The sequence below is a fragment of the Faecalicoccus pleomorphus DSM 20574 genome, assembly GCF_000420345.1.
Taxonomy (GTDB): Bacteria; Bacillota_I; Bacilli_A; order Erysipelotrichales; family Erysipelotrichaceae; genus Faecalicoccus; species Faecalicoccus pleomorphus.
In genome coordinates, this window is the sequence record NZ_ATUT01000003.1 from 54,682 (window position 1) to 112,352 (window position 57,671).

Here is a 57,671-nt window from a genome sequence, read left to right on the forward strand (position 1 = left end):
GTGAAACAACCGGTTTTACCTCCTGAGCAGTCGGTGTCACCACTTGCGGTTCTACGCTTTGAGTAGCCGTCTGTACAGAACTCACCAATAAAGATTCTGCAGGGACTTCTGCCTTTGATAAAAACATTGTCGGAACAATAACCGGCGCTTCAAGCGTATCCGAAGTTTCTTCCACAGGAGTCTCTATGGTTTCTTCATCCGGATTTACTTCCGTTTCATCCTTTGTATTGTCCTCGACTTTTGATTCTGTATCTTCAACTGGTTTTGTTTCTTCGACTTTTTCTGTCTCTTTGTTATCTTCGGGTGTCGTCTGCGATTCTTGTGAAGAGGTAGATTCGTCGGTTACAGGCGGTTCCTCTTTATCCCCATCCTGTTCAGGTTTTGTGACTTCTTCGCTTTCTTCCACTTTTGCCTCTTCACTTTGTTTCACTGTCTGTTGCATCAAAAGTGCTTCTTCATACAGTTTTCCATAATCTTTCTCCAGAGGCTTTTCTTCTTTATTCTTGGTATTCCATAAAATCTCATTGATCGCTTTTTGTGTATCCTTATCTAGGGTATCATACACTTTTTTACCACTCAGGATTTGTTCATAGTTTTTTTCTGTTACAGTTTCATAGACTGTATAAGTAATGATCTCCTGTTTCTTATTATCGATCGTTACTTTTTTTAAGGAACAGTACAGATCAACAAAATCCTGAGGATCCTTGATTTCCTTTGTCTGTACTACAGTCGTATGTGTGGATGTCGTTTGTGCATAAATCGGTATGCCGGAAAAACCAATGGCAGAAGCTGCCACCACAGAAGCAAGACTGTATGCGATCCGTTTTTTCATTGATCCATCACTCCTCACGTTTCTTATACCAACTTGTATTTTACCTTATTTTTTACTGGTTTTCCAGTCCCCAGTATCGAACGACAAATTCTCGGGCTTCCTGATCCGTTCTTTCCAAATCTTCTAAAGTCGGATCCGCCACAAATGTAGCAGCTTCTACCGCTTTTTCAATACTTTCTTCAATTTGCAGGAAAGAGATCTTTTTGTCCAGAAACAACTCTACCGCTTTTTCATCCGCTCCGTTAAAACAAGCGCCCAAGTTGCCCTCTCTTTTTCCAACCTGATACGCCAATTTCAACATAGGATACCGTTCATAATCCATTTCTTTAAAATCCAAGGTTAGCGTCTTTGTCATATCCAACGGATGCTCTTCTTTTAAATACGGACGGTTTGGATACATTAAAGCATACTGTATCGGCAAGCGCATATCGGCCGAACCAAGCTGTGCCATGATGGCATTGTCATTATATTCCACCATGGAATGAATCAAGCTTTGAGCATGTAAGACCGTATCTATTTTTTCATAAGGAAGATCAAACAAATAATGCGCTTCTATGACCTCAAAACCCTTATTGACCATGGTGGCACTGTCGATCGTGATACGCTTGCCCATGTTCCAGTTTGGATGGGACAACGCTTGTTCCACGCTTACATCTTGAAGTTGTTCTCTGGTGCGATCACGAAAACTTCCTCCTGATGCGGTAATGATCAAACGCCGCACTTCTTCTTTTTTTCCAGCCTGCAGACATTGAAAGATTGCCGAATGCTCAGAATCTATCGGATATAATTTTGTGTTAGTCTTTTCCAACATCTTTTTAACCAAAACACCCCCGGCAACCAGGCTTTCCTTATTGGCCAATGCTACATCCTTTCCTTGACGTAACGATTCTAAAGTAGGCTTTAATCCTCGAAAACCGACAACCGCATTCACCAGCAGATCATAGTCACAATGTTGAAGACATTGCACCATATTATCTTCCCCATAAAAGACATGATCACACAAAAAAGTAATGTCTTCCTTGTTTTCCGATAAGCCGATTACTTCCACCGATGGAAAAGCCTCAGCAATTTCCTTGAGTTCTTTTGCGTTATGTCCGGCACAAATTCCCACTAAAGAAAATTCATCCGGATGTTTGGAAAGTACATCCAGGGTCTGTCTTCCAATAGAACCTGTTGCCCCTAACAATACTATACGTTTCATATTTTTCCTCATTTCTTAATCATACTATACAAAAAAAGTGAAGTTTTTCAACCTCACTTCTCATTTTACTTTTTAAAAGGAATCGGATGAAGATCCCAGATTTCCTTTGCGTATTCACGAATCGTACGATCACTGGAGAAATAACCGCTCTGTGCAATATTGATCAACATCGTACGTGCCCAGCTTGTCTTATCCTGATAACGAGCTTCTACCTGACGCTGTGCATACACATAGGCATCAAAATCAGCCAGGACATAGAATTCATCATTTCGCAACAATAAGTCATTGTAGATCAGTTGGAATTCATCCGGATTGGAGGACCAGGTTCCATTTTTCAAAGAATCAATCACACGGCGAACGCGATAGTTATTGTGATAGATATGCCATGCGTTATAAGAGTTTTCTTTCTTTACTTCTTCGATGTCTTCCACACGCAAACCGAAGATTTCCGCATTTTCATAGCCGACACGTTCTACGATTTCCACATTGGCTCCATCCAAAGTTCCTAAAGTGATGGCTCCATTCATCATGTATTTCATATTTCCCGTACCACTGGCTTCTTTTCCAGCCGTAGAAATCTGTTCACTGACATCTGCGGCATTCAACAAAATTTCCGCTACGGAAACAGAATAATTAGGAATGAAGACCACTTTGATATACTGATTGATTTCCGGATCGTTGTTGATCTTATCGGCCACCATATTGATCAACTTGATGATTTCTTTTGCCAGCATATAGCTTGGCGCTGCCTTGGCAGAGAAGAAGAAAGTACGTGGATAAATCCTAAAGCTTGGTTCTTCCTTCATCTTCAAATACAGATGCATGACATGGAAAATGTTCAACAACTGACGCTTGTAAGCATGTAAACGTTTAGCCTGACAGTCAAAAATGGAATGCACATCCACATCAATGCCTAACGTTTTCTTGACATAATCGGCAAGAATCTGTTTACGTTCCAGCTTCACATCCATAAAACGCTGCTGCAGGATTGGATCATCTACGTGTTCCATCAATTTTTCCAAATCTTCCGGATGCGTCTTAAAGGAATCTCCGATGGTTTCCTCCAACAATTTTGTCAGCTGTGGGTTCGAATACAACAACCAGCGACGATGCGTAATTCCATTCGTCTTATTGTTGAAATGACCTGGATATAGATCCGCAAAATCCTTCATGACATCATGAATCAAGATTTCGGTATGCAGCTTAGCTACCCCATTCACGCTGTGACTGCCGACAATGGCCAAATGCGCCATATGAACCTGACCTTCTTTTAAGATGGCTACATTGTTCCATACATGTCCCATCCCTTTATGATCCACTTCGTATTTAAAACGACGATCGATTTCTTCGATGATCATATAAATACGAGGCAATAAAGAACGCATCATTTCCTGTGGCCATTTTTCCAAAGCCTCTGCCATGACCGTATGGTTGGTATAAGCAACCGTTTTTGTCACGATATCCCATGCGTGATCCCACTCATAATCATAATCATCACACAATACACGCATCAATTCCGGAATGACTAATACCGGATGGGTATCGTTTAACTGAATTGCCACTTTTTCACCCAAATTATCCAAACTTGGATAAGCACGTAAATGAGAACGAATAATCTGATCAATACCGGCACACACGAAGAAATATTCCTGTTTCAAACGAAGCAGCTTTCCTTCTTCTGTAGAATCATCCGGATACACGTTGGCTGTAATAGCCATAACGTCGTTCAAATATTTATTCAACTGTCCGGCCTGCACAAAGTCTTCATCGACTTCGGCATCCCATAAACGCAATGTATTGGTCGTTGTCGTATGATAACCGATAATCGGTTCATCATAAGGTACGGCGCGCACAACAAATTCTGGATGATAGTTGGAACGGAATTTTCCGTTTTGATCCATATAGGCATCCAATTGTCCGCCAAAAGGTACCTGCATCGCATGATGCGGTTTCCAAACTTCCCATACGTTACCATTCTTTAACCAACAATCCGGTAATTCTACCTGTTCGTTATTAACGATCTTTTGTTTGAAAAGACCGTAGCGATAACGAATACAGTTTCCATGTCCGGCTAAATCCAGGGAAGCCAAAGAATCCATAAAGCAGGCTGCCAAGCGTCCTAAACCACCGTTTCCTAAACCGGCATCGCTTTCCATTTCTTCCATATCATTAAGATCCATGCCCAGATCCTGTAATCCTTCTTTGACAAGATCGTAAATTCCCAAGTTCATCAGATTGCTTGTCAACAAGCGCCCCATCAAAAATTCCATTGAAAAATAATATAACTGTTTTGACTGTGACTTTCGAATCGCATTTTTTGTTTCTTTCCAGTTGATTCCGACATAATCACGAATCATCTTTCCTAATACCTGATATCGTTCTGCCGGGAAAGTTTCTTCAAAATCTCGACCATATGTTTCAGAAACTTCCTGTTTATACCGCTCGATAAAAACTTCCTTTGAATCAAATCGATTTGACATAGTTTTCCCTCCACACTGTGTCTATTATAACTATCTGTCGGTCGATTTTCAAATTCTTTCGCTTTTCAAGCGCCCTATTTATCGCTAGTTACGTCACTTGTCCACATATATCCCACCATGGGAACCGTCAAAATGAGCGTTTTATTTTGAATGGCCTTACGAATCCGACGTATATGCACAGAAAGCGCATTGTCCTGCATCACTCGATTTTTTCGTATCTCCAATAAATCGATCAATATATCTCTGGATAATACCTGATGCGGATGTTTTAAAAAATGCACCAGCAGATCAAAATCCGAGGGATTAAGCTTGACCATTTTATCCGCTACATAAACTCTATGCGTAAAAAGATCTACAGTAATATTTTGCGAGCAGTAATATCGATGCCTGACCAGTGTTTTGGTTTCGATCCAGAAGCCATGAAGTCCATACATCTTCTTATTTTGAAGAAAGCAGGCATTTTGCCGGGTGATGGTGCCTGGAATACAAATCGTATTGGAATGAATACGAGCCCGATTGGGCACTTCATGATACAGACACCATTCATTCCAAACATCATCTTCTACGTCTAAACAGATTTGAATTGTATCAGTTTTCATAATAACCTCCGCCTTCAGATAAACAGATTTTTATTGTGTTGACAAGAAAAGCGGTACAAGAGGACAAAGATCTGCACAACATGATCTTTTCGGCATGAAAAAAGTCATCCCAATAGGCTTGAGATGACTGTTTTACTCTTGTTTATCTGCGCTTGGAAAGATAAAGACCTGCTCTCCATCCTGGGTCACGTGATAGCGCCCCATGGCAAAATAGCGGGCATAATCCGGATTGCTTAGATTCTGATACGTCTTTTCCAAATCTTTCATTTCGTTTTCCAAATCCGCAATCTGATCTTTATTCTCCTGTATGTTTAACCGAAGCTGTGCCGTTGTCTGTAGATCTTGTATGCCACTCCATGTCAAAAAGATGGTTCCCCCTAACAAGAACGCACAAAGAACAGCTTTTCGCATGGCTTTTCCTTTTGAGATCGGCACTTTTTTGACTTGTCTTTCGGTTCGTTTGACTTTATATGCTCTTTTCATATGAATCCCCTTATTATTATATCATTTTTTATGTGGTTTTACACATAATGACAATATCGCAATATCACTGGGGTTGATACCGGAAATTCTGGAAGCCTGCCCTAACGTAGAAGGACGAATCTGATCCAGCTTTTGTCGGGCTTCCAAACGCAAATTATCCATATGCAGATAATCTAAACCCTCTGGAAGCTTCTTTTGATCCATCGCCTGTAAATGACGTGCATCGCGTTTTGCCTTTTCAATATACCCCGCATATTTCACTTCAATCTCGATCTGTCTGGCGACAGAAGCATCAATATTCTGTTCAATCCAGGACTGCAAGCCTTTGATCGTTACCTGTGGACGCTTTAACAGCTCCAAAGCACTGCATCCGTGCTGTAAAGGATCAAAGCCTAAAGAAGATAAATACGCATTGATGGATTCCGTTGGTTTGATATGCACTTCCTGTAACAATTCTTTCGTTTTTTGAATCGTCTCCATCTTTTTTTGAAACTGCTCATAGCGCTCTTTGGATACAACACCTAACTGGTATCCCTTTTCCAACAACCGCTGATCGGCATTATCGTGTCGCAGTAACAGGCGATATTCGGCTCTGGAAGTCAACAGACGGTATGGTTCTTTGGTGCCTTTAGTACAAAGATCATCGATCATAACACCGATATAAGCTTCATCTCTTCGTAAAACAAACGGTTCTTTTCCATCAATTTTTAAAGCGGCATTGATTCCGGCCATCAAACCTTGTCCGGCTGCTTCTTCATAACCGCTGGTACCATTGACCTGCCCGGCCGTAAATAAATTTTCAATGACCTTGTTTTCCATGCTTGGTTTCATCTGTAAAGGGTCGATCGCATCGTATTCGATCGCATAAGCGTATTTTACAATCTTTGCGTTTTCCAGACCCGGCAGAGAATGAACCATTTGTTCCTGCACATCAATAGGCATAGAAGTGGAAAAACCCTGTAAATAAATGGTTTCCAGGCTTTTGGATTCCGGCTCCAGAAACAGCTGATGTCTTTCCTTATCCGCAAAGCGTACCAGCTTGTCTTCTATGCTGGGGCAGTAACGAGGGCCTACGCCTTTGACAAGACCGGAGTACATCGCCGAATCTTGTAAGTGCTCACGAATGATTTCATGTGTTTTTGGTGTTGTATAGATCAAATGACAAATTTCCTGTCTGTCAAAAGATAAAACGTCTTCTGGTTTTGTGGTTTCACTAAAACTGAAAAACTCCGGTGTACCGGGTTGTTTTTCGGCTTTGGAAAAATCAATACTGTCACGTAAGATACGTGGCGGTGTTCCGGTCTTTAAGCGAAACAGACGCACTCCATGTTCCTGCAGACCGGCCGACAACGATTGAATCGTAGGTTGATCCTCCGGCCCGGATACCGTTGCGGTATGTCCGCGAAGGATCGTTGATGTCATATAGGTTCCCGTTGTCAAAATGACAGCCCGGGCCAAAACATTGCCATGTGTCTTTAAATGCACACCGGTTACACGCTGGTTTTCAATCAACAAATTCGTACACGCATCTTCGATCACCGTTAGTCCTTTGGTATTCTGTAAAATTGAAGCCATCTGTTTTTTATATTCTTCTTTATCACTTTGTACGCGCAAAGACCAAACACCCGGACCTTTGGTCGTATTTAACATTTTAAACTGTAAAGCGGTCTGATCGGCAACGATGGGCATTAAACCACCTAAAGCATCGATCTCTCTTACAACAATGCCCTTGGCCGGACCACCGACACTTGGATTACAGGGCATAGAGCCTGCCATTTGAATATCCAAGGTCACCAATGCCACTTTTTTATGCATTCGACAAGCTGCCATGGCCGCTTCAATACCGGCATGCCCAGCTCCTATTACAATGATATCGTACATTGACTATGCCCCTTTTCTACGTGGTAAATGAATACGAATGTGAAAAACAGCCTGCGGCAGATGCATAAAGCAGGCAACCGCAACACCAACTCCCAATGTCAAAAGACCATTAAAAGCCATCTTGATAAAGGCGATCCATTTTGAGCCATCAACTCCATTGAGGCCGATCCAGTTTAAAAGAGTACAAACGATAAACATCGATGCGATCACCAACAAAAGTCGGGATACGATCTGTAATGTTTTATGAAAGCGAATCTGATACACAGAACGCACTTCTTTTAAGTTAAACAAGATCAAATACCCATCACCGACAATGGATGTCAATACACTGCCCGCAAAGCCAAAAATTGCGGTTAGAGGTACCATTAAAACACCTTTGATAATGGTTGATATCATCATCCGCCGTAAAGATGTTCGCTTTAAACCTAATGCCATCATCAGATTGGTCGTTACCGGAGAAATCGTCCCCAAAAAGCCTTCGATAGAAAGCCAGGCCAGAACATAAGAACTCATATCCAAGTTTCCGGTGTAGAATAAAGTATAGTTGATCGGCCCTGCATATAAAAAGATACAGAAGGATACAGGAATACCGATAGTCAAAACGACATTTATACAATCCACGACATTTTTTCTTGTCTTAGCCCAGTCTTTTCGTGTCAAAGCCTCTGTGATATGCGGAATGATGGCCGCCGTAAAACCAGGTGCCAAAATCATCGGAATGGCCGTGATTTTTACCCCGACATAATTGGTTGCCGAAATAATGGTTGAAATCGTGGCTTCATCGTATTGGTGCAGATGAAGACCAGTCGGCAATAAAATCGCATTAAAGATTTGTTGAGAATAACCAAAAATTGCCGAGATCATATAAGGAATGGCCAAAATAAACATCTCTTTGGCAATTTTATTCTGTGAGATTCCTGTCTTTTTTTGTGTCTGACTTTCTAAAACAATTTCCTGTTTCTTGCGTTTGTCAAAAGCCAAAAACTGCGCAATGGCCGCAATGGCTGCCACGGATGTCGATAAAACAGAAACATACAATGCCCATTTTCTCTCCAATCCTAGAACATAGACAAATAAACATGAAATCGATAATAAAAAGCCGACACGGAACACTTGTTCAAAAGCCTGCGAAAAGGCATATTGTTCCATCTCTTTACGTCCCTGATAAAAGCCGCGTAAAGCGGATAAAACAGGCACAAAGAAGATGGCCAGTGATAAGATTTGTAAAGAGCGGGCCATCACATCACTGCTTTGGGCGACCATTAAAGGAGCCAGCACACCAGATAATCCAAACATCAGAAGCATGCCCGCAAAGCCCATCAATGCCAGCGCCACAAAAGCAATCTTTCGAATCAATAAAACCGTATGTGCATCTTTTAGTACCGTATAGCGGGCTACCAATGTTGCAATCGCAAAAGGAAAGCCTGCCGTAAATACGCTTAGCACATAGGAATAAATATTATAAGCCTGACCGTAAATGCCCATATAGACATCCGATCCTAAAATGCTGGAAAAGGGAATGGCATAGACGATCCCAATCAGTTTGGCAATAAACATACCGCCGGTGCCTACCAAACCACTGAGTATGATCGACTTTTTGATCTTTGATGATTCCTGCATTCCATGCACCTCCATCCCAATTAGAATTCATTATATCATACGCTTGAAAAATACAAGCTTTTTTTTCTCTTTTGCACTATACTAAAATTATGAAAACAACTATCTGTACGGCTGCACAGGCTCGCCTGGCCGATAAAACAGCCATTCATGAACATAAGATACCTTCCTTGATCCTGATGGAACATGCGGCCTTAGGCTGTACAAAGATCATTCAAAAACATCTGCAGCCTGGTGGTCAAATTCTTATACTATGTGGTCCGGGAAATAACGGCGGTGATGGTTTAGCCATTGCCCGTTTGCTGCAGCGACCTTGTTTCGTCTATGCCCCTAAAGCTTCATCCATGTCAAATGATGAAAGAATCCAGTGGGATATGCTGGAAAAGAATGAACAGGTTCACTTCTCATCCTTTGAAGAAACTCTGTCTTTGATGCAAAATGCCGATATGGTGATCGATGCCCTTTTTGGAAATGGACTTTCTCGAAATATTGAAGGCAACTACAAGACCTTGATCGATGCGGTCAATGCTTCAAATGCATTTGTGATCTCCATCGATATCAACAGTGGACTGGATGCGACGACCGGAAAAATCTTGAATGCCTGCATAATCAGTGATTTGACCATTTGTTTAGACTGTATCAAGACCGGGCAGTTGATCAACGATGGAAAAAAGGTCTGTTCTAAACTGGAATGCCTTTCAATCGGAATTCCGCAAACCATACATGCATCCTTAAAAACCGCTATACTCTTAGATTCAGAAGAAGCCAAACAACTTCTTCCCAGACGCTCTAATGATGGACATAAGGGTACGTTTGGCAAAGCCTTGATGATCGGCGGTTCTTATTCTATGCATGGTGCCATCACCATGGCTGCCAGAGCCTGTTATCAAAGTGGGATTGGAACACTGACCTGCTTTGTTCCGGATTGTATTCATGACATTCTGGCTCAGAAAATGGAATTTGCGATGTTGAAAAGCGGAGAAGATAAAAACGGTTATTTTTCAAATACAGCCATTGAAGTCTTGACAAAAGAAACCGGAAAATATGATATCGTGACGATCGGCAATGGCATGGGGCAGCAGGAAAGCACCAAAGAACTGGTACAAAAGGCATTGCAGCTTTCCACCTGCACTCTTTTCGATGCCGATGCCTGTTGGGCGATTCGTGAACACCCTGAACTTTTACGACAGGACTTTTCGATCATCCTGACACCACACATCAAAGAGATGACTTATCTTTGTCATCGTAGCTTATCTGAGATCCTGCAGGATCCCTTTGGAACCGTGCAGGAATTTTGTGCCAGCTATCCTAACTGTACGCTGGTCTTAAAATCCGATATCACATTGATCGGACATAAAGATCAAATGTATGTCCTGCATCAGCCAAACTCCGCTCTGGCAAAAGGAGGAAGCGGCGATATATTATGCGGTATCATTGCCGGACTCTATGGCCAATGCCGTAATGCCTTTCAGGCGGCTGCCATTGGTACGTATATTCACAGTTGTTGTGCCAAACAGAAAAAAGATCCTGCCTGCTTTATGCAACGTCCCATAAGGAAGTAAAAAGAATTTTGGTAGGAACCGGCGTGTTAGGTCACGCCGGTTCCGATTCATTTAGGGACTCCCTTCCAATCTTCAAGGGGATGCGGATTTGCCCCACATAGGTGAAATGCAGGTCGATTCGCACCTGCTTCCTTCCGTTCTCCCTTACCGGGCTGTGCACCACGATCCTGCTCACAAGCTCATTGAGGATGGCGGCGTCGAGTTCCGGAATATCCAGGTACTTGTCCACCAGCTTCAGAAACTCGTTCACATCGGAAACCTGCCCGGCCTGTGTTTCAATTTCCCGTTCCAGTACGGCGGCAAGCTGCTCAATCTCTGCCTGCTCCTTCTCATATTGGCGGGATAATTTTAGGTACCGGCTGTCAGACAGCTTGCCCAGCACATTGTCCTCATAGATATGCTGGATAATCCGGTCCAAGTCCTCCATCCGTTTTTTCGCCCCGGAGAGGGCTTTCTGTTTTTCTGCCAGTTCGGCCTTGCGGCTTTCCTCGTCCTGCGCCAGCATTTCCAGCTTGAAATCCTTCCGGAACATACGGACATAACTCAATGTCTGCCGTATGGTTTCCAGCACAATCCGGTAAAGCACCTGTTCCCGGATATAGTGGATTTTGCAGGAGCCGGTGTTGCTCTTGTAATTGGAGCAGACAAAATGATTCTGGCTGTCGTCTTTGTAGGTATTGCAGGTGCAGAAATACAGCTTGGCCCCGCAGTCGGCGCAGTAGAGCAGGCCGGAGAACATGCTGGTTCTTCCTGTTTTTGTCGGCCTGCGTTTGTTCTTCCGAAGTTCCTGTACCCGTTCCCACTGTCCCTTATCAATGATGGCGGGCTGTGTGTCCTCAAAAACTCGCTGGTTCTCAACCGGGTTTTCCATCCGCTTTTTGAATTTCAGGGACTTGGTATAAGTCTTGAAGTTTACGGTACAGCCCGTGTACTCCCGCCGCTCCAAAATTCTAAGCACGGCGTTGGTATTCCAACGGTATAGGTTCTCCGGCATGACCCAGCCCTTTTGCCTGGCGTGATAGGCGGTGACGGTCAGCACCCTGTCGGCTGTGAGGGTTTTTGCAATCTGCATGGGGCCTTTTCCGGCAATGCAGAGGTTGAAGATACGCTGCACCACCTTTGCCGCTTCTTCGTCTACAATCCATTTCTTTTTGTCCTGCGGGTCTTTTATGTACCCATAGGGCGGATTGCTGGCGATATGCTCCCCGGCTTCGCCCCGCATCTTAACCACTGCCCGGATTTTCTTGCTGGTATCCTTGGCGTAGTAGTCGTTGAATACATTTTTGAACACCGCAAAATCATTTTCCCCTTTGGCGCTGTCCACATCGTCGTTGATGGCGATAAAGCGGACGTCATAGGCAGGGAAGATGAAATCCTGCAATCGCCCCATGTAGGAATACTCCCTGCCCAGCCGGGACAGGTCTTTGACAATTACAGCGGATACGCTGTAATCCTCCACATATCGCATCATCTCCTGGAACCCCGGCCTTTGAAAGCTGGTTCCTGAGAAGCCATCGTCCACGAAGAACCGGGTGTTCCGAAATCCATGATCGGCGGCGTATTTGCTCAGCAGGGCTTTCTGGTTGGTAATGGAATTGCTTTCTCCGTCCAGAGCGTCGTCCTGGCTCAAGCGGCAGTATAAAGCGGTGATTTTCTCTGGCTGCTGGTTCATTTGCTTCTCCTTTCTGTTCAGGCAGCCAAGTAAACGGTTGCCCTTATTATAACGCTCCGATTGGGTTTTTGCAGCTATCTTTCCGGTTCTTTCTCTTTCAAATCTTTTTCCATCAGCCGCTTCAGCTTCTTCACGATCCCTTCCGAGCCTTTTTCCGCAAAGTGGGGAATGACCGTATAGACGGTATTCCCCTCAAAGAAAGGATAGCTGCTGCCGCCAAGGTCAAAATAAAACGCCCCATCCTTGAAGTGCTTTTCCATCCGTTCCCCTACTGCGGGGTCAAAGTCTTTCAGCAGCTCATACAGCTTTTGGTCATCAATCATTGGCGCTCCTCCTTTCTTTAGCTGGCAGATTCAGGGTGATCACAGCCGGTCTGCCAAGCCCCTGTTTCCGGCGGAAGATCAAACCGCAGGATTCCAGTTCATGAAACACCCGTGTTGCCACCTGCCTGCTTCGGCGAAGTTTCGCTTTGGCGTCCTCCACAGTAAAGTACAGACGGATAGTCCCATCTGCTTCGATGTATCCTTTCTTCCTGGAAATCCCCGCCCGGTCTAAAAGCAGGGCGTACAGCACCTTGGCGTCATTGGATAAATCCAGGGGGATAAGGAATCGTGGGAAAATGATATAAGACGAAATATCGGTATCTGTTTTGTATGGAATCATAAATTCTCCTTCCTATCCATTCATCGCTATGATAGATAGATTGATATTGACTATTTTGTATTTAACTCTTTTTTATTAACTACCGTCTAAATCCGGGCTGTCTGACAGGCGGGAAAGCCACGGACTGAAAAACAGGATATGGGCGCTCCAGAGCGTCAGCTTTGCCATGTTCTGAAAAACCAATCCTGGATATTCCCGTTTAGGCAGACAAAATGAAGCGGGAACCTATATGTACTCAGCCTGCTGCCTGTCTGGGGAAATCCCGTTTAGGTCAGGAGCCTGTGCGGACAATTAGAAGCTCGTTCTGGGCGGGCATAAGGATTTATCCCTCTATCCCGTTGACCGGTGCTTGCAAAGCCCGCAGAATCAAGCCTTTTTCGTCTCTAATTGTCCGCAGGCAGCCCGCCTTTTCCGGTCACTGGCTGTTTTCTGCCTGCGGTGAACGATAGCGGCGCAGGACTTGCAGTATTTTGCCCGGTTGGAACCGGGAAGAAAGGATTGTCCGCAGACAGCGCACCGTTTATGTTCTTTCCGATGAAGCAAAGCAGTCACCAGAGGTTCATCCAAAGGCAGGACAGCGGCACGGAACCAGTTGCACAGCAGAAAGTAGGAAATGCTTTGCACGCAAACGCATTCTTCTCCATCGTCAAGGGCAAGGCAGTTCCCGCTCTCATAGTTGCAGCACTGATGGACTAGCTTTCTAGCTCTGCGGTATTGGGAGTAGGTCATCACGGGGATTTTCTCTTTGATTTCTATCACCTCCTTTTGGACGGTCAAAACACACTCTTCTATTTATCCGTACATTTTGACAGCAAAATGACGCCCCCTTTTGAAAATAAATTTGAGATAGCTCAAAATCCCTCTCATATATCCGTATATTTTCGAGGGAATTATTGCGTGGACAAACACAAAAATACCCTTCTAATAGTCATTTCATTTTGAGGGGATTTTTACGGGGGGTTCAGCAGAAAAATTTAAAAATACCTCTCTATTAGTCGTGACATTTTTAAGGGTGTTTTTATAGGTGTTTTCGCAAAAAAAATACCACCATGGCCGTTTCAAGCCATGATGGCATTCCTCAGATTTCAAATTTATAGCCGACGCGGCAGATAATAAAACTGGAAGAAATAAAGACTTTACGCCAGCTTCCAATTCTGGCTCTCCGTCTGTAGCTTCACCATTCGGGCATATAAGCCGTTTTGCTTCAACAATGTTTCCGGTGCGCCTTCTTCGGCCACAGTTCCTTCAGAAAGCACCACAATTTTGTCTGCTCCGGCTACGGTGCGCATCCGGTGGGCAATCACCAGCACCGTCTTATCTGCGATCAGGCGGGAAAGGGCGGTTTGAATCAGGGTTTCATTCTCTACATCCAGCGAAGCGGTAGCCTCATCCAAAAGAATGATCGGCGCGTTTTTCAGAAAGGCCCGCGCGATGGAAATCCGCTGCCGTTCACCGCCGGAAAGCTCGCAGCCGTTTTCCCCGATGTTGGTATGCCAGCCGTCCGGCAGCTTTTCGGCAAATTCATCTACATTAGCAAGCCGTGCTGCCGCTAACACCTGCTCATCAGTAGCGTCTTTATTCCCAATCCGTATATTCTCCAAAATGGTATTATCAAACAGGGTAACATCCTGAAACACAATGGAGAACAGGGAAAGCAGCGCCTCCGGGTCAATCTTGGAAATGTCCATGCCTCCCACGTTGATTTTCCCACGGCTCACGTCCCAGAACCTTGCCGCCAGCCGCGATACCGTGGTTTTGCCGCCGCCAGAGGGCCCCACCAATGCCGTGACTTCGCCCTGTTTTGCGGTAAAGGAAACATCCTTCAATACGGTTTCTCCCGTATTGTAAGCAAAGCCTACATGGTCGAAGGTAATATCATATCCCTTGTTGGTGAGCGTGCTTTTTCCTTGCTGAATCGGATGATCGAGGATTTCATTCATGCGGGCGATATTAGTGCGGGTGCTGATAACCGCCGCCAGATTTTGCAACGCCCCTTGCAGCGGATCGTAGAGCCGTGAAACAACTAGCAGGAACAGGAAGAAGGTCAGCACATCGAGACTGCCTGCTATCAGCAGAACCGAGCCTGCCAGCGCAACGGTGGCAATTCCCAGCTTTAATATGAGTGAAGCGGATACCACAAAGGCCGCCAACCCAAACTCATTGAGAATGGAACGATGTTCCACGGCGCGGATTTTCTTTTCCAAGCCTTTCAGGTATTCTGCTTCGGCGTTGTTGGCTTTTAAGTCGCGCACAGTTTCAATGCACTCTTGAATCCCGTCGGCGCAGGCCATCTTTACATCCATCGCTTTCTGATTGAGCCGTTCCTGCACCTTTGCGGAGAAGCCTACAATAGCAAAGGCAACCGGCAACACCCACAGCGCCGCTAATGCCATGCGCCAGTCGAACACCAAAAGGCTAATGGAAATTAAGACAGTGGAGATGATTGATCCTGCCAGTTCCGGTATAAAGTGAGAAAAACTCTGCTCCAAAAAGGTGCAGTCGGCCATGATGGTGCTGGTGAGATCCGCCAAATCCTTTTTTCCAAAGAAGGACAAGGGAATTTTCCGCAGCCGTTCGGCCAGCGTAATCCTCCGCACTCCGCTTTCCGTATAGGTGGCAAAATACGTGGCGTTGTACTGAAAGTAAGTGGTAAGCAGGATCAGACCGATACACACCGCGCAGCCGATGATATAAAAGATAATTTTTTCACCGGGTACGCCGCCATTCATCAGATCGGCCACTAAAAAATATAAAAGCCCAACGGGAAACATAAAGGAAAGATTCTGGAAGACGCAGGCAAGGCAGCCTTTTACCAGATCCTTCGCCCCCTGCTCGGAAAGGGCATACCGTTTTCGCAGCCGTTTTATCATGTTATTGTACCTCCTTTGCAACTTTCCATTGAACAGAAGTTTGATAGTCCTGCCACATGTGGCTGAAAACGCCGCCTTTTTCCAGCAGCTCCCGGCTCTTGCCGCTCTCTGTGATCTGCCCGTCCTCAATGACATAGATTTGGTCTACGCCAGCTACGGTAGAGAGACGATGGGCGATCATAATCACCGTTTTCCCCTGTGACAGCTTGGAAAAGGCTGCCTGTACGCGAGATTCATTATCCGGGTCGGCAAAGGCGGTGGCCTCGTCTAAAATTACGACAGGCGCATTTTTCAACATCACGCGGGCGATGGCAATCCGCTGTTGTTCGCCACCGGAAAGGTACACACCTTTTGTCCCTATCACGGTGTCTGCGCCTTGGGGCAGCTTTTCCAGAATATCGTCACACTGGGCATTGTGGAGGGCAGCCATGATTTCTCCGCGGGTAGCATCCGGTTTGCCCATACGCACATTTTCCAAAATCGAGGCTTTGATTAGGCGGCTATTCTGGAATACAAAAGAAACTGTATTCATTAGTTCCTCTTTGGCGATGTGCTTCACATCCACGCTACCAATTTTCACCTGCCCGCCTTGCGGGTCAAAAAACCGGCAGATCAGATTGGCAAGCGTGGTCTTGCCACCGCCAGAAGGTCCCACAAAAGCTACCGTCTGCCCTGCGGGAATTGAAAGGGAAATATCCTTGATGACCTCGTTTTTTCCATCATAACTGAAATGAACATGGTTAAGCTGTACCGAAGCGTCCTCTGGGTGTTCCGGCTGTTTTGGTTCTGCAAGCGGCTTAAGATTCAATACGCTGTCGATTCTCTGCAAGGCATCGTCTACAATCATGGCGTTTTCGCTCTGGAACATGATGCGGGTGAGGGTAACGGAGATAATGGGCGTAATGATGATATAGAACATGAGATCCAGCAGGAAATCCTTGGTAACGCCGCCTTGGGTAAAAATCAGCGCACCGGCAATCAGCGCGGCAAAGACGCCGTTGATGGCTGCCGTATAGAACATCATGGGTGCTCGAAGCTGCTTGGTATAGGCAATCACCCACACCTTATACCTATCAATGGAATCCTTGAATTTTTTGAAGGAGAATATGGTCTGCCCGAAGGTTTTTACAACGGGAATCCCCCGTACATACTCTACCGCTTCATTGGACATATCATCGAGAGCGTTTTGGTATTCTTTCATTTTTTCCTGCATTTTCTTTCCGGTCATCGTCATCATAATCAGAAAGCCCAGCACTACCGGCACAAGGCTCAAAAGTCCCAACCGCCAGTCGAACACCAGTAGCAGAACCAAAAGGCCGCATGGCGTCGCAATGGCATTGGCACGGTCGGGAAGCTGATGCGCCAGATAGGTTTCGGTGGCGGCGCTGGATTCATTGACGATCTTGCGCAGCCTGCCGCTGCCGAATTGCTCTGCAAACCCCAGCGGCAGCTTTACAATATGCTCCATCGTTTGTAGGCGCAGGTTGGTGGCAATGCGGAACGCCCCTTTGTGGGAACACATCAGAGCGCCTATGTAGACCAACACTGCGATCACTGCGAACAGCACCGCCATCCAGCCGTTACGGGTCAGGTTTTGCGCATGGCTGAAATCCGGCGCAACTGCCAACACTTCCTGCATGACCTTCCAGATATAGTAGAAAGGCACTAACGCTATGAGGGCGCTGATGGCCGAAAGCACCCAGGAAGCGTAAGTCAGGTATTTGTGGTTGCCTGCAATCTGTAGCAGGCGTGACAGATTGGATTGTTTTTTCAAAGAAGATTCCTCCTTTTCTTTATTTCATCTATGATAAAGAGAACACAAGCGCGTTCTTCTTATATCCGCATAAGTTAGTTATAGCTAACCCATGGGCAAAAATTAAGGGCATTACTGCCCCATAATTTTCATCCATCCGGCTGTATAGAAAGCCCGCATTTCCTTCACATAATTTTCTGCGTTTTGAAGCGGCATCTCGTGAATCACCAATTCAAAAAAGGTGTGGAACATGCCGGTAATCAGGATATGCTCCAGCGCGGGGTCAATCTGGGGAGAAGGCCGCCCAAGCTCCTGCAAGACTTCTTGATAGGCATGGGTTGCCGCTGCCTCAATTTCCACCATTTCATCAATAAGGCCGGAAAATTTTGTCCCTTCCGAGCAGCAGAGGATGAGCTTACATTCCTCAAGATGTTCATAAGCGTAGTGGAGCATATCAAACATGCAAGCGCCGGAAATGTCTCCCATAACCTCCGGCTGCTGCTCGTGGGGGAGATCGGCAAATTCCTTCTGCGCTTTTTGAAAACAGCCAAGCAGGTACGCATAATGCTCGCCTACCAAAGCCTCGAACAATTCTTCTTTGCTTTTGTAATAGCCATAAAAGGCTCCGGTAGTCATTCCCACGGATTTCACAATATTCCGCAAGGAAGCGTCTTTGTACCCTTTTTCTAAAAACTCTGCTTTTGCGGCCTGGTGGATACGTTCTAAGGTTGTCAGATTGCCGTCTATTTTCTTCGCCTCCTTATAACGCTGTTATATATCACTGTTATATTTTATCTCGAGAGGCGGGTTCTGTCAAGAGGGAAATTACCCATAGAAGCATTTCAGAGACATTAGAGATAAAACAAGGTGAGGCAGCGTTTATACACTTCCTCACCTTTCTATTTTTTCTTCAAACTTATAGCCGATACCGTAGACGCTTTTTACATAGTCCGGCAGATCAGGGGAAACCCTCAATTTTCTCCGTAGATTGCTTACATGGTTGTTTACCGCTTTCCGTGAATAGTAAGTATAATCTTCTTTCCATACCAGATCCATAAGCATTTCATAGGTGAATACTCGTTTTGGATTTAAGATAAGCAAGGAGAAGATTTCAAATTCTTTGACTGTCAGAGGAATCACATTGCCTTGCACCATCACTTTTCTTTTCGCATATACATTTACCCGCCTTTCCGTGTTATTTTCCAAACACAGTTTAGTGTAGCAAAACCGCCTGCGCTTTTGTGACCGAATCCGGCGGTTTTATACCCCAATCCGGCAAATCTGTTTTTGAAGCGACTTGATTTTCGTAAGCAGATGTGATATTATGTAGTTAGTTATTGCTAACTATTATTTTTGTGAAAGGAGTTTGGCAGTATGCTTTTACAATGGTCCGCCCCCGAATATATGCCTCACTCTTTTCAGGTTTCCGGCCTTTCGGGTACCGTAGGGCATAAACAAACCGGCAACTGCTTTGATCTCACAAAACAGGTTGCCGATGGTTTTGTGGGTATGCAGGAGTTATCCAAAGGACTGTTTTTGGTTCAGTCTGAAATGGCCTTTAAGCGGGAAACGGAATTGTACGAAGAATATCCAGAGCGCAAGGTCTTTCAGCTTTCCTTCTGTATGAATGGGATCTGCGAATGGGATTATCGCCAAAAGCAAGGCGAGCACTACCAGCTTTCCCCAACACAGTGCAGTTTGCAATGTGGGACGTTTTCACAGTGCGTAAGCCATTTCGGTTCCGAGCAGCCTTACCATACCTTGAGCATTTCGCTGGAGGAAGGACGTTTTTCCTCACTGACAGAAGATTTAGAAGCAGCGCATTTAATTCGGCGGGATGATAAGATTTGTACCCATGTATTTTCCACCACACCGGAGATACGCCTTGTTTTACAGCAGTTGTTGGACTGCCCACCCGAGCGGAAGCTGCGCAAGTTGTATCTGGAAGGAAAGGTTTTAGAACTGCTGTCTTTGTTTTGTGATGAAGCGATTGGCAAGCAGAAAAATACCAAAGATATTTCCAGAGAAGATTACCGATGCTTGATGAAAGCGAGGGAAATTATCGACAATCATTTCCTCCATACTTTGACAATCGCACAGATTGCCGAACAATGTTTTTTGAGCGAAACCAAATTGAAACAGGGGTTCAAAATCTGTTTTAATTGCACGGTTTATGAATACATCGTGGAAAAACGAATGGAGATGGCCTACCGCCTGCTGCAAAGCGGAAAGTACAAGGTAAAAGACGTGGTATGGATGGTAGGATATACCAACGCAAGCCATTTTATCGACGCTTTTAAAAAAAGATATGGCGTTACGCCCGGAGAAATTTAAGTTCCTACTCTGCGGGAAAACTTCGGAGAATCGGCACTTGCCAATCTTTCGCATCATGTTAAATTAGGAGAAAAAATATGTCTTTCTTTCAAAACACCTGCAAACCAAAAGGATTCGCCGGGAAGATCATGGTCAATATGATGAACACCGGCCATGCCGCACTTGCAGAATGGGGCTTGACGCACATAAAAATCCGCGACGATGATTTCTGTCTGGATATTGGCTGCGGTGGAGGGGCTAACTTCAAACGCCTTTTGGGAAAAAGTTCAAATGGACACATAACTGGCGTTGACTACTCCGAAGTTAGTGTTCAGAAGTCGAAAAAACTTAATCGGGCAGCAATTCAGGAAGGCCGATGCGAAGTTTTGCAAGGCAATGTTATGAATCTGCCGTTTTCAGAAAACACTTTTCACTTGGTAACTGCCTTTGAAACAATCTACTTTTGGCCCGGTATTCAAGTTGCTTTTCAGCAAGTATATCGTGTGCTTAAAAATGGAGGAACTTTCCTGATATGCAATGAATCCAATGGGAAAAATACAAAGGACGAAAAATGGACAGATATAATCCACGGCATGACAATTTATACTTCCGAGCAGATTGAGAAAGAATTGGAAAATGCTGGGTTTTCAAAAATCGAGGTAGACCAAAACCAAAAAGATTGGCTTTGTTTGGTTTGTAAAAAAGATGATTAAAAAGGTGCGACAGCATACATACAACGCTGTCGCACCTTTCATTTTGCTTCAAACTTATAGCCGATACCGTAGACGCTTTTCACATAGTCTGGCAGGTTAGGAGCGATCTTTAACTTCCTCCGCAGATTGCTCACATGGTTATTGACTGCTTTGCGGGAATAGTAAGTGTAATCTTCTTCCCATACTAATTCCATAAGCATTTCATAGGTAAATACCCGCTTCGGATTTAAGATAAGCAGCGAGAAGATTTCAAATTCCTTGACGGTCAATTCTATCGGCTGCTCCCGGATTGTAACAAGTCTTTGCTCTAAACAGAAGTACAAATCTCCAGATCGTGTTTCTGTTAGGGGATGGTTCAGCCTTTGGGGGATAGAATATTTACCGCGGAAGATGGCCTGATGTGGTAAATAAATCGGGTTAGCATAGTTTGTTTCACTCTCGAAAACAAACTGCGCAAGTTCCCGCCGTTGCTCTGCGGATAGCAGAGCAAACAACTTTTCTCCAATCTGCCAGCCAGTTTCAGCTAAATCAAGCACAGCTAATTTCCCATATCACCACCTCCTTAGCCTTCATTAAATGCTTTCTTTAATTTCTGAAAGGATTCCGCACTAACTGCATGTTCAATACTGCAAGCGTCTTGTTCTGCTATTTTGGGGTCCACACCTGCCGCTATGAGCCGTTCTGTAAAAAAACGATGCTTTTCATAAATCTGTTCGGAAAGCTGCAATCCTGTTTCTGTTAAGGAAAGTGTACCGTCAGCGTTTTTAACAAGATGGCCGGATTTGGACAATTCCTTGACTGCCCGGCTTACGGAAGGTTTTTTCACTCCTAAATGCTCTGCAACATCCACGCAGCGGACATAGCCATGACGCTGCTGCATCATTAAGACTGCCTCCAGATAATCCTCCATTGCTGATGTTAAAGCCATAAGCACACCTCCCTTCAAAATAACTAACCCAGTTTCCAGCCTATGGCCTCCTGTCTGGCCGATACAAAGTCGGCATACAGGCCCTTCTGCCGGATCAGCTCTGCATGAGTGCCGCGCTGGACAATATGGGCATTGTTTAACACAAGGATTTGGTCGGCGTTCCGAACAGTTTTCAGCCGGTGGGCAATCATGATGATGGTCTTGTTGTGGGTCAACGCCTCAATAGCCCGTTGCAATTCATCCTCATTCTCCGGGTCAACGCTGCTTGTTGCCTCGTCCAAAATGATGATGGGCGCATTTTTCAGCATGGCGCGGGCGATGGAAATACGCTGTTTCTCACCGCCGGACAAAGTGCCACCGCCCTCGCCAATCACAGTGTCATAACCCTCCGGCAGAGCGGAAATAAAGTCATGGCAGCAAGCCTTTTTCGCCGCCTCAACTACCTGCTCATGGGTGGCGTCCGGGCAGCCAAACTTGATATTGTTCTCAATCGTATCTGCAAAGAGGTACACGCTCTGGAACACCATCGAGATATTCTTCATCAGGCTGTCCAGTTTGAAATCCCGTACATCCGTACCGCCTATGGTAATCTTCCCGGCGTTCACATCCCAAAAGCGGGCAATCAGATTGCACATCGTTGTCTTACCTGCTCCGGAAGGGCCTACAATGGCCGTAGTCGTTTTTTCAGGGATAGAAAAACTAACATGGTCTAAAATCTTTCGCGTTGAATAGGAAAAATCCACATTATCAAAGACGATGTTTGTGTCCTGCAGCGTAATATCTGTACCCTTTTCGTCCATGACTGGCGTATTATCCACAGAATTTGCGGTATCAATCGAAGATGCCAGCATCTGCAACATCGTAATTTGACTACCAGCACTTTCGAGATTGTTGAACACAGTGAAGGAAAGGACAACAAAAAGGATGCCATACACAAAAGAAAATGCGTTGATCGTATAAAGATAAATGGACAGTATCAGTAAAATCGTGCTAAAAATCCGCACTATAAGCTGCTGCAGCGCAATGTAAGGAGCTACTGCATAAACCAGCTTCAAATTTCCTTTATTGCTATCCCGAATAGCAGCAGCAATGGATTGGGAACTATCCTTTTCAAAGCCAAAGGATTTTACCACACCCATGCCTTGGATGTATTCCAAAACAGCTTCTACTAATCCCCGCTGTGCGCTCTGCCTTTTTTCTGCTGTGGAAGTCGATTTTCGAGTAGCCGCTTCTGTCACCAGCAGGTAGCAGACAACCCCAACCAGAGCGACAAGTCCAAGCTGCCAATTAAAAAGAAGCAGGAACAGAATAAGAACAACGGAGTTGAAAAATCCGCCGATCATGTTGACCAATGCTACGGGTGCTGAACTTTCTACATCCCCTAATGTCGTGGTTACAATGCCGGTTATCGTGCCGATATTATTCTTGTTGAAGTAGCCCATCGGGATATAGCGGAGGCGATCACCAATCGAAATACGCTTATCAGCTACCATGCCATATCCTACTACCGTCTGCTCATTCATGGAAAAGAAGGAGGAGAAAATCCGTCCGGCGATGGAAAGCATCATCATCCCCAGCGACAGCCATACAGAAGTAAGACTGTGGTTATCCGAAGCCAAAGCGTCTACAATGAAGTAAAGCGCGCCAAACTGAAATGACGCAAAAATACCGTTAAGAAAGGAAAAGAACAATGATTTTTTCAAAAGCCCTTTCCGATTGCCTGCAAATGCAAATATTTTCTTTAATGTGCCAAGCATGAAACCACCTCCTTACGCTTCATCTCTTGCACCAATGTGCGCCTGCCACATATCCTTGTAAAGCGGACAATGAGCCAGTAATTGTTCATGGGTGCCTTGTGCTTCAATATTTCCTGCATTGACTACCACAATGTTATCTGCGCCTGTGATTGTAGAAAGCCTATGGGCAATTACAATCAGTGTCTTTCCGGCAGTTAATGCAGAAATTGCTTTCTGGACGATTGCTTCATTCTCTGGATCAATGAAAGCTGTTGCCTCGTCTAAAATCACGATGGGAGCGTCTTTCAGCATAGCGCGGGCAATAGCAATTCGCTGGCGTTCACCGCCGGAAAGCTGGGAACCGCTGCTGCCGACAATCGTTTCATAACCTTTATCCAGCCCACGAATGAAGCTGTCACAGCCGCTTCGGATTGCTGCTTTTTCTACTTCTTGATCAGATGCGCCAGGTTTTCCCATACGGATATTTTCACGGATACTGCGGTTAAACAGGTAGTTGTCCTGGGATACATAGGAAATTTGTTCCGAAAGCTGTGACAACGGAACCTCTGTCAGCTCATGACCACCCAAAGTAATGCTGCCGCTGGTAACATCCCAATATCCGGCAATTAGTTTTGCAATCGTAGACTTGCCGGAACCGGAAGGCCCCACAAAGGCGGTTATCGTTCCGGGGCGGATGGAAAGATTTATACCATGCAAAACTTCCTGCTGTTTATCATAAGAAAATGATACATTCTTGAGTTCAATTTCCAAATCGTCAAACGCAACAGGCCCATTGGCATGATGAAGTTCTTCGGCATTTAAGATGCTGTCGATTTCCTCTGTATTTTTTCCCAGCATAGCCAAAGAGCCGGTGAAAGAAAAAGCCTCCATGATTGGCCCCACAAGTCCAAGGGAAAAGATAACCGCTGCCATAATGCTCATGTACGGTAAAGAAGCAAGCAACCGAAAACAATAGATAGACCGCCAGCACTACACTATTCCGAACCAAAGACCAAAAGATAAGCATTTTGAGAAAATCTAAACTTTTGGATTTTCCTACAATGCCGACTACGGCGGAATCCCTCCCACTCCTTATATATTTCTTTCTGTATACATTGAATTTGTATTTAGTAAAATGCAGACAACACCACGGATCGGCTTTTGGCTGGACAATTCCAACCAAACACCGCAGCAGACAGTAGAAACCATTCTGAACGTTAGGAAGCCGGTATGATTGTTACATATAAGGGGAAGAAAAATTTCTTTTAGATACTTGTTTTCCTAAAACTGATGTGATATAATAATTCAATTCCAGAAAAGGAGTAAAAAATATGCGGCAAGGTATTCTTAAATAAAACTATAATCAAATAGTGGGAACAAAGGATTATGATAGTCCCTTTTGTAGGGGCTTAGTTTTTTGTACCCAATTTAAGAATACTTTTGCCTTATCAATTTTGACATATCCCCAAAAACAGCACTCACAAACAGGTGTATGCTGTATATGTGTATGTCCGCAAATTATCATCCCCAGTGGTAAAAGTATTTTACTGCTGGGGATTTTTATGCCCTTCGGGGCAGTAAAGGGAGGACAATCACATGAAAATAATCAATATTGGAATTCTTGCCCATGTAGACGCTGGAAAGACGACCTTGACGGAGAGCCTGCTATATGCCAGCGGAGCCATTTCAGAACCGGGGAGCGTCGAAAAAGGGACAACGAGGACGGACACCATGTTTTTGGAGCGGCAGCGTGGGATTACCATTCAAGCGGCAGTCACTTCCTTCCAGTGGCACAGATGTAAAGTCAACATTGTGGATACGCCCGGCCACATGGATTTTTTGGCGGAGGTGTACCGCTCTTTGGCTGTTTTAGATGGGGCCATCTTGGTGATCTCCGCTAAAGATGGCGTGCAGGCCCAGACCCGTATTCTGTTCCATGCCCTGCGGAAAATGAACATTCCCACCGTTATCTTTATCAACAAGATCGACCAGGCTGGCGTTGATTTGCAGAGCGTGGTTCAGTCTGTTCGGGATAAGCTCTCCGCCGATATTATCATCAAGCAGACGGTGTCGCTGTCCCCGGAAATAGTCCTGGAGGAAAATACCGACATAGAAGCATGGGATGCGGTCATCGAAAATAACGATAAATTATTGGAAAAGTATATCGCAGGAGAACCAATCAGCCGGGAAAAACTTGTGCGGGAGGAACAGCGGCGGGTTCAAGACGCCTCCCTGTTCCCGGTCTATTATGGCAGCGCCAAAAAGGGCCTTGGCATTCAACCGTTGATGGATGCGGTGACAGGGCTGTTCCAACCGATTGGGGAACAGGGGAGCGCCGCCCTATGCGGCAGCGTTTTCAAGGTGGAGTATACAGATTGCGGCCAGCGGCGTGTCTATCTACGGCTATACAGCGGAACGCTGCGCCTGCGGGATACGGTGGCCCTGGCCGGGAGAGAAAAGCTGAAAATCACAGAGATGCGTATTCCATCCAAAGGGGAAATTGTTCGGACAGACACCGCTTATCCGGGTGAAATTGTTATCCTTCCCAGCGACAGCGTGAGGTTAAACGATGTATTAGGGGACCCAACCCGGCTCCCTCGTAAAAGGTGGCGTGAGGACCCCCTCCCCATGCTGCGGACGTCGATTGCGCCGAAAACGGCAGCGCAAAGAGAACGGCTGCTGGACGCTCTTACGCAACTTGCGGATACTGACCCGCTTTTGCGCTGCGAGGTGGATTCCATCACCCATGAGATCATTCTTTCTTTTTTGGGCCGGGTGCAGTTGGAGGTTGTTTCCGCTTTGCTGTCGGAAAAATACAAGCTTGAAACAGTGGTAAAGGAACCCACCGTCATTTATATGGAGCGGCCGCTCAAAGCAGCCAGCCACACCATCCATATCGAGGTGCCGCCCAACCCGTTTTGGGCATCCATCGGACTGTCTGTTACACCACTCCCGCTTGGCTCCGGTGTACAATACGAGAGCCGGGTTTCGCTGGGATACTTGAACCAGAGTTTTCAAAACGCTGTCAGGGATGGTATCCGTTACGGGCTGGAGCAGGGCTTGTTCGGCTGGAACGTAACGGACTGTAAGATTTGCTTTGAATACGGGCTTTATTACAGTCCGGTCAGCACGCCGGCGGACTTCCGCTCATTGGCCCCGATTGTATTGGAACAGGCATTGAAGGAATCAGGGACGCAACTGCTGGAACCTTATCTCTCCTTCACCCTCTATGCGCCCCGGGAATATCTTTCCAGGGCTTATCATGATGCACCGAAATACTGTGCCACCATCGAAACGGTCCAGGTAAAAAAGGATGAAGTTGTCTTTACTGGCGAGATTCCCGCCCGCTGTATACAGGCATACCGTACTGATCTGGCCTTTTACACCAACGGGCAGAGCGTATGCCTTACAGAACTGAAAGGGTATCAGGCCGCTGTCGGCAAGCCAGTCATCCAGCCCCGCCGTCCAAACAGCCGCCTGGACAAGGTGCGCTATATGTTTCAGAAGATAATGTAACGTCTTGCGCAATGCAAGCGTTCATTGCTGGCTATTGCGAAATATCATTGATAAAATCAGTATCAGAGAGGAGAAACTATTTTGAACCAGGAACAGACGAATATTACAACAGGAAAGCAAATACGTCATCTGCGAACACAATTGGGAATGACACAGGAAGAACTAGCCGGGGAATTGAATGTTACCCGGCAGGCACTATCGAATTGGGAGAGAGATGTTAATGAACCCGATTTAAATATGTTGAAAAAAATTTGCTTTCTTTTTGGAGTCAACATGGACGATTTTGCGAAGGAGGTAATAACAAAGATGGAAACATATGAAAAAAAGGAGAAACGACAATTTAATAAGTACGATATGGCAATTGGACTTTTTTATGGTGTTGGTATATTTCTTGGCATTGGTATTTTCTTTGTTGGCGGTTTTATGACAATGTCAGGTGCAGGGTGGGGAGCATCACTATTTGGCGGTGGCTGTTTTTCTCTTGTATTTGGCTTGATATGCCATGCAGTTATTACATTGAGAAGAAATGACAAATGATGACATATCCTGCTTTCTATACTTTTCGGTAATACCGAGTAAAAAAAGCCGCTGCTTTTGGCTTTCCAATAGCGGCGGCTTAATGCAAGCGGCGGCAAAGGGAAATATCCTTTGAATACCTTACAGAAGAAAAGTTTTGCAGCATTACAAAAATAAAAGCCTATACCATTTTGGAAAGAAAAGATACATAATAGTCAAGACGACAACAATCAGAAGTTATGGAGGGTAACAATGGAATATAGTAAGGAAGATTTAATGGAAGCAAAAAAGCAAATTTTGGGAGTGGGAGAGAACATGGGAACAGAGGAAAGTAAAAAAATCTGGGAGGAGAACGCACAATTTTGGGATAATGCAATGGGTGACGAATCTAATGAATTTCACAGAGAGGTAGTGCGCCCCAAAGTAACGGAACTTCTATCTCCTAATCCTGCGGATTACATTTTGGATATTGCGTGTGGCAATGGAAATTATTCTTCGTATCTTGCACAAAGAGGTGCTTCGGTTGTCGCTTTTGATTACAGCAAAAAAATGATAGAATTGGCTAAAAGACGGCAATCACAATATGCAAAACAAATTGAATTTTGTGTGGCGGATGCGACCGATAGAAAAAGTATATTAGAATTAAAAAGAAATCGAGCCTTTACGAAAGCAGTTTCTAATATGGCAATTATGGATATTACGGACATTGAACCACTTCTTATGGCTGTTTATGAACTGTTGCAGGAAAGCGGAATTTTTGTCTTTGCAACGCAACACCCTTGTTTTGTCACGTTGACTGAAAAATATATGACACCGCACAGTTACTATGATATAGCGATTGAAGGGCAACCGAAAGAGCAGATTTATTATCATCGTTCCATACAAGATATTTTTAACCTTTGTTTTAGAGCTGGATTTGTCATTGATGGATTTTATGAAGAATGTTTCAAAACCAACAAAGAAATTCCTATGGTAATGATAGTAAGGCTTAAGAAGGTAAAACGTGATAGCTTAAAATAAATTCAAGTTTGTCGGGTAAATAGCAAACCCAGCCGAGCCAGTCAACGATAAAATGAACGCCGCTTCGCGCCGTCGTTGACAGCCCCGCCCGTCTTTGCTGGTAGGCAATCAAGGGGCGACAGCAAGGAGTACTGCCGCCCCGCACTATTATTCAGAGAGGGGGAATTTCCATGACCGAAGATGAAGCCTACAAGGTGCATATCCAGTACACATTCAATGCCTTTTGCAAGGTAGTCATTCGTCACGCAGCCATAGATAAAATCTTGAAGCTGCGCCGGAGGTGGGAACGGGAAGTTTCCCTTGATTATCTGATGAGTGAAAAGTTTGTCCAGCTTGCCGAGCCGGAGTAGCTTGAAGAATATCTTTTTACCGCCTGCGGCCAGACCGCCGTTCTGTATCATGCGGAGCTTGCCGCCGCCCTTGCCCTTTTGCCGGAGCAGACGCAGGAAGAAATTTTTCGTTACTATTTCCTGCGCCAGCCGCAGCGAGTGATCGGCGTACATATTGGCCGGACACGCAGCACAGCGGGGCGGCATATCCGGCTTGCCTTGCAGCGGTTAAGGCGGCTCATGGAGGGAAATGACTATGAGTAAACTTCTCCCCTATGAAACAATCGTCAAAGCCCATGAGGGCGACCCGGACGCAATCGACACCATTCTTTCCCACTATGCCGGATATATCCGCTACTGTTCCAAAGTACACGGGAAAGTCAACGCCGAAGTTGAGGAACATATAAAGCAACAGCTCATTGCCGCCCTGTTCAAATTTCGCTTTGACCGATAAACAAAGAACAAACACTGGCTGTCATTAGCGGTTTCACTCCAGCCAGTTTACAATTCATCTATTCCTAAAGGAAGCAGGTCATAGTATAATAGAACCAACGACAAATATACTTTTAGGGGAGATATAGCAATATGAAAAGTAATAAATACTTAACTATTGGCTTATTAACAGGATTTATTGTCGGTGGTTGCATAGGTGTGTTGGCATGGGCGTTTTTGCAAAATCTTTTTGCTATTTCTATTTGTGCAGGTATCGGAATGTTGATTGGAATTGTTATAGGTACATTGATTGATTATGAAAAAAATAATCATCAAGAGAAATAGAAAAAATGCACAATGCCTTAAAGGGAAAACAGGAATTTATTGTGCTATCCATCATCGGGCCAACCTGACCTGAACTTTCAAAACTGAATATCCACCGCCCATCGGCGGCCAGCGAAAGCAGTAAGTCTGAAAAAGATTTGCTGCTTTTTTCTTTATCCGTTTGGCAAAATCGCAAAGTCATCCGTAGTAGGTAGGTGAAGCCGGAAACAAAAAATTTTCTGCGGCGGTAGCCAAATCTGCATTTTCTGTATTTCTAAGGCAAAGGAAAATTTGAGAAAATTCCCGGCAAGCGGGTAGCTGGCGGCCTTTGAAATGTATCTTTAGCGGAAAGAAAGAACTGCGGGTAAAAATCGCCCCACGCCGTAAGATTTTTGCAGAAATCCGGCCAAAACAGGCGGCAGCTATACGAGTAGTAAGTGCAAGGGGAAATCTACGGCTTACTTAGAGCAAGTTTCTACCACGGTGCCAAAATCCGCAATTCTGCGGTTTTGCCCCTCGCGGGAAACTTGTTGGGGAGTGCCTTCCCCAAACCCTGCTTTGCGGCTTGCGCCGCTTATCCCCGCCGCGCTCATGCGGCAAGAAAGGAGGTCACGACCATGCGAAAGAAATACAACACACCCCACCGCAGCCGCGTTGTGAAAACCCGGCTGTCCGAAGATGAATACGCCGACTTCACAGCGCGGCTTGCGCCCTATGGTATCAGCCAGTCCGAATTTCTCCGGCAGGCGATACGGCGCACCACCATACGCCCCGTTATCCATGTGTCGGCGGTTAATGATGAACTGCTCTCCGCTGTCGGGAAGTTGGCCGCCGAGTACGGCAGGATCGGCGGCAACCTCAATCAGATTGCCCGGTATCTGAACGAGTACGGCGCACCCTACAACGCACTGTTCGGCGAGGTACGCGCCGCCATAGCCGACCTTGCCGCCCTCAAGTATGAAGTCCTCAAGAAAGTAGGTGACGCGGTTGGCAACACTCAAGCATATCAACTCTAAAAATGCCGACTACGGAGCCGCCGAACAATACCTGCTGTTTGAACATGACGAGTTTACCATGAAGCCTGTCCTTGATGAAACCGGCAGGCTTATCCCCCGCGAGGACTACCGGCTGTCCACGCTGAACTGCGGCGGCGAGGATTTTGCCGTTGCCTGTATGCGGGCAAATCTCCGCTATGAGAAAAACCAACGGCGGGAAGATGTGAAAAGCCACCACTATATCATCAGCTTTGACCCACGGGACGGGCCGGACAACGGCTTGACCGTAGACCGGGCGCAGGAATTGGGCGAGCAATTCTGTAAAGAGCATTTCCCCGGCCACCAAGCCCTTGTATGCACCCACCCGGACGGGCATAACCACAGCGGCAACATCCATGTGCATATCGTCATTAACAGCCTGCGGATAGAGGAAGTGCCGTTCCTGCCTTACATGGACAGGCCAGCCGACACGAAAGCCGGTTGCAAGCACCGCTGTACCGACGCTGCCATGCGCTACTTCAAATCCGAAGTCATGGAGATGTGCCACCGGGAGGGGCTTTACCAAATCGACCTCTTGAACGGCAGCAAGAACCGCGTCACAGACCGGGAGTATTGGGCGCAGAAAAAGGGACAGGCCGCGCTGGACAAGCAGAACGCCCCCATGATTGCCGAGGGTATCACACCTCGGCAGACCAAGTTTGAAACGAACAAGGAGAAGTTGCGGCAGACCATACGCGCCGCGCTGTCTGCGGCGACCTCATTCGAGGACTTTTCCTCTCTGCTGCTGCGGGAGGGTGTGACCGTCAAGGAGAGCCGGGGGCGGCTGTCCTATCTCACGCCGGACAGGACAAAGCCCATTACCGCCCGAAAACTGGGCGACGACTTTGACCGCGCCGCTGTCCTTGCCGTTTTGGAGCAGAACGCCGCCAGAGCCACAGAAAAGGCCGCGGCCATACCCGACGAATACCCCCGGCGTGGGAAAGCTGGCATACAGCCCACAAAAACCCCTCAAACCGCCCCGAAACAGGACGGTGTGCAGCGGCTTGTGGACATTGAGCAGAAGAAAGCCGAGGGCAAAGGCCGGGGCTATGAACGCTGGGCGACCATGCACAACCTCAAACAAATGGCCGCGACGCTGAATGTGTATCAGGAATACGGCTTCACTTCCCCGGAGCAGTTAGAAGCCGCCGTTGATACCGCCTATCAGGAAATGCGCCAGACCAGCGGCAAGCTGAAAACGCTGGAAACGAAGCTACAAGGGAAAAAGGAGTTGCAGCAACAGGTACTTGCCTATGCCAAGACCAAGCCCGCCCGCGATGGGCTGAAAGTGCAGAAATCCGAGAAAGCCCGCGCCGCCTATCGGCAGGCAAACGAGAGCGATTTTATCATAGCCGAAGCCGCCGCCCGGTATTTCAAGGCGCATGGCATTACCAAGCTGCCCGCCCGGAAAGCGTTGCAGGCCGAGATCGAGCAGCTTATCTCCGAGAAAGACGGCCTGTATAACACCTATCACGAACAGAAACAGCGGTTCAAGGAATTGCAGACCGTCAAGCGGAACATCGACCAGATTTTGCGCCGGGAGGAACCCCACCGCAGAAAGGAGCAGAGCCATGAGCGATAACCTGCCCCGCATGGACTACCGCCAGCACCGGCGGGCGCGGCGGCTGGTACATGAGTGCTGTAACTACGACGAGGGGAACTGCCTGCTGTTAGACGACGGGGAGCCTTGCGTGTGCGTCCAGAGCATTTCCCTTTCCCTCATGTGCCGCTGGTTCCGTGTGGCTGTCCTGCCCCTTGACGGGGAGCTGGCCGCAGCCCTTTTGTACAAGGGGAGCCGGAAACGCTGCGCCGTCTGCGGGGCGGCCTTTGTCCCCAAATCCAACCGGGGAAAATACTGCCCCGACTGCGCCGCCAGAGTACGCCGCCGCAAAGAAGCCGAGCGACAGCGCAAACGCTACCACCTTTCTACGCATTTAGGGGCTGTCAAACCCTTGTAAATCAAGGCTTTTTTGCCCGCCCTCAACGGGGGCTTGATACATTTATCCTTTTCCCCCGGAAACGGCGTTCTAAATGCGTACAAACGCACCAAATCCACCCAAAGGAGGAACCATGTCAGACAACCGAAAATACTACTACCTCAAGCTGAAAGAGAATTACTTTGACGAGGACGCTATCGTGCTGCTGGAAAGTATGCAGGACGGTATCCTCTATTCCAACATTCTCTTGAAACTGTACCTGAAATCGCTGAAAAACGGCGGGAAGTTGCAGCTTGATGAAAATATTCCCTACACCGCGCAGATGATTGCCACCATTACCCGCCAGCAAGTCGGCACCGTAGAGCGAGCCTTGCAGATTTTTATGAAGCTGGGGCTTGTGGAGCCGTTACAGAACGGCGCGTTGTATATGAGCAACATTGAACTGCTTATCGGCCAATCCTCTACCGAGGGGGAGCGGAAACGGCGGGCAAGGCTGGCTTTGCAGGAGCAGAAAGCCTTGCCAAAGGCCGGGGCGGACAAATGTCCACCATATCAAGCGGACATTTGTCCACCAGAGATAGAGATAGAGATAGAGAAAGAGATAGAAAAAGAGAGAGAGCGAGAGTTAGATACGGGACAGCCCGCCCGCGCCGCCTATGGCCGATATGAAAATGTCTTTCTTTCGCAATCAGAACTGGACGGGCTGAAAGCAGACCTGCCCGACAAATGGAACTATTACATTGACCGGCTATCCTGCCATATCGCGTCCAGCGGCAAGCGATACCGCAGCCATGCCGCGACAATCTACAAATGGGCGCAGGAGGACGCAGCCAGGAAAGCCCCGAAAAAGGGCATACCAGACTACTCATGCAAGGAGGGCGAGAGTTTATGAAGAACGAAATCAACGCTGTTTTGGAGAATATGACCGCCACCACCCCGGAGCCGGAGGACTACACCGGCGAGGACGGTTTACTGTACTGCGGCAAGTGCCGCAAGCCGAAAGAAGCCTATTTTGCGCCGGATAAGGCCGCTATCTTTGGCCGTGACCGCCACCCGGCAGAGTGCGACTGCCAGAGAGCCGCCCGCGAGGAACGGGAGGCCGCCGAGAAGCGGCGCAGGCACCTTGACACCGTGGAGGAACTGAAACGCCGGGGCTTTACCGACCCCACCATGCGGGACTGGACTTTTGAGAACGACAACGGCAGGAACCCACAGGCCGGGATTGCCCGCCGGTATGTGGAGCATTGGGAGGATATGCGAGCCGACAATATCGGCTGCCTGTTCTGGGGCGGCGTGGGAACCGGGAAAAGCTACCTTGCGGGCTGTATCGCAAACGCCCTCATGGAGAAAGAAATCCCCGTCCACATGACGAACTTTGCCCTTATCCTCAATGACCTTGCCGCCAGCTTTGAGGGGCGCAACGAGTACATTTCCCGCCTTTGCCGCTATCCGCTGCTTATCCTTGACGACTTCGGCATGGAGCGCGGAACGGAATACGGGCTGGAGCAGGTTTTCAATGTGATTGACAGCCGTTACCGCAGCGGCAAGCCGCTGATCGTCACGACCAACCTCACGCTGGACGATTTGCGGAACCCGGAGGACACCGCCCATTCCCGGATTTATGACCGGCTGCTTTCCATGTGCGTCCCAGTACGTTTTACCGGCGAGAATTTCCGGCAGGAAACCGCGCAGCGGAAAATGGAGAGCATGAAGAAACTGATTACCGACTGAAAGGAGTATTGCCTATGGCAGATAACAAGCAGCACGACACCCGCACCGCCCGCCGCCCCGACTGCGTGACGGAAATCCGCATGGGCAATTCCGTCCTTGTCGTGTCCGGCTATTTCAAGAAAGACACTACCACCACCGCCGCCGACAAAATGGCGCGGGTACTGGAAGCGGAAGCCGCTGCTACACAAAAACCGGCGATTTGACAAGCTGTAAAGAAGCAGATTTGACACTTTTGCCGCTATACAACCAGCCCTGTTCCGTGGTACAATGAAACCACGGAATAGTGGGGCTGGCTGTCGGAAACGGAGGATTTTATGTTAAGACAAGCCACCCAAAACCTCATTACCGCCCTTTATCCGAGATTGTCCCATGAGGACGAATTGCAAGGCGAGAGCAATTCCATATCGAACCAAAAACGGATACTCGAAGCCTTTGCAAAACAGAATGGCTTTACCAACCTGCGCTGGTACACCGACGACGGCTATTCCGGCGCGAACTTTCAAAGGCCCGGTTTTCAAGCCATGCTTGCAGACATTGAAGCCGGGAAAGTAGGTACGGTCATTGTCAAGGACATGAGCCGGTTAGGGCGAAACTACTTGCAGGTGGGATTTTACACGGAAATGCTGTTCCCCCAAAAGGGCGTGCGGTTTATCGCTGTCAACGACAATGTGGACAGTGCAAACGGCGGCATGGACAACGATTTTACCCCTCTGCGAAATCTGTTCAACGAATGGCTGGTGAGAGATACGAGCAAGAAAATCAAGGCAGTTAAGAGAGCAAAAGGCATGAGCGGCAAGCCCGTTACCAGCAAGCCGGTGTATGGCTACCTCATGGACGAGGACGAGAACTATATCGTTGACGAGGAAACCGCGCCGGTAGTCCGGCAGATATACCAGCTTTGCCTTGCCGGGAACGGCCCGACCAAGATTGCCCGTATGCTTACGGAGCAGCAAATCCCCACGCCGGGGACGCTGGAATACCGCAGGACGGGCAGCACCCGCCGCTACCACCCCGGCTATGAGTGCAAGTGGGCGACAAATACCGTTGTCCACCTGTTGGAAAACCGGGAGTACACCGGCTGTCTGGTAAACTTCAAGACGGAGAAGCCCTCTTACAAGACCAAGCATAGCGTAGAGAACCCCATTGAGAAGCAGGCCATTTTCCCGAACCACCATGAGCCGATTATCGACACGGAAACATGGGAGCGCGTGCAGGAGTTACGCAAGCAGCGCAAACGCCCGAACCGCTATGACGAGGTGGGGCTGTTCTCCGGTATGCTGTTCTGCGCCGACTGCGGCCATGTGATGTACCAGCAGCGGTATCAGAACAAGAACCGCAAGCAGGACTGTTACATCTGCGGCAGCTACAAGAAGCGCACCCGCGACTGTACGGCGCACTTTATCCGCACCGACCTGTTGACCGCCGGTGTCCTCTCCAATCTCCGGCAAGTGACCGAATACGCCGCCAAGCATGAGAGCCGCTTTGTGAAGCTGCTTATCCAGCAGAACGAGATCGGCGGCAAGAGAAAGACCGCCGCAGCCACCAAGCAGCTTGAACAGGCGCAGGAGCGCATTTCCGAAGTGAGCCGCATTATCAAGCGGCTGTATGAGGACAATGTGAACGGCAAAATCAGCGACGAGCGTTTCATGGAACTGTCGGCAGACTATGAGCAGGAGCAGCGGGAACTGAAAGACCGCGCCGCCGCTTTGCAGGAGGAACTGGACAAGTCGCAGGCCGCCACCATCAACGCGGAAAAGTTTATGGGTATCGTCCGAAAGCACCTTGCCTTTGAGGAATTGACCCCCACCCTCTTGCGGGAGATGATTGAGAAAATCGTCGTGCATGAGTGCAGCTATGACGAGAACGGCACCCGCAGGCAGGACATTGAGATTTATTACAGCTTTGTCGGCAAGATTGACTTGCCAGAATAACCGCCCGACCTATCCGACACAATGCGCAAGTGCCGGATAGGAACGGCAAAATTTTTTACACTTCTATTACTTCTTTATCGCACATCAGCAAAAGGTCATGGTTTCCAAACTGCCGGAAAGCCAAAGAGCCATACCGCCCGGAAGGACGCTTAGAAGTACGGACGGGATCACTGCATTATAAGAACACATGGTTTTCTGGCTGTTAGCCATCCATTTTATGTAGTAATCTGCATTGCCCCGGACAGCATCCGCATATTTCTCATAGGAACCTGCAGACTGGCTGAATGCTTTGACTACCTCAATACCGCCGATATACTCTACAACAGCATCGGCCATTTTCTTGCTGGCGGCCATTGCACCTGCGCCTTCTGTGGCATAGTTCCGCATACCGATGGACATAATGACCAACCCGATAAACAGGGTTGCCAAGGAAAGAAGTGCCATCCGCCAATCCAAAACGAACAGGTATACAATGATAAACAGCGGCACCAACATATTTGAAGTCATTTCCGGCAGGAGATGAGCAAATGGTATTTCCATCCCTTCTATCCGGTCAACAATGATGCTTTTATAGTGGCCGGATGGGGTGTCTAAAATCGTTCCCATCGGCACCTTTGCGAGTTTTTCCACAACACGCTCCCGCAGATCCCGCAGCGTACTATATGCCGCATTATGGGAAATTACTGTTGACAGGTTTGAAAAAAGCACCTTCCCGCAATATCCTGCTAAAGCCACAAGACATACAGGCAGATATGCAGAGAAGGCAGTTTCTCCAGCGAACATTTTAGAAATGACATTAACTACACAAAAATACGGTATCATCTGGCAGGCCACACCGAGAATTGCCAGGATAATACTGAAAACAAATTTACCGTGATGAGCCTTCCCCCAGCTCCAAAGAGTGCCGAGGGGAGAACCCTTTTTCTGTTCTTTCACAACTTATCAACCTCCTTCTTCAGAAATATCAGCCGACTTCCTGCGCCCGTCCCTCAGTGATTCGGATAATTCTATCACAGCATAAAGCAATCAGCTCCGGGTCATGGGTCGATACAAATATAGTCTTTCCTTCAGCCGCCAGTCTTTTCAAAAGTTCCGCAACCTCACGCATGTGGCGGTAATCCAGTCCAGATGTCGGCTCATCGAAAAGTAATATCTGCGCCTGTGCTGCAATAGCAGATGCAATCGCTACCCGCTGCTTTTGTCCTCCTGACAAAGCCATCGGATGTTTTTCCTTGTATTCATCCAAGTCAAGGCTTTCTAAAATTTTTTCGGCTGCCTTCTCATCGGGGTGTTCCATTGACAGAAGCACTTCGGAGAGAACACTATTTGTAAATAGCTGATGGTTTACATCCTGCATAACCATATAGCAAATCTTTGTCAACTGCCGCCCATGATATGTTCTGCCTGAGACTTCGACAGTCCCTATACAGGTCTTTTCTAACCCGCATAAGCAGCGAAGAAAGGTTGATTTTCCAGAGCCGTTATCCCCAATCACTCCGACAATTTTCCCTTTTTCAATTTGAAGATGTGGTATCCGTAAATCGCAGATTTCTTCATCTTCTGGTGTCAGCTTTTTCTTTACGAAAAGATATTTTCGCGGTGTGTAAGTGAAATAGAAATCCGTAAGGCACAACAGTTCATCTCTGTCAATGCCTGTTTTCAGATTTCTCTGGTCTGCGGGATTTTCATCGCCTGACTTTGAAACATTAGAAAATTGCCGGATATAGCGTTCCTCCAATGTAACAGGCCGAAGTTCATAAGATTTCAATTCCTTTTCAGTAAGCTGAGAAAATTCTTGCCTTGTCCATTCGTTGACAATACGGCCTTTTTCCATATAAACTGCCCGGTCAATAATATCTTTCAGATACCATAGGCGGTGTTCTGAAATGATGATCGTCTTGCCTTGAGACTTCCACAGCTGCATAGCATCACGCAGATCGCGGATTGCCGCCCAATCCAGATTTGAGGATGGTTCATCCAAAATGATGATGTCCGGTAAGAGAGCCGCCACCGATGCACAGGCAATCTTTTGTTTTTCACCGCCAGATAAGTCGAAAAGGCTGCGTCCCAAAAGTTCATTTAGATTTAACTCCTGGACTACCTGCTTTTTCCTGGATAAAATTTCCGGCTTTGGCAAGCCGATATTTTCAGGCCCAAAGACCACTTCGCCGTCTGTGTCTACGGAAAAGAATTGGCTGCGGGGATTTTGGAAAACAGACCCGACAATTCCGGCCAGATTATAAAGTTCCTGCTGCTTGATGTCTAATCCATTCACACAAACATCCCCGGTAAGCTCGCCCTTGAAAAAATGGGGGATAAGACCATTGATAAGCCTCGTCACAGTTGTTTTACCACAGCCTGATGCACCGCACAAAAGAATACATTCTCCGTCTGTAACAGACAGATTAAAATCAGAAAGTCCCGCTTGGTCTAATCCTGAATAATGAAAGGTTACATTTTTTATCTCAATCATATCATCCTACTTCCACTCACACTGAAAGGTAAATATATAAAATTGACAACACTAAAGTTACTGCAATTACCACATAATCTTTGCTATGGAACCCAATCTCACAAACATTCGTCCTTTTTACCGGTGCTCCAAGACCTCTGGTGACTGCCGCCGCTGATAACTCGTCCCCGATACTGATACAGGAAAACAGCAGAGGAACTAAACGATATTCAATCATTTTCGTTACCTTGCCGCCGCCAAAAGCAATTCCTCTCATACGCATAGCATCACGGATTGACCGGTATTCCTCTGACAATGTAGGAAAAAAGCGCATCATTACGGCAATAGAAATTGCAAGTCCTTGTGGCAGGCGCATACGGTTCATAGCAGCCATAAATTCACTGATTTTTGTTGTTGAAATGCAGTACCAGACCATAATCATCGTTGGTGCAAACTGCGTAATCATGTAGCATAGAAACAGTATCAACATGCCCGCTATGCCCCCGATGTTTTCCTGTGTAATCTCCATAAGCCATGTAGCCAAAATGAAAAGAACAGTAAACCTTGCGCCTACATGGGGTTTCCCTTCCAGGCAGACCAGAACCACAGGAATGTAGGTCATGATGGCCCGGACAATATAAGCCGGGCCATCCGTTACATCAATCATTACAACAACGGAAAACAAAATCAGCAAAAGCAGTTTTGTTCTCGGATCAAGATGGAAGCGGATATTGAGGCTTTTTCTATATCCATTTTCCATTTACACAATTCCCGCCTTTTCAAAGTTCTTCCGTACAACGGCCTTACCAATAAACGCACCGATTACTCCGCACACAAAGCAGAGCAGAATAATGACTGGATATGTAGCGGGAGTTACGAGCGTAAACAGAGTATCGGCAAAAGAAGCATCAAATCCGCTTTCAATCAGACTTTGCTTGTAAGAGTCTGCTGTGAGAATGAGGGGAAGATAACTTGCACTAACCCAAAGATTGAATACGCCGCAACTGATAACGGTTTTTTTCCAACTTTTATATTTCCCGGACTTGGCAATCAGATCTGCAATCACTCCTGCCGCAATACAAACAGGTGCGCCAAGAAAGCCCATGCCAAAGATAAACAACAGGATTGCAACAATAACCGATGTTATTGTAAGCATCCCAAACTTTTCGATCCGCGCATAGTAGAGCATCATCGGAATACCTGTGACAATCGGGATGAGAACGGCATAACCGGCGACAACAAACGGGGATAGAAATCCGAGATACATGATAACCATCTGCACAACCCACAGGATTGCGGTAAAGATACCAATGGTGATGAAGTCTCTTGCCTTTAGTTTCTTTTCATTCATGAGAATGTCCTCCTAACTTTTCATTGTGGTTAGGCTTTGCTAACCGCAATAAAGTATAGCACACCGTTCATCTGTACTTCTATCCCTATATCAGCATTTTAGCCCCATATAGCAACGAGTTTTAACTTGACAAGGAATCAAAATAAGACGATAATAGTTGTGACGATTCCATATCGCAAGAAATAGTAGCTAAAAAAGGGGCGGTGTAATGGGTGAAATATTAAATCAAATGCTTGAAAACTATTTGGTTTCATCAAATGTGCAGTTGCAAAAAGGGCCGGATAGCCTGTCATTCACAATCAATTCGGCAGAGGGCATCAGTAAAACAACCCTTTTCAATATTCTGCCATATATGCGCCTGATTTTCTTTGACATTCACGCTCGTTCTTTGCCGGGAGAAATCGCAGAAAATGCTGTGTATCACCCTATGCAGTTTAATTATTGTGTGGGTGGCCGGATTGAAATGCTTTTGGATGACAATTCTTATATTTATCTCAAAGAAAAAGATTTTTGCATCAGCAGGCAGACCTCGCAAAGCGAATCTTATTTCCCTACGAAGTATTATCACGGTATTACCATGTATTTTGACCCTGATTTTTTTACAGAAGCCAACTCCAATGTGGATAATCTTTTTAATTTGAACTTGTCGCAACTGTCAGAAATCTACTTTGAAAAAAAGGATACATACATCGCAGAAGCCAGCAGTGAAATGGGAAAAATCCTTGAGCGGTTATGGCAGTTCTATGAAACACCATCTCCTTTTCATATGAAACTTTGTGTCTTGGAGTTGCTACATCTACTGTTAGATGCAGGAAATGTTGTCAAGGAAAAAACTCTAACCTTCTATACCAGCGTACAAGTGGAAATTGCGAAAAAGGCAGAGCAGATATTAACCGCTGATTTGAAACAGCATATTCCCATGAAACAGATTGCACAACAATTCGGCGTTAGTGAAACAAGTTTGAAAAATTACTTTCGAGGAGTATATGGAAAAAATGTTTCCGACTATCTGCGTGATTTACGTATGAGCATGGCAGAAAAGTTATTAACTGAAACCACGCTATCCATATCTGAAATCGCTTCACAAATTGGATATACAAAACAAGGGAAGTTTGCCGAAGTATTCCGTCAACAATTTCAGATGAACCCTCTGGAATATAGGCGAACTAAAAAAATTCAAAAGCTGTGAGATTACAGATTGGCAAGCAATGCAAACATATACATGTTTTGCGATTTTGGCCGGATTGCACCGGCCAAAATGCTTGTTGAGGGATTCCCCCCAAGCCCCCAAGATCGTCCCCATTCGGTGACGGCTGCGCGTCCTGCGGACGCTGAAAAATTTTAAGAAGCAAAAGAAAACCTCTATGCAAATGGTTCGTCCATTCACATAGAGGTTTCATATTTCCCGTTCACTTGGCATAGGTTAGTATTTTCGCAATACTTCTTTATGCTCCTCTGCCATTATGCCGGAGGATCTGATTCATCAAATTCCTAGTGTATTTCAATCTTTACGGGAAGGTTAAGCTTCCCTTTTTTTATCTTCTGCGATCAAAGCTTTCATCGTTTCCACAGCACAGGAAAACATCGGATGAAGGTTATGATCCTGTGGATTGGACAACCCTTGTTTTTCTCGTTCCTGATTGGCAATTGCCATAAACATCGCGCCGGCACGAACATGTAATGCGGAAGCAACGATAAACAACGTACTGCTTTCCATCTCCGAACAGATCGTACCTAAAGCACAATACGCCTGCCAGTTTTCCGCAAGGCGCTTTCCAACCGGCGATTTCAAAGGCTCATGCTGGCCATAAAAGCTGTCTTTACAATGTGCTACCCCAACATGAAAGCGTAAGGAAAGCTTTTGCGCACTTTGTACCTGGGCTTGTAAAACAGAAAAATCAGGTACAGCCGGAAACTCGATTGGTGCATATTCCCGACTGCATCCTTCAGCTCTTATCGCACCACTGGCAATACATAGATCGCCGCCTTTGACATCTAAGGCCATTCCGCCACAGGTGCCCAGACGTAAAAACGTATGTACCTTGCATCGAACCAGCTCTTCTATGGCAATGGCCGTAGAAGGTCCGCCGATTCCAGTGGAAACTACACTGACTTTTGTGCCATCTAAAAAACCTGTATAAGTGACATATTCCCGATTTCTTTGTACAAAGTGGGCATCCTGTAAATACTTTGCCACTTCTTCTACCCGTCCGGGATCCCCGGTCAAAAATACATAGCTTCCTATTTCTTCTTCATTGACACCAATGTGATATTGCACACCAGCCCCTTGTGTATAATCGATCATAAACGCACCTACTGTATTTGAAATTGAAGATAATAAACATGAGGATGAAACATGATGGTATTAAAGCCATAGGCATCACAATCATCAAATTCTCCATCCCAGTCATTATTTAACGTTTGCCAAAGCACTTCTGCCTGCTCTTTTTCCAATTGTACGGTAGAATAGAACTCCATACAATTCATCAAAGAAGGCTGTTCTCTGGATGGTGAAAAAGACAGATCCGGACAATATGAACGAAGCTGTTCTTTAATTTCTTCCTCTATACCTGTATCTTCTGTATCTATGACCACATGCAGACGAACTAACATTGACCATCCTGCTCCAAAATATAACGACAGAATTTTTTCAAGTTCTGATCATTTTCTAGAGTAATGACTTTACCCATACTCAAATTTAAAGCCGCAATGCGGATGTCACCATCCACAACGGACATATTTAAAGTACCTGTCACATTTTCATAGAATATGTCATATAAATAGCTTGTTCTTTCCTCATTTGCCTTTTTCGACTGTTGTTCAAAGTGCAGGCCTTTCTTATTTTTTAACATAACACGAATAGCACCGGCACCACTGGATGGAATTGATTTTGACATATTGGCCTCCTAATGTTTTTCTGCCTCAAACGTAATTTGAATTCCTAAATTGGAATATACTGAAGCATCGACATGCGCTACATCACATGTGATATGCGCCTGTGTTCCCTTTAACTGTTTTAACTGCTCCATCGCCTTTTGGGCAAGTGGATTAGATTGAGCGCTCAAGCTTAACGCAATCAAAATTTCATTGGTATGCAGTCTTGGATTGACACTGCCTAAGTATTTCGTCTTTAACTTCTGAATCGGACCAAATGCTTCCGGCTCAATCAACAAAGCTTCATCTTCAATACCGGCTAAATGCTTGATCGCATTCATCAATACTGAAGAGCAGGCGCCCATCAAATGCGTTGTCTTTCCGGTAACGATCGTACCATCTGCCAATTCTAAGGCCCCACTGAAAGAATGAGATTCCTTTTCTTTTTGACGAGCCGCCACAACACATTTTCGATCTTCTTCACTGACACCGGCCTGTTTCATGACCATTTCCTGTTTATGTACTTCTTCTTCCTTACATTGCTCACGAACAAATCGTGTTTTGGAATTAAAGTATCGGCGTATGATTTCCTGCTTACTGGCATCCTGGCAGGCTTCATCATCACTGATACAGAAACCGGCCATATTAACGCCCATATCTGTTGGTGATTTATAAGGACTTTCTCCGTAAATGGCTTCAAAGATATTGCGTAATACCGGGAAAATTTCAATATCACGGTTATAGTTGACTGTTACTTTATTATACGCTTCCAAATGAAATGGATCGATCATATTCACATCGTTTAAATCCGCTGTGGCTGCTTCATAAGCCAGATTGACCGAATGTGTCAAAGGCAGATTCCAGATCGGGAAGGTTTCATATTTCGCATACCCAGCTTTAATACCATGTACATGATCATGATACAGTTGAGAAAGGCAAGTAGCCATTTTTCCTGAACCCGGCCCCGGCGCCGTTACAACGACCAAAGGACGTTCTGTCTTGATGTAATCGTTTTTACCAAATCCATCTTTAGAAATGATCTTCTGTGTATTCGTCGGATAGCCATCGATATAGTAGTGATAATAACAGTTGATCTTACGACGTTTCAGCTTCTGTTTGAAACTGTCTGCCAGATTCTGACCAGTATATTGCGTAATGACAACACTGCCTACAAATAAGCCAACCTTACGAAATTCTTTGATCAGACGAAGAACATCTTCCTGATAAGTAATTCCCAGATCCTGGCGCACTTTATTTTGTTGGATATCTTTTGCCGAAATGACGATAACGATTTCCGCCTGATCTTTTAACTGCAGCAGCATCTGAAGCTTGCTGTCGGGTTCAAAACCCGGTAATACTCGGGAAGCATGATAGTCATCAAATAGCTTACCGCCAAATTCCAAATACAACTTATCACCAAATTGTCCGATTCTTTCTTTTATATGCTCAGACTGCATGGCCAAATATTTTTGATTGTCAAATCCAATTTTCATCTATTTCACCTCAAATTTTCAATGTCTATTCTATCACATACAGGCGTTGAATGCACAAAGAAAAAGGTCGTACTTGACGACCTTATGCATTCTCTTCTGCCAGATTTGATATCATCTTTTCATCCATCATTGTTTCATGAAGACTGGCATCAATTTTATCGATTTCTTCAGCCAGATTGACCGCATGATCATTGATTCGATCATAATCCGTTAAGATTCTGGAGAAGGCAATTCCCAGTTCGCTGGAAATGCTCTTGTCTTTTAAGCCCTGGATCTGAGCTGTTCTCCATTCTTGTGTGTTCTCATCAATCTGATTGTTGTAGTCATCTGCCTTTTGCAGATTAAAGATATAATCATACATTTTAAATGTACGTTTTTTCATCTTACGTAGAATACGTTTTTCGTTTTCGCTCATCTGTTCTTTTGTCGTCACCAAAGCTTGACGATCCATGTTGATCGCATAATCACTGATACGTTCAATATCAACTAACATCGTATAATATGCCGTCAGTGCTTTGGATGTTTCCATATTCAGATTGGCATTTCCAAAGGCATCAGAAATATATTTGGAAATGGCGCTATTCAAGAAGTTAACAGCCGCTTCTCTTTTCTGAATCGATTTGGAACGATCTTCTTTATAGTTGATCAACTGATCAAAGGCATCCGATACATTGGTATAGGCAAGTTTCATCATGCGCATGACTTCATCATTGACCTGCTGCACATTGATGGCCGACTGACCAATCAGCTTATTACTCTTTGGTAATGGCTGCAGATAAATCAAACCTTCGGAATCCACAGACAGCTTTTCACTTGGAAGAACGTGCTGGGCAAAAGCTGCTAAATAAGTTCCAAACGGCAACAACAACAGTGTGGTGACCACATTAAACAACGTATGCATATTGGCAATCTGTTGAGCTGCATTATCCGGTGACCATCCGGCCACAACCGAAGTGAGTGGTGTCAATAAACATACCGTAGTAAAGATGATTGTACCGATGATATTAAAACTCAAGTGAATAATCGTTGTCTGCTTGGCTTCTCGGCCTGTACCAATCGATGCCAACACAGCGGTGATACATGTACCGATATTTTGTCCAAACAATACGAATACGGCTCCATCCAAACCAATCAAACCGCTTCGTGCCAATGCCTGTAAGATACCAACAGAAGCGGAAGAGCTCTGAATGATGGCGGTAAATACAGCACCCACCAAAATACCGATGACCGGATTGGAGAAATTCGTGATCAGTGAAATAAAGGTTTCGGATTCACGTAATGGCTCCATTGCGGTGGACATCATATCCATACCAATAAACAAAATACCCAGACCGGCAATGATCGACCCAAAATAATGAAGCTTTGGATTCTTTAAAAATACGATCAATACGACACCGGCAAAGGCAATCAGCGGTGCAATCTCACTGACATTCAGTGCCACCAGCTGTCCGGTGATGGTCGTACCGATATTGGCACCCATGATGATCCAAACAGCCTGCTGCAGGCTCATCAAACGGGCATTTACAAATCCAACAACCATGACTGTTGTAGCACTACTGGATTGAATGATGGCTGTGATCACAGCCCCCACGATAACACCAAGAATACGATTGGATGTCAGCTTTTCCAGGATGGTCTTCAACCGGTCACCGGCTGCTTTTTCCAGACCATCGGACATCATCTGCATCCCATACAAAAACAGGGCCAGTCCTCCTAGTAACCCCAAAACCAAAGATATGTCCATAACTCTCTCCTCATCAACGTCTAAATTGATAAAATTGTATGATAGCGCAGTGCGCATATCCTCTTACATAATAAAAGGCAAAGCTATGGATTGCAATAAAAATTTTTACAAAAGATTAACCAAACCTTAATCTCTTCTTAACAAAACTATTTACCGGAACTTCCTAAACGACCTGATCCTCTCTGGGATTCTATCTGTTGTAAGGCTTCATAGGAAATCTCTTCGCTCTCTAAAGAAGGCATGACTAAAAGCACACCTTGACAAATGGCTTTTTCATAAGGATAGATCAAAATTTGTTCTTTTTCATAGTCGCTCCATGTATCGACTACTTCTTTTTTCGCAATGCGAATCGGCTTATTATTGACATTGGTTACCGGCGCCATATATTCGCCACGATAGCCTGAATCAATAACACCGCTGCGCTGTGCCAAGCCTTTGGTACCGGAAGAGCCTCTTTCCTTTAGAATCAGCACATAATTCGCATCAAAGGCACTGGCCACCCCTAAAGGTACCAGCTTGGTCGTCAAAGGGGCAATCTCTATATAATCTTCTTCAAAACAAGGATACAGATCATAACCGGCATCTTCTTCTCGTTTTGTCGGAATGATCGCCTGTTCTTTTACTTTTGCCCAATAAATTTTATTCATGATCTTTCAATTCCTTTCCATAGATCTCTACTAAATCGTTCAAACAATATCTGGCATTGGCTGCTGATGTAGAAGGACACACCACGATCGGTATATCCTTATAAAACTTTTTCATTAATGCAGCACTCGTTTTTCCGTTACAGATCACTTTTTGTATTGAAGCGTGTTCTTTTAAGAGTTGTTCAATATCATTTGGCATCACATCTCGTATGTCCGCATCCGCACTAGTCTTACGTAAACACGAATGACAAACATCCCACAAGGCAATCTGATTTTGTTTTAATAGAAGTAAGCGTTGTTCAATTGTGTCTGCTTCCTGATCAAAGATCACTTCTAACATCTTCCAAAAGCGATTGGTCTTATTGGCATAATAAAACGATTGTTTTAGACTTTCCACGCTTGGCATGGAGCCCAGGATCAAAATGTGATCATCTGGATGCGTGATGGGATCAAAACCTATGATTCGCGACATATTCCAATCAAATCATACGTCTTTGCTTCTGTAATCTCTACAGATACGAAGCTTCCGATTTCCAGTTCTCGATCCGATGTAAAAATGACCTGTCCATCCACTTCATCCGGTGCATCAGCTTTGGAACGTCCACGATATCGGTTCTTTAACGCTTCTTTTTCTTCGACAAGGACTTCAATCACAGATCCTACTTTTTCCTGACTTTTTTTACGAGATATTTCTTCCTGTATAGCCATCAGTTTCAATAAACGACGGTTGGCCACCTCTTCATCGATTTGTCCGTCCATCGAATATGCCGGTGTGTCTTCTTCTTTGGAGTATGTAAAAGCACCCATACGATCCCATTCAATATCCTGAATGAACGAAACCATCTCTTCAAATTCTTCCTCGGTTTCGCCAGGAAAGCCAACGATCATCGTCGTACGAAGTGTAGGTTGATCAAACATCGAGCGTATTTTCTCAACCAGTACTTTGACATCTTCCTTGGTTCCACGACGATTCATCGCTTTTAACAATCGCGTATTGGCATGCTGCATAGGAATATCAAAATACGGTAATACCTTGTCACATTCCTTCATCGCCACTAACAGTTCATCATCGATTTCATCCGGATACATATACAAGATACGAATCCAGTGCAGTTCTTCTACCGCATTGACTTCTCGAATCAAATGGGCCAGTTGTAAGCTTCCATAGTTATCCAAACCATATTTAGTCGTATCCTGGGCAATCAATGTCAGCTCTTTTACACCGATCGAAGCTAAATGTCGGACTTCTTTCATGACTTCTTCGATTGACTTGCTTCTTTGATCCCCACGAATCAGTGGAATGGCACAATATGTACAATGATTGGAACAGCCATCACTGATCTTACAATACGCCCGATATGGCAAAGATGTCAGCACTCTTTGATCTGGTTCTATATTTTTATCAAAAGAGCCATCCAGCACCTTTTCCAAACGCTTGGCAAATTGTCCATAATCACGAATCGGGATCACCGCATCAATTTCCGGGATTTCCTCTTCCAGACTTTGTGTATAACGCTGGGCCAGACAGCCACAAACGATCAGCTTCGTTAAATTCTTCTCTTTATATTTAGCCATTTCAAAAATCGTCGAAATGGATTCTTCCTTAGCCGATTCAATAAAGCCACATGTATTGATGATGATCACATCTGCCAGTGCCGGATTGGAAATGATCTGATGCCCGTTTGCCTGCAGCATTCCCATGATTTCTTCCGAATCCACCAGATTTTTACAACATCCCAGTGATACAAATCCTATTTTCATTCTTCATCCTTCTTTCGATAAATCATACGATTTTCCAAGGCAAAGACACGTGGCCCAAACTGCCCCGGCTTTGTCTGCTCCAGACTCTGTTTCATCATATATAAGCGTGAATCCAGATTATCCAACAAGTTTAAGACTTCTGCTTCCGGAATCATCGGTAAAACCGGTGATCCAAATTCCATCTTTCCATGATGACTTAATATCATGTGTTTCAACAAAGTCACACACTCTTCATCCTGTACGCCTTCTTCCCTGGCTACCTGATCGATATAGGATGCCATGATACTGATGTGACCCAGAAGATTTCCTTCCATCGTATATTCCGGCAAGACCGGTTGTGATAGTTCAACGGTTTTTCCGACATCATGCAGCAGGACACCCGCATACAAAAGATCGGCATCCAGCCAAGTATATTCGCTAACTACATGCTTAGCCATACGAAGCATGCATAAAGTGTGGTAGGCAAGTCCTCCCACAAAATTATGATGATTCTTGGTAGCTGCCGGATAGCTGTAAAATTCTTCCTGTTTTTGATCTAAAATACGCAAAACGACCTTCTGAAGCGTCTCATTTTTCATTGCTAAGACCACTTCCATGATTTCTTCTTCCATTTCTGTTTTGCTCATGGGCGCATTTTGTACATAATCATTGACATTTTTTCCTTCCAAAGGAATCAGCTTACGCACACGCAATTGGATCGCATTGCGATGAAATAAGATATCACCATGCGCTTCTACGACCATTCCTGTCGTATATTGTGCAATCATTTCCTCTGTCAGATTCCAGAATTTAGCATCCAATGTACCACTTGAATCTTCTAAAGCCAGTGAAAGATATGGTGTATTCTTAGCTGTCTTTCCTCTTTCACATCGGGCAATCAAACACTCTAAAGTAATCGGCCCTTCTTTTACTATATCCTTTATCATTTTGACTCACTTTCTAATACTTCATCGATCTGCATGACAGAAAACCCTTTACGCAGACAATAAATACGAATCTTATTGGTTCTTTTCGGCTCTTCCAAAGATGCATACATACGCTTTGCCTTTTTTAGACTAAGATATAAAGCTTCCTTTTCATCTCCATCCAGTTCAATGGAATCACCGGCTTGTTTGGCCACATCGACCGAATATCCCTTTGAGATCAATTTTTGTATGATCGTCTGTCTTTTCAAGCGATCGCTTTGTTCACGGATCGTAGCCATGATACGCTGGGCACTTTTCATGGCCGCATTCAGCTCATCTTCCTGCTCCACCTGCGCACAGGCTTCTTCAATATAAGACTGTGCTACACCGGCTTCTTTAAGTTTGGAAGCAATCTTCTTTTTCCCATATCCATACGTAGACCAAACCTGTACTTTGTCTAAGGCATATTGACGATCATCGATCCAATGACGTTTCTCAAATTCCTCTACAATACTTTCAGCTTCTTCCTGACTGAGATCCAGCTTTCGCATAGCCGTTTTTTTAATTTGATAGACTGTATGATCTTTTTGAAAGACCTTCTTTTTTAATATGCTGTACGCTTTATAGTAATTCTGCATTGCCAGATAGTCTTCTACGATATAGGCATCCAGTTCCGTTCGCAAAGCAATTTTTAAATCAAAATAATCATCGACCGGCAATCGTAATGTCACCGGTTCTTCATCACTGTCTCGTTTTAAGGTCAGCTTCACAAAATCATCGACCATCTTTACCTTTTCTACGGTAAAGGCACGATGATACGAATCGATGGCCTGTTCATAGACAGCTAATGCCTTAGAGGCAAACATGCTTGTCGAATATGGCTTTGTCTTTTCTACACATTGTACCTGCATTTCTTGTTTTTCCTGATCCGATAAAGAAAAATACGTTTCCCATTTGCGCAACAATTCTTCTTCATCATCAAAGTAATAGCCGGTCTGTCCTTCTTCCAACAATTCACTTAACACCTCATCACGACGCCCAAAGATCGGCAATCCGGTTGCCAAAGCTTCCAAGTACGTCATGCCTTGTGTTTCGGTCAAAGAAGCGGAAACAAAACAATCAAAAGCCGCATAGTAATAGGCAATTTGTTCCTTGGGTTTCTTCCCTAAAAAATGAACACGGTCTTCCACATTACACTGTGCCGCAATTTCTTTGTAGTAGTCTTCATCGGTCCCTCCACCAACTATGACCAGATGCAAATGTGGATCGCTGCTTTTGGCGATGGCGCGAATAGGCATATCAATGGATTTTTCTTTGGCGATACGACCGACAAAGACAACGACATGCTCTTCTTTTCGCAGGCCGATTTCTTCCCGAAGATGTTCGATACGCTCTTGGTCCAGCTTGTCTTTTTCAAACAAAGAAAGATCCAACCCGGTAGGCACGATGTAAATAGGAGTCGTCACACCGTATTGGATCAAAGCTTGTTTTGTCTTTTCACTGGGAGCGATCACAGCCTGTGCCCCATTTCCCAACATTCGTGATAGGGACTGTACGGCTTTACGTCCCATCTTTTCTATTGTTTCGATATCCAGAGGATTGACATAGTGCGTATAATCCTCATACATCGTATGATACGTATAAACAAGCGGAATATGTAGTTGTCTTGCCATCTGACGGGCAAAGATGCCTACACCGGCTTCCGTTTGTACATGAATCACATCCAGATTCATATCGCGAATATATTTTTCCGCACCGATCTGAATCGGACTGGACATCTTATATCCATAAAACTTTTTAAGCTCCAGTCCTCCCAAACGAAGAACATGGTCCTCCATCACAATATTTGTTCCTTTATGATTGGATACGACATAAACAGTATGCCCTTTTTTCTCCAAAGCCTCTTTTAACGTCGCAACACTGCTGACAACGCCATTGATATCCGGCAAATAGGCATCTGTAAACAATCCTATGCGCATAAACCCTCCTAATGTATCTGAATGGAATCTTCTTTTCCTTTCGATTCTTTTCGGATGTAATAGTTTTTAGCACCCATAAAACAGATTCCACCTAATAATAAAACAATATGGTATGTCGAAAAACGCCACAGGATCATCACGGCACTGGTCAAAGTGCCCATCAAACCTGTAAACAATAAATTAAATACAACTTCGGTTCCGCCACTGGCACCCGGAATCGGAATAAAGCTATTGGCCATGGTAACAAAGCTACTTAATGCGATCACATCCAACAACGAAGAGATTCCCAACGGAATATGAAGGGCCAAACCGATAAAATACGGCAATGAAAACAACAGCGTTAATCGTACTGTATTGATCAGGGCACAAATGATGATACGTTTGATATCCGTAGAAAGACTCTTGATTTCCTTTGTGAAGGAAGTCATCTGCAGATTCCAGGAATCTCTTGTCTTTTCCGGATTCTTTAAGATGTGCAACTTTCCTAACAGACGGGCAAAAAAGCCGGCCAAACGAATATATACCTTAGGAAACAGCGCCATGGTATAAAGCGCCAATATGACGATCGCATTGACCGCATAGCCCAAAAGAATCACATTAAACCATGCCGATTGGGCACTGTAATAGCCAAACCGCAGCAGAAACAAAATCGTCACATAGATCATCATCGTCGTCTGATAGATGATAAAATCAGCCCAGAGAAGACTGGCCGCATCCGATACCTTCATTCCTTGTTTGTTCATGATATAAGCCTGGGCAAACTGTCCTCCGGTACTGCTTGGGGTAATGCCCGCAAAAAAAGTACCGACAAATGCGACCAGAATTCCTTTACCCACCGAATACTTATGAACATATTTTCTTCCCAGAACAAAATACACAAATCCCCATACGACCGTATAAAGGATACCCCAGCATAAAATAATCACCAGAGAAAAGATATTGATTTGTGAGATTGCTTCCAGAACTTCTCGATAATTATCTTTTAAGGCAAACCATAAAACGCCAATCGTTAATAAGAAGATAATCAGAAAGTTCAGCACGTATTTACTTTTTTTCATGATCGTTTCTCTTTTTTTACTTTCTTTTTCTTATTCTTGTTTTTCTTCTTTTGACGAAGCGCATACTGTTTTTCACCATAAGCGCTTAAATAAAACTCACGCCACATTTGAAGAACATGCTCTTTTGAGTAAAACTCACTTAAAATTTGTGATTCCAACTGATACTTCGCATAGATTTCCGGATCTTGTTTTAACTTGTTCAAACATTGTACAAAACCATCGTTATCACTTGCCTGCATATGATGCCCAAATAAAATGTCTTTGTACAACTCCAGATCTCGTAAGACCAAAGGTGTTTTAAAGTTGATGGCTTCCAATATCGTCATAGGAAATAACTCGTTATAGCTTGGCACAAACAAGACATCGGACATATTGTAAAGCGCTACCATTTCCTCACGAGGGACGATTCCTAAAAACTTAACATTTTCCGGCGGATTTTTTTGCAGCTTGTGTAATTCCTCATAGCCTTCCGTAATCACACCAAAAGAGAAGCCACCAGCCCATACAAAGGTTGTATCTGGCATTTTTTTAGCCACTTCCACAAAATCCAGTACACCCTTTCGCGTTTGAACCTGACCGGCTCCTAAAACGACAAAAGCATTCGAATCGATTCCCAATTTTTCACGATACGCATCTCGTGCCTCTTTCCCTAAAGGATGAAACTTTTCTTTGGAAACATAATTAGGAATATAGTACACATTTTCTCTGGGGATTCCCAGCTTCACAAGATCTTCGATGAAAATGGGATTGACCACAACCAAACGATCAGCCGATTTATAAAAAGTAATCAGATAGTTTGAGAAGATCTTGAAGAACGGCGAAGGAATCTTCAAACTTTCATCTACTGTTTGCGGTAAAAAATGACAATAGGCGATGTTTACAGCCTTTTTATCTTGCATCTTTACAAAAAATGTAGGATCGATCGTATGAAAATGCTGGATATCCGGTTTACTGGTCCAATCATTGATGGTTACATCAAACAAGTCATTCGCACCTTCCTTGATCAAGGATACCTGTTCTTCATAAGCACTACCAACGCCCTGTCCATCAATTTTATCGGCACTGGAATACATAATCAGTTTTAATTTTGCGTTTTTCACTGTAACACTCGCTTTCGTTTATCCTATTATAACAAATAACTCCTAGAAAGGAAAAGCGCCTATTTATCGCTACAATAAACAGGCGCTCTTCCGGAAAGTTTTTAAGAAAGGGAATTTTGATTATGAAGTGAGCCTCTATCCTTGGCTCGGTTATACTATACAAAACAATATTGAGATTGTTATGGACAGAATATGTGAGAGTTTGTGATAGTCATTTAAACTATTTTACAAGCCCACTGATTCCCTTTTTTGCCTCTTCAATCAAGGTTTCCTTTAACAAATGCAAATCTTCAATGTGATCCTTTTTAAACACCGCTTCTAAAACCATCGGCATGTTCATGCCACCGATAACGATGGTCTGCTCCTCCCGATTCTTGTTTTCCAAGACCGAAAGGGCATTAAGGATCGGCGAGCCGCTCAGGATATCCGTCAGTAAAATGATCTGATCGTTTTCCGGAATTAAAGAAAATACTTTTTCACATTCTTCCATAAAAAGACCGGCATCCATATCCTGCTTCAAACAGATTGAATACACTTCTTTTCGATCACCGGCAATCATTTTCACAACAGAATGCATACCTTGCGCCAATTCACCATGACTTATCAATACAATATTTCGCATAATCTTTCCTACTTTCTCTTTTTCTCTTTTTTCCACTGGGTTTGTTTTTCCTGAATGATCTTACCGATCTTATACGTACAGGGAATCTCCTGACTGCCGGCACTGATCACCAGATAGCTTTTCTTAAATAAACCTTCTTTAAACTGTATATCGCGCAAAGCCTTAAACCGATAAAACGTATCTTCATAAAAGAAACCATCTTTGGCAAAGGAACAGCGATATCGAATGCGATTATCCACTGCCAAAGCCAGAAATAAGATGCCCAGGCAAACATAAATGACTGTATAAGATGCCTCGATGCCTGTGGTTAAAGTAACGCCGCATACAATAAAGATCAACACGGCCAAAACGATCATACCAACCATTGGCCATAACGATAGATCGATATCCTCATGATTCGAATGAGCGCTTTGAAACTCCTGCAACGTTTTTTGATAGCGTTGATATCGCCTGGCGATTTCATAGATTGTAAACAATGAAATTCCGATAAATAATATGGTGACGATAATGCTTATAATACTGTTCCCTTCCATATTGCTTCCTTCCTTTTTCTGACATTATATCATTTTGAAAAGTAAATATGCTACAATGGCGTAAAAGAAAGAAGGAACTTTATGGAAACGGAAAATAATATAGAACTTATGAAGCGTTTAAACAGCTCTTCCATGTATCTTCAAAGCAACGATATGAAGGTAACCGAGGTCAGAGAAGGCTATGCCAAAGTGGAGATGATCATCGATGAGCAAATCTTAAACGTGCATGGCTTTGTACATGGCGGCGCTTTGTTTTCACTGGCTGATACTGTTGCCGGAGCTGCCAGCTTTGCCAGTGGAAGAGACAGTGTGACACTCACCGGAACGATCAACTATATCAAACCCGGAAAAGGTGGAAAACTGATTGGTATTGCACAGGAGATCAGTCGGGGAAGAACGACCGGTGTCTATGAAGTCTTTATTTTTAACGATCGAAACACCCTTTTATCTCGTGCTACCTTTACGATGTTTTTCTTAGATTCCGATCGAATCAAAGCCAAAAAAGTACAGGAACATGCCCAAAAATAGACGATGCAACCGCTAGTTGACAAAGTTTCAAGCCTGTTTGGTGGTCTGCTACTAGATTTTTTGATGTAATAAAGCCATCAAGGAGGGCAAAATTATGATATTCGCCGATAAAATTATTCAACTTAGAAAAGAGAGCAACTGGTCTCAGGAAGAACTGGCCAGTCAGTTAGGAGTATCGCGCCAATCCATATCCAAATGGGAAAGCGGCTCCTCGTTACCAGATTTAGATAAGATCATCAAATTATCACAGATCTTTGATGTATCGACCGATTACTTATTAAAAGATGAAATGGAAGAAGACACCTCTGCTCCTTCTTTAGCAGAACCACCAAAGTTTTCCAAATGGGGTACAGAAACCAAGCGAAAGGTTTGTAAGGTTTCCTTAGAAGATGCCGACCTATTTTTAAAAGCACAGCGTAAGTACGCCTTTAAGATCATGATCGGTGTCGTGCTTTGTATTTTGAGTTTTTCTTCTGTGATTTGTATTTCCGCACTGGCTGAACAAAAAGTGTTACCTCTTTCTTTGGAAGCCGGGGAAGCACTGGGAGCGGCATCCTTATTTATCTTTGTTGCGATTGCGGTCGTTGTTTTTGTGACATCGCACTTAACTATGAATAGATTCAAATATTTAAGAAGCGAAGAATTAGAGCTTCTGTATGGTGTAGAAGGTATCGTAGAAAAGAAAAAGGAAGAGTTTCGTTCCATCTATACCGCCTGCATCGCTTTTGGAATCATGTTATGTATATTAAGTATTCTTCCACCCATTTTTGCCGATGGTTTCTCTGTACCGTTCATAGAAATCCAAGGTGCTTCCATACAGGTAGAAGCACAGGGACAAGGCTTGTTTGTTGCCTTAGCGCCGGCATTGATGCTCTTGATTGTTTCTGCCGGTGTAGCCCTGATCGTATATGCTATCATCGTTCAATCCGGATTTGATGTTCTTTTACAAACCGGAGAACATACGACCAATCAAAAACAAGCCGATCAGATCATGCAGCCAATCGCTTCTTTGTTTTGGATCAGTATCACGATAATCTATTTGCTCCTATCTTTCTGGACAGGAAATTGGGAGTATACTTGGATCATTTGGGCTATCGCCGGTTTGATCTATTCTCTACTTTCCGCATATGTAAAATATTTTAAATCCTAAGGCCTATATTCAGGTCTTTTTTTATTGGAGCATATTCATTGTAATCCCTAGTGAAATACTATATTATCTCTATATCGAGATAATGACCAAAACAATAAACAGGTCATAATTGGAGGTGGATTTTTGGAAAACAGGAACGCAAAGATTTTGATTGGATTATCCCGTAATGTTCATGCCCTGCATAGACAAACGGCACAGCTGCTTTTGAAACACCATATAACGCTCAGCCAATTTGGTGTCTTGGAAGTCTTGTACAGTAAAGGTGATCTTCGTATCGGAGAAGTACAAGATAAGATCCTTAGCTCTACCGGAACTATGCCAACGATCTTAAAAAACTTAGAACGTCGACAGTACATTCAAAAAATGGTAGATCCACAAGATAAACGAGCCACAAAACTGCATCTTTTAGACAAAGGAAAAGACCTGGTGGAAAAAGTCTTACCGGAAAATCTAAAACAAATTGAACAATACTGTTCGCATCTATCTGAAGATGAAAAAGAAGAATTGATTCATTTACTAAAAAAACTGGGAGGAAAATAAATATGGAAAGAAAAGTACAAACAAAAATCAAAGGCTATCGCACAGTTGATGGAGCCGGTGTCAGCTTAGTTCGAGTGCTGGGAAATCAAACGATGGAAGAATTTGATCCTATTTTGATGTTAGATTCTTTTGACAGCACGAATCCTAAAGACTATATTGCCGGTTTCCCAATGCATCCGCATCGAGGGATTGAAACCATCAGTTATTTATCACGTGGAAAAATGGTGCATCGCGATACGTTAGGAAACGAAGAAGCCATTAGTGATGGTGAAGTCCAATGGATGAATGCCGGCTCCGGTATTCTGCATGAAGAAATGGTACCAGCTGCCGATCGTTTATTAGGCGTGCAGCTGTGGCTAAACTTACCCGCTCATGAAAAAATGAGTCAGCCAACCTATCACAGTATTAAAAAAGAAGAAATCCCGGAAGTCTCATTCGATGCCGGAAAGATTCGTGTTTTAGCCGCATCGTACAAAGATATACAAGGTTATAAAGGAGAACATTGGCCCATCGATTATTATGATATTCACTTTGATCAAGAAGGAAGCTTAGAACTATCCACCGAAATGGATGATTTTGTCATGATATTTACTTTATTAGGCGATGTGATTGTAGGGGATACTCTCATTGAAGAAAAAACAGCAGTTCGCCTAACACCAGGTACATCCATTCATTTAAAGAGTCATCATACTCCCTCGCAAGTTCTTTTTATTCGTTCTAAGCCATTAAAAGAACCTATCGCCTGGGCTGGGCCAATTGTTATGAATACACAAAAAGAACTGGAACAGGCATTTACCGATCTGCAGACTGGACAGTTCATCAAAGAAAAGGCACAATATTGATAGATTAAAATGTTCTATG

The 57,671-nt window shown here is 44.9% G+C and carries 58 protein-coding genes (1 of these 58 running past the window's edge); 20 read left to right on the forward strand and 38 right to left on the reverse strand.

Annotated features, from left to right (window positions below; all coding sequences use genetic code 11):
• From G413_RS0102675 to G413_RS0102705, 7 genes are all read right to left on the reverse strand, one after another.
• A protein-coding gene (locus G413_RS0102675; RefSeq protein ID WP_022789405.1) for a hypothetical protein crosses the window boundary here: on the reverse strand, positions 1–832 show its 5' portion. It extends 413 nt beyond the left edge of the window; 832 of the gene's 1,245 nt are visible here — the first part of the coding sequence; its start codon is at positions 830–832; its stop codon lies beyond the left edge, outside the window.
• A gap of 52 nt (positions 833–884) precedes the next feature.
• Entirely contained in the window at positions 885–2,033 is a 1,149-nt protein-coding gene (dxr, locus tag G413_RS0102680; RefSeq protein WP_022789406.1) for a 1-deoxy-D-xylulose-5-phosphate reductoisomerase, read from the reverse strand.
• 65 nt (positions 2,034–2,098) lie between these two features.
• Positions 2,099–4,513 (reverse strand): glycogen/starch/alpha-glucan phosphorylase, encoded by a 2,415-nt coding sequence (locus tag G413_RS0102685; protein WP_022789407.1) that lies wholly within the window; start codon positions 4,511–4,513, stop codon positions 2,099–2,101.
• Between the two features lie 74 nt (positions 4,514–4,587).
• Positions 4,588–5,112: a winged helix-turn-helix domain-containing protein gene (locus G413_RS11680; protein ID WP_022789408.1), complete on the reverse strand. Its 525-nt coding sequence runs from the start codon at positions 5,110–5,112 to the stop codon at positions 4,588–4,590.
• Between the two features lie 132 nt (positions 5,113–5,244).
• On the reverse strand, positions 5,245–5,595 hold the full coding sequence (locus tag G413_RS0102695) for a septum formation initiator family protein (RefSeq protein ID WP_022789409.1): 351 nt from the start codon (positions 5,593–5,595) through the stop codon (positions 5,245–5,247).
• A 21-nt stretch (positions 5,596–5,616) separates the two neighbouring features.
• Positions 5,617–7,476 carry a tRNA uridine-5-carboxymethylaminomethyl(34) synthesis enzyme MnmG gene (gene mnmG / locus G413_RS0102700; RefSeq protein WP_022789410.1) on the reverse strand — a complete coding sequence of 620 codons (1,860 nt, stop codon included), beginning with the start codon at positions 7,474–7,476 and terminating at the stop codon, positions 5,617–5,619.
• A gap of 3 nt (positions 7,477–7,479) precedes the next feature.
• Positions 7,480–9,096 carry an oligosaccharide flippase family protein gene (locus tag G413_RS0102705; RefSeq protein WP_022789411.1) on the reverse strand — a complete coding sequence of 539 codons (1,617 nt, stop codon included), beginning with the start codon at positions 9,094–9,096 and terminating at the stop codon, positions 7,480–7,482.
• 89 nt (positions 9,097–9,185) lie between these two features.
• On the opposite strand from G413_RS0102705, the gene G413_RS10750 reads away from it, so the two are divergent.
• Positions 9,186–10,655: a bifunctional ADP-dependent NAD(P)H-hydrate dehydratase/NAD(P)H-hydrate epimerase gene (locus G413_RS10750; RefSeq protein WP_022789412.1), complete on the forward strand. Its 1,470-nt coding sequence runs from the start codon at positions 9,186–9,188 to the stop codon at positions 10,653–10,655.
• Positions 10,656–10,686: 31 nt separating this feature from the next.
• Here G413_RS10750 and G413_RS0102715 read toward each other — a convergent pair whose 3' ends face one another.
• The 8 genes from G413_RS0102715 to G413_RS10760 all read right to left on the reverse strand — a co-directional run bounded on the left by G413_RS0102715 (position 10,687) and on the right by G413_RS10760 (position 18,819).
• The gene (locus G413_RS0102715; RefSeq protein ID WP_022789413.1) at positions 10,687–12,327 is read right to left on the reverse strand and encodes a recombinase family protein; all 1,641 of its coding nucleotides are present in this window, start codon (positions 12,325–12,327) and stop codon (positions 10,687–10,689) included.
• 74 nt (positions 12,328–12,401) lie between these two features.
• Positions 12,402–12,650 carry a hypothetical protein gene (locus G413_RS0102720; protein ID WP_022789414.1) on the reverse strand — a complete coding sequence of 83 codons (249 nt, stop codon included), beginning with the start codon at positions 12,648–12,650 and terminating at the stop codon, positions 12,402–12,404.
• Positions 12,643–12,990, reverse strand: coding sequence for a replication initiator protein A (locus G413_RS0102725; protein ID WP_022789415.1), 348 nt, complete (start codon positions 12,988–12,990; stop codon positions 12,643–12,645). Before G413_RS0102725 ends, G413_RS0102720 begins: the two co-directional genes overlap by 8 nt.
• 366 nt (positions 12,991–13,356) lie before the next feature.
• Positions 13,357–13,719, reverse strand: a complete 363-nt coding sequence (locus tag G413_RS11895; RefSeq protein ID WP_079700404.1) for a cysteine-rich VLP domain-containing protein — start codon at positions 13,717–13,719, stop codon at positions 13,357–13,359.
• A 407-nt stretch (positions 13,720–14,126) separates the two neighbouring features.
• Complete coding sequence (locus G413_RS0102735; protein ID WP_022789417.1) at positions 14,127–15,860, reverse strand: ABC transporter ATP-binding protein; 1,734 nt, start codon at positions 15,858–15,860, stop codon at positions 14,127–14,129.
• A gap of 1 nt (position 15,861) precedes the next feature.
• Positions 15,862–17,634 carry an ABC transporter ATP-binding protein gene (locus tag G413_RS0102740; RefSeq protein WP_022789418.1) on the reverse strand — a complete coding sequence of 591 codons (1,773 nt, stop codon included), beginning with the start codon at positions 17,632–17,634 and terminating at the stop codon, positions 15,862–15,864.
• A gap of 111 nt (positions 17,635–17,745) precedes the next feature.
• Complete coding sequence (locus G413_RS0102745; RefSeq protein WP_027969004.1) at positions 17,746–18,360, reverse strand: TetR/AcrR family transcriptional regulator; 615 nt, start codon at positions 18,358–18,360, stop codon at positions 17,746–17,748.
• A 144-nt stretch (positions 18,361–18,504) separates the two neighbouring features.
• Positions 18,505–18,819 carry a winged helix-turn-helix domain-containing protein gene (locus tag G413_RS10760; RefSeq protein ID WP_022789419.1) on the reverse strand — a complete coding sequence of 105 codons (315 nt, stop codon included), beginning with the start codon at positions 18,817–18,819 and terminating at the stop codon, positions 18,505–18,507.
• 168 nt (positions 18,820–18,987) lie between these two features.
• Here G413_RS10760 and G413_RS11685 point away from each other — a divergent pair, with 168 nt between their 5' ends.
• Together G413_RS11685 and G413_RS0102760 are read left to right on the forward strand one after the other, a co-directional pair.
• Entirely contained in the window at positions 18,988–19,947 is a 960-nt protein-coding gene (locus G413_RS11685) for a helix-turn-helix domain-containing protein (protein ID WP_051130144.1), read from the forward strand.
• 77 nt (positions 19,948–20,024) lie between these two features.
• Positions 20,025–20,639 carry a class I SAM-dependent methyltransferase gene (locus tag G413_RS0102760; RefSeq protein WP_022789420.1) on the forward strand — a complete coding sequence of 205 codons (615 nt, stop codon included), beginning with the start codon at positions 20,025–20,027 and terminating at the stop codon, positions 20,637–20,639.
• Positions 20,640–20,677: 38 nt separating this feature from the next.
• Here G413_RS0102760 and G413_RS0102765 read toward each other — a convergent pair whose 3' ends face one another.
• Genes G413_RS0102765 through G413_RS10770 form a run of 4 tightly spaced genes read right to left on the reverse strand, consistent with a single transcriptional unit; the run spans position 20,678 to position 24,206 of the window.
• On the reverse strand, positions 20,678–21,175 hold the full coding sequence (locus G413_RS0102765; RefSeq protein ID WP_022789421.1) for a winged helix-turn-helix domain-containing protein: 498 nt from the start codon (positions 21,173–21,175) through the stop codon (positions 20,678–20,680).
• Positions 21,176–21,201: 26 nt separating this feature from the next.
• A complete protein-coding gene (locus tag G413_RS0102770) occupies positions 21,202–21,567 on the reverse strand; it encodes a metal-dependent transcriptional regulator (protein ID WP_022789422.1) in 366 nt (121 codons plus the stop codon).
• Between the two features lie 23 nt (positions 21,568–21,590).
• Positions 21,591–23,324 carry an ABC transporter ATP-binding protein gene (locus G413_RS0102775; protein ID WP_022789423.1) on the reverse strand — a complete coding sequence of 578 codons (1,734 nt, stop codon included), beginning with the start codon at positions 23,322–23,324 and terminating at the stop codon, positions 21,591–21,593.
• Positions 23,325–23,336: 12 nt separating this feature from the next.
• Complete coding sequence (locus G413_RS10770; protein WP_248664873.1) at positions 23,337–24,206, reverse strand: ABC transporter ATP-binding protein; 870 nt, start codon at positions 24,204–24,206, stop codon at positions 23,337–23,339.
• A gap of 693 nt (positions 24,207–24,899) precedes the next feature.
• Here G413_RS10770 and tet(W) point away from each other — a divergent pair.
• The 3 genes from tet(W) (at position 24,900) to G413_RS0102795 (ending at position 28,355) form a co-directional block, all read left to right on the forward strand.
• The gene (gene tet(W) / locus G413_RS0102785; RefSeq protein WP_000691721.1) at positions 24,900–26,819 is read left to right on the forward strand and encodes a tetracycline resistance ribosomal protection protein Tet(W); all 1,920 of its coding nucleotides are present in this window, start codon (positions 24,900–24,902) and stop codon (positions 26,817–26,819) included.
• 81 nt (positions 26,820–26,900) lie between these two features.
• A complete protein-coding gene (locus tag G413_RS0102790; protein WP_001071126.1) occupies positions 26,901–27,356 on the forward strand; it encodes an XRE family transcriptional regulator in 456 nt (151 codons plus the stop codon).
• A gap of 231 nt (positions 27,357–27,587) precedes the next feature.
• A complete protein-coding gene (locus tag G413_RS0102795; RefSeq protein WP_000456787.1) occupies positions 27,588–28,355 on the forward strand; it encodes a class I SAM-dependent methyltransferase in 768 nt (255 codons plus the stop codon).
• 41 nt (positions 28,356–28,396) lie between these two features.
• Here G413_RS0102795 and G413_RS12620 read toward each other — a convergent pair whose 3' ends face one another.
• Positions 28,397–28,891: a hypothetical protein gene (locus G413_RS12620; RefSeq protein ID WP_001135090.1), complete on the reverse strand. Its 495-nt coding sequence runs from the start codon at positions 28,889–28,891 to the stop codon at positions 28,397–28,399.
• 49 nt (positions 28,892–28,940) lie between these two features.
• Between G413_RS12620 and G413_RS0102805 the strand changes: the two genes are divergently transcribed.
• The 9 genes from G413_RS0102805 (at position 28,941) to G413_RS0102845 (ending at position 36,073) form a co-directional block, all read left to right on the forward strand.
• Positions 28,941–29,138: a helix-turn-helix domain-containing protein gene (locus G413_RS0102805; protein WP_001909500.1), complete on the forward strand. Its 198-nt coding sequence runs from the start codon at positions 28,941–28,943 to the stop codon at positions 29,136–29,138.
• 131 nt (positions 29,139–29,269) lie between these two features.
• On the forward strand, positions 29,270–29,461 hold the full coding sequence (locus G413_RS12385; protein WP_000841357.1) for a hypothetical protein: 192 nt from the start codon (positions 29,270–29,272) through the stop codon (positions 29,459–29,461).
• 596 nt (positions 29,462–30,057) lie between these two features.
• Positions 30,058–30,456 carry a plasmid mobilization protein gene (locus tag G413_RS0102815; RefSeq protein ID WP_022789425.1) on the forward strand — a complete coding sequence of 133 codons (399 nt, stop codon included), beginning with the start codon at positions 30,058–30,060 and terminating at the stop codon, positions 30,454–30,456.
• Complete coding sequence (locus G413_RS0102820; protein ID WP_027969007.1) at positions 30,428–32,056, forward strand: relaxase/mobilization nuclease domain-containing protein; 1,629 nt, start codon at positions 30,428–30,430, stop codon at positions 32,054–32,056. The genes G413_RS0102815 and G413_RS0102820 overlap by 29 nt, the downstream gene beginning before the upstream one ends.
• On the forward strand, positions 32,046–32,432 hold the full coding sequence (locus G413_RS11915; protein WP_037614314.1) for a cysteine-rich VLP domain-containing protein: 387 nt from the start codon (positions 32,046–32,048) through the stop codon (positions 32,430–32,432). Before G413_RS0102820 ends, G413_RS11915 begins: the two co-directional genes overlap by 11 nt.
• A gap of 112 nt (positions 32,433–32,544) precedes the next feature.
• Positions 32,545–33,303: a phage replisome organizer N-terminal domain-containing protein gene (locus tag G413_RS0102830; RefSeq protein WP_027969008.1), complete on the forward strand. Its 759-nt coding sequence runs from the start codon at positions 32,545–32,547 to the stop codon at positions 33,301–33,303.
• The gene (locus tag G413_RS11920) at positions 33,300–34,142 is read left to right on the forward strand and encodes an ATP-binding protein (protein WP_081637601.1); all 843 of its coding nucleotides are present in this window, start codon (positions 33,300–33,302) and stop codon (positions 34,140–34,142) included. The genes G413_RS0102830 and G413_RS11920 overlap by 4 nt, the downstream gene beginning before the upstream one ends.
• A gap of 14 nt (positions 34,143–34,156) precedes the next feature.
• On the forward strand, positions 34,157–34,345 hold the full coding sequence (locus G413_RS0102840) for a transposon-encoded TnpW family protein (RefSeq protein WP_020995296.1): 189 nt from the start codon (positions 34,157–34,159) through the stop codon (positions 34,343–34,345).
• Positions 34,346–34,456: 111 nt separating this feature from the next.
• Positions 34,457–36,073 carry a recombinase family protein gene (locus G413_RS0102845; RefSeq protein WP_022789429.1) on the forward strand — a complete coding sequence of 539 codons (1,617 nt, stop codon included), beginning with the start codon at positions 34,457–34,459 and terminating at the stop codon, positions 36,071–36,073.
• 84 nt (positions 36,074–36,157) lie between these two features.
• On the opposite strand, the gene G413_RS10780 is transcribed toward G413_RS0102845, so the two are convergent.
• Genes G413_RS10780 through G413_RS0102865 form a run of 4 tightly spaced genes read right to left on the reverse strand, consistent with a single transcriptional unit; the run spans position 36,158 to position 39,876 of the window.
• Positions 36,158–37,009, reverse strand: a complete 852-nt coding sequence (locus G413_RS10780) for an ABC transporter transmembrane domain-containing protein (protein ID WP_022789430.1) — start codon at positions 37,007–37,009, stop codon at positions 36,158–36,160.
• A 28-nt stretch (positions 37,010–37,037) separates the two neighbouring features.
• A complete protein-coding gene (locus G413_RS0102855; protein ID WP_022789431.1) occupies positions 37,038–38,546 on the reverse strand; it encodes an ABC transporter ATP-binding protein in 1,509 nt (502 codons plus the stop codon).
• A gap of 16 nt (positions 38,547–38,562) precedes the next feature.
• Positions 38,563–39,285, reverse strand: coding sequence for an energy-coupling factor transporter transmembrane component T (locus G413_RS0102860; RefSeq protein ID WP_002607860.1), 723 nt, complete (start codon positions 39,283–39,285; stop codon positions 38,563–38,565).
• Complete coding sequence (locus tag G413_RS0102865) at positions 39,286–39,876, reverse strand: MptD family putative ECF transporter S component (protein ID WP_022789432.1); 591 nt, start codon at positions 39,874–39,876, stop codon at positions 39,286–39,288. It abuts the gene before it with no gap.
• A 208-nt stretch (positions 39,877–40,084) separates the two neighbouring features.
• Between G413_RS0102865 and G413_RS0102870 the strand changes: the two genes are divergently transcribed.
• On the forward strand, positions 40,085–41,065 hold the full coding sequence (locus G413_RS0102870; protein ID WP_022789433.1) for a helix-turn-helix domain-containing protein: 981 nt from the start codon (positions 40,085–40,087) through the stop codon (positions 41,063–41,065).
• A gap of 330 nt (positions 41,066–41,395) precedes the next feature.
• On the opposite strand, the gene udp is transcribed toward G413_RS0102870, so the two are convergent.
• The 14 genes from udp to G413_RS0102940 all read right to left on the reverse strand — a co-directional run bounded on the left by udp (position 41,396) and on the right by G413_RS0102940 (position 54,592).
• The gene (gene udp, locus G413_RS0102875) at positions 41,396–42,181 is read right to left on the reverse strand and encodes a uridine phosphorylase (protein ID WP_022789434.1); all 786 of its coding nucleotides are present in this window, start codon (positions 42,179–42,181) and stop codon (positions 41,396–41,398) included.
• A gap of 8 nt (positions 42,182–42,189) precedes the next feature.
• Positions 42,190–42,489: a hypothetical protein gene (locus G413_RS0102880; RefSeq protein ID WP_022789435.1), complete on the reverse strand. Its 300-nt coding sequence runs from the start codon at positions 42,487–42,489 to the stop codon at positions 42,190–42,192.
• Positions 42,483–42,773 carry a hypothetical protein gene (locus tag G413_RS0102885; protein WP_022789436.1) on the reverse strand — a complete coding sequence of 97 codons (291 nt, stop codon included), beginning with the start codon at positions 42,771–42,773 and terminating at the stop codon, positions 42,483–42,485. The genes G413_RS0102880 and G413_RS0102885 overlap by 7 nt, the downstream gene beginning before the upstream one ends.
• A 9-nt stretch (positions 42,774–42,782) precedes the next feature.
• Positions 42,783–44,243, reverse strand: coding sequence for a DUF1846 domain-containing protein (locus G413_RS0102890; protein ID WP_022789437.1), 1,461 nt, complete (start codon positions 44,241–44,243; stop codon positions 42,783–42,785).
• Positions 44,244–44,325: 82 nt separating this feature from the next.
• Entirely contained in the window at positions 44,326–45,987 is a 1,662-nt protein-coding gene (locus tag G413_RS10785) for a Na/Pi cotransporter family protein (protein WP_022789438.1), read from the reverse strand.
• Positions 45,988–46,133: 146 nt separating this feature from the next.
• A complete protein-coding gene (locus G413_RS0102900) occupies positions 46,134–46,634 on the reverse strand; it encodes a dCTP deaminase/dUTPase family protein (protein ID WP_022789439.1) in 501 nt (166 codons plus the stop codon).
• The gene (locus G413_RS0102905; RefSeq protein WP_022789440.1) at positions 46,627–47,106 is read right to left on the reverse strand and encodes a DNA-deoxyinosine glycosylase; all 480 of its coding nucleotides are present in this window, start codon (positions 47,104–47,106) and stop codon (positions 46,627–46,629) included. The genes G413_RS0102900 and G413_RS0102905 overlap by 8 nt, the downstream gene beginning before the upstream one ends.
• Positions 47,091–48,395, reverse strand: coding sequence for a 30S ribosomal protein S12 methylthiotransferase RimO (gene rimO / locus G413_RS0102910; RefSeq protein ID WP_022789441.1), 1,305 nt, complete (start codon positions 48,393–48,395; stop codon positions 47,091–47,093). Before rimO ends, G413_RS0102905 begins: the two co-directional genes overlap by 16 nt.
• Positions 48,392–49,321, reverse strand: a complete 930-nt coding sequence (locus G413_RS0102915; protein WP_022789442.1) for a 3'-5' exoribonuclease YhaM family protein — start codon at positions 49,319–49,321, stop codon at positions 48,392–48,394. The genes rimO and G413_RS0102915 overlap by 4 nt, the downstream gene beginning before the upstream one ends.
• Entirely contained in the window at positions 49,318–51,279 is a 1,962-nt protein-coding gene (locus tag G413_RS0102920) for a glycosyltransferase (RefSeq protein ID WP_022789443.1), read from the reverse strand. The genes G413_RS0102915 and G413_RS0102920 overlap by 4 nt, the downstream gene beginning before the upstream one ends.
• A gap of 8 nt (positions 51,280–51,287) precedes the next feature.
• Positions 51,288–52,337, reverse strand: a complete 1,050-nt coding sequence (locus tag G413_RS0102925) for a lysylphosphatidylglycerol synthase transmembrane domain-containing protein (protein WP_022789444.1) — start codon at positions 52,335–52,337, stop codon at positions 51,288–51,290.
• Positions 52,334–53,437: a glycosyltransferase family 4 protein gene (locus G413_RS0102930; RefSeq protein ID WP_022789445.1), complete on the reverse strand. Its 1,104-nt coding sequence runs from the start codon at positions 53,435–53,437 to the stop codon at positions 52,334–52,336. Before G413_RS0102930 ends, G413_RS0102925 begins: the two co-directional genes overlap by 4 nt.
• Positions 53,438–53,657: 220 nt before the next feature.
• The gene (locus G413_RS0102935) at positions 53,658–54,059 is read right to left on the reverse strand and encodes a PTS sugar transporter subunit IIA (RefSeq protein WP_027969011.1); all 402 of its coding nucleotides are present in this window, start codon (positions 54,057–54,059) and stop codon (positions 53,658–53,660) included.
• An 8-nt stretch (positions 54,060–54,067) separates the two neighbouring features.
• Complete coding sequence (locus G413_RS0102940; protein ID WP_022789447.1) at positions 54,068–54,592, reverse strand: DUF986 family protein; 525 nt, start codon at positions 54,590–54,592, stop codon at positions 54,068–54,070.
• Between the two features lie 81 nt (positions 54,593–54,673).
• Here G413_RS0102940 and G413_RS0102945 point away from each other — a divergent pair, with 81 nt between their 5' ends.
• The 4 genes from G413_RS0102945 (at position 54,674) to G413_RS0102960 (ending at position 57,652) form a co-directional block, all read left to right on the forward strand.
• Entirely contained in the window at positions 54,674–55,120 is a 447-nt protein-coding gene (locus G413_RS0102945) for a PaaI family thioesterase (RefSeq protein WP_022789448.1), read from the forward strand.
• A gap of 94 nt (positions 55,121–55,214) precedes the next feature.
• A complete protein-coding gene (locus G413_RS0102950; RefSeq protein ID WP_022789449.1) occupies positions 55,215–56,270 on the forward strand; it encodes a helix-turn-helix domain-containing protein in 1,056 nt (351 codons plus the stop codon).
• 123 nt (positions 56,271–56,393) lie between these two features.
• Complete coding sequence (locus G413_RS0102955; RefSeq protein WP_022789450.1) at positions 56,394–56,810, forward strand: MarR family winged helix-turn-helix transcriptional regulator; 417 nt, start codon at positions 56,394–56,396, stop codon at positions 56,808–56,810.
• A 2-nt stretch (positions 56,811–56,812) separates the two neighbouring features.
• A complete protein-coding gene (locus G413_RS0102960) occupies positions 56,813–57,652 on the forward strand; it encodes a pirin family protein (protein ID WP_022789451.1) in 840 nt (279 codons plus the stop codon).
• Positions 57,653–57,671 lie beyond the last annotated feature (19 nt).

Bases quoted from the DNA above. Each gene is read 5' to 3' on its own strand.
- G413_RS0102945 (WP_022789448.1), top strand. From the start codon at position 54,674: ATGGAAACGGAAAATAATATAGAACTTATGAAGCGTTTAAACAGCTCT.
- G413_RS10785 (WP_022789438.1), bottom strand. From the start codon at position 45,987: ATGGACATATCTTTGGTTTTGGGGTTACTAGGAGGACTGGCCCTGTTT.
- G413_RS0102865 (WP_022789432.1), bottom strand. From the start codon at position 39,876: ATGAATGAAAAGAAACTAAAGGCAAGAGACTTCATCACCATTGGTATC.
- G413_RS0102880 (WP_022789435.1), bottom strand. From the start codon at position 42,489: ATGTTAGTTCGTCTGCATGTGGTCATAGATACAGAAGATACAGGTATA.
- G413_RS11915 (WP_037614314.1), top strand. From the start codon at position 32,046: ATGAGCGATAACCTGCCCCGCATGGACTACCGCCAGCACCGGCGGGCG.
- G413_RS0102960 (WP_022789451.1), top strand. From the start codon at position 56,813: ATGGAAAGAAAAGTACAAACAAAAATCAAAGGCTATCGCACAGTTGAT.
- rimO (WP_022789441.1), bottom strand. From the start codon at position 48,395: ATGAAAATAGGATTTGTATCACTGGGATGTTGTAAAAATCTGGTGGAT.
- G413_RS0102805 (WP_001909500.1), top strand. From the start codon at position 28,941: ATGAGTAAACTTCTCCCCTATGAAACAATCGTCAAAGCCCATGAGGGC.
- dxr (WP_022789406.1), bottom strand. From the start codon at position 2,033: ATGAAACGTATAGTATTGTTAGGGGCAACAGGTTCTATTGGAAGACAG.
- G413_RS0102795 (WP_000456787.1), top strand. From the start codon at position 27,588: ATGGAATATAGTAAGGAAGATTTAATGGAAGCAAAAAAGCAAATTTTG.
- G413_RS0102905 (WP_022789440.1), bottom strand. From the start codon at position 47,106: ATGTCGCGAATCATAGGTTTTGATCCCATCACGCATCCAGATGATCAC.
- G413_RS0102855 (WP_022789431.1), bottom strand. From the start codon at position 38,546: ATGATTGAGATAAAAAATGTAACCTTTCATTATTCAGGATTAGACCAA.
- G413_RS0102940 (WP_022789447.1), bottom strand. From the start codon at position 54,592: ATGGAAGGGAACAGTATTATAAGCATTATCGTCACCATATTATTTATC.
- G413_RS0102920 (WP_022789443.1), bottom strand. From the start codon at position 51,279: ATGCGCATAGGATTGTTTACAGATGCCTATTTGCCGGATATCAATGGC.
- G413_RS0102890 (WP_022789437.1), bottom strand. From the start codon at position 44,243: ATGAAAATTGGATTTGACAATCAAAAATATTTGGCCATGCAGTCTGAG.
- udp (WP_022789434.1), bottom strand. From the start codon at position 42,181: ATGATCGATTATACACAAGGGGCTGGTGTGCAATATCACATTGGTGTC.
- G413_RS11920 (WP_081637601.1), top strand. From the start codon at position 33,300: ATGAAGAACGAAATCAACGCTGTTTTGGAGAATATGACCGCCACCACC.
- G413_RS0102935 (WP_027969011.1), bottom strand. From the start codon at position 54,059: ATGCGAAATATTGTATTGATAAGTCATGGTGAATTGGCGCAAGGTATG.
- G413_RS0102925 (WP_022789444.1), bottom strand. From the start codon at position 52,337: ATGAAAAAAAGTAAATACGTGCTGAACTTTCTGATTATCTTCTTATTA.
- G413_RS0102685 (WP_022789407.1), bottom strand. From the start codon at position 4,513: ATGTCAAATCGATTTGATTCAAAGGAAGTTTTTATCGAGCGGTATAAA.
- G413_RS0102720 (WP_022789414.1), bottom strand. From the start codon at position 12,650: ATGATTGATGACCAAAAGCTGTATGAGCTGCTGAAAGACTTTGACCCC.
- G413_RS11685 (WP_051130144.1), top strand. From the start codon at position 18,988: ATGCTTTTACAATGGTCCGCCCCCGAATATATGCCTCACTCTTTTCAG.
- G413_RS0102775 (WP_022789423.1), bottom strand. From the start codon at position 23,324: ATGCTTGGCACATTAAAGAAAATATTTGCATTTGCAGGCAATCGGAAA.
- G413_RS10750 (WP_022789412.1), top strand. From the start codon at position 9,186: ATGAAAACAACTATCTGTACGGCTGCACAGGCTCGCCTGGCCGATAAA.
- G413_RS11680 (WP_022789408.1), bottom strand. From the start codon at position 5,112: ATGAAAACTGATACAATTCAAATCTGTTTAGACGTAGAAGATGATGTT.
- G413_RS0102815 (WP_022789425.1), top strand. From the start codon at position 30,058: ATGCGAAAGAAATACAACACACCCCACCGCAGCCGCGTTGTGAAAACC.
- G413_RS12620 (WP_001135090.1), bottom strand. From the start codon at position 28,891: ATGCCGCCCCGCTGTGCTGCGTGTCCGGCCAATATGTACGCCGATCAC.
- G413_RS0102900 (WP_022789439.1), bottom strand. From the start codon at position 46,634: ATGAATAAAATTTATTGGGCAAAAGTAAAAGAACAGGCGATCATTCCG.
- G413_RS0102760 (WP_022789420.1), top strand. From the start codon at position 20,025: ATGTCTTTCTTTCAAAACACCTGCAAACCAAAAGGATTCGCCGGGAAG.
- mnmG (WP_022789410.1), bottom strand. From the start codon at position 7,476: ATGTACGATATCATTGTAATAGGAGCTGGGCATGCCGGTATTGAAGCG.
- G413_RS0102830 (WP_027969008.1), top strand. From the start codon at position 32,545: ATGTCAGACAACCGAAAATACTACTACCTCAAGCTGAAAGAGAATTAC.
- G413_RS0102705 (WP_022789411.1), bottom strand. From the start codon at position 9,096: ATGCAGGAATCATCAAAGATCAAAAAGTCGATCATACTCAGTGGTTTG.
- G413_RS0102885 (WP_022789436.1), bottom strand. From the start codon at position 42,773: ATGTCAAAATCAATTCCATCCAGTGGTGCCGGTGCTATTCGTGTTATG.
- G413_RS0102915 (WP_022789442.1), bottom strand. From the start codon at position 49,321: ATGATAAAGGATATAGTAAAAGAAGGGCCGATTACTTTAGAGTGTTTG.
- G413_RS0102950 (WP_022789449.1), top strand. From the start codon at position 55,215: ATGATATTCGCCGATAAAATTATTCAACTTAGAAAAGAGAGCAACTGG.
- G413_RS0102725 (WP_022789415.1), bottom strand. From the start codon at position 12,990: ATGATTCCATACAAAACAGATACCGATATTTCGTCTTATATCATTTTC.
- G413_RS12385 (WP_000841357.1), top strand. From the start codon at position 29,270: ATGAAAAGTAATAAATACTTAACTATTGGCTTATTAACAGGATTTATT.
- G413_RS0102845 (WP_022789429.1), top strand. From the start codon at position 34,457: ATGTTAAGACAAGCCACCCAAAACCTCATTACCGCCCTTTATCCGAGA.
- G413_RS0102695 (WP_022789409.1), bottom strand. From the start codon at position 5,595: ATGAAAAGAGCATATAAAGTCAAACGAACCGAAAGACAAGTCAAAAAA.
- G413_RS11895 (WP_079700404.1), bottom strand. From the start codon at position 13,719: ATGACCTACTCCCAATACCGCAGAGCTAGAAAGCTAGTCCATCAGTGC.
- G413_RS0102770 (WP_022789422.1), bottom strand. From the start codon at position 21,567: ATGGCTTTAACATCAGCAATGGAGGATTATCTGGAGGCAGTCTTAATG.
- G413_RS0102840 (WP_020995296.1), top strand. From the start codon at position 34,157: ATGGCAGATAACAAGCAGCACGACACCCGCACCGCCCGCCGCCCCGAC.
- G413_RS0102870 (WP_022789433.1), top strand. From the start codon at position 40,085: ATGGGTGAAATATTAAATCAAATGCTTGAAAACTATTTGGTTTCATCA.
- G413_RS0102735 (WP_022789417.1), bottom strand. From the start codon at position 15,860: ATGATAAAACGGCTGCGAAAACGGTATGCCCTTTCCGAGCAGGGGGCG.
- G413_RS0102715 (WP_022789413.1), bottom strand. From the start codon at position 12,327: ATGAACCAGCAGCCAGAGAAAATCACCGCTTTATACTGCCGCTTGAGC.
- G413_RS0102860 (WP_002607860.1), bottom strand. From the start codon at position 39,285: ATGGAAAATGGATATAGAAAAAGCCTCAATATCCGCTTCCATCTTGAT.